Annotated in this window: 43 protein-coding genes and 1 pseudogene; 11 read left to right on the top strand and 33 right to left on the bottom strand. The window is 71.2% G+C overall.

All coding sequences use genetic code 11. From position 1 onward, the window contains the following. Positions 1–667: 667 nt before the first annotated feature. From ACIQ5Y_RS38435 to ACIQ5Y_RS38400, 8 genes are all read right to left on the bottom strand, one after another. On the bottom strand, positions 668–1,531 hold the full coding sequence (locus ACIQ5Y_RS38435; RefSeq protein ID WP_403891723.1) for a hypothetical protein: 864 nt from the start codon (positions 1,529–1,531) through the stop codon (positions 668–670). Then, complete coding sequence (locus ACIQ5Y_RS38430) at positions 1,531–1,773, bottom strand: hypothetical protein (RefSeq protein WP_403891720.1); 243 nt, start codon at positions 1,771–1,773, stop codon at positions 1,531–1,533. Before ACIQ5Y_RS38430 ends, ACIQ5Y_RS38435 begins: the two co-directional genes overlap by 1 nt. Positions 1,774–3,236: 1,463 nt before the next feature. Next, positions 3,237–3,512, bottom strand: coding sequence for a hypothetical protein (locus ACIQ5Y_RS38425; RefSeq protein ID WP_403891717.1), 276 nt, complete (start codon positions 3,510–3,512; stop codon positions 3,237–3,239). 30 nt (positions 3,513–3,542) lie between these two features. Continuing rightward, positions 3,543–5,042, bottom strand: a complete 1,500-nt coding sequence (gatA, locus tag ACIQ5Y_RS38420; protein ID WP_403891714.1) for an Asp-tRNA(Asn)/Glu-tRNA(Gln) amidotransferase subunit GatA — start codon at positions 5,040–5,042, stop codon at positions 3,543–3,545. Beyond that, positions 5,039–5,344, bottom strand: a complete 306-nt coding sequence (gatC, locus tag ACIQ5Y_RS38415) for an Asp-tRNA(Asn)/Glu-tRNA(Gln) amidotransferase subunit GatC (RefSeq protein ID WP_403891711.1) — start codon at positions 5,342–5,344, stop codon at positions 5,039–5,041. Before gatC ends, gatA begins: the two co-directional genes overlap by 4 nt. A 36-nt stretch (positions 5,345–5,380) precedes the next feature. Next, a complete protein-coding gene (locus ACIQ5Y_RS38410) occupies positions 5,381–6,409 on the bottom strand; it encodes a ParB N-terminal domain-containing protein (RefSeq protein ID WP_403891708.1) in 1,029 nt (342 codons plus the stop codon). A gap of 46 nt (positions 6,410–6,455) precedes the next feature. Continuing rightward, on the bottom strand, positions 6,456–6,635 hold the full coding sequence (locus ACIQ5Y_RS38405) for a hypothetical protein (RefSeq protein WP_403891705.1): 180 nt from the start codon (positions 6,633–6,635) through the stop codon (positions 6,456–6,458). 178 nt (positions 6,636–6,813) lie between these two features. Then, positions 6,814–7,122, bottom strand: a complete 309-nt coding sequence (locus tag ACIQ5Y_RS38400; RefSeq protein ID WP_403891702.1) for a hypothetical protein — start codon at positions 7,120–7,122, stop codon at positions 6,814–6,816. 236 nt (positions 7,123–7,358) lie between these two features. Between ACIQ5Y_RS38400 and ACIQ5Y_RS38395 the strand changes: the two genes are divergently transcribed. Then, positions 7,359–8,357, top strand: coding sequence for a helix-turn-helix transcriptional regulator (locus ACIQ5Y_RS38395; RefSeq protein ID WP_403891700.1), 999 nt, complete (start codon positions 7,359–7,361; stop codon positions 8,355–8,357). Positions 8,358–8,377: 20 nt separating this feature from the next. On the opposite strand, the gene ACIQ5Y_RS38390 is transcribed toward ACIQ5Y_RS38395, so the two are convergent. From ACIQ5Y_RS38390 to ACIQ5Y_RS38350, 9 genes are all read right to left on the bottom strand, one after another. Next, positions 8,378–8,974: a TIGR00730 family Rossman fold protein gene (locus ACIQ5Y_RS38390; RefSeq protein ID WP_403891697.1), complete on the bottom strand. Its 597-nt coding sequence runs from the start codon at positions 8,972–8,974 to the stop codon at positions 8,378–8,380. A 6-nt stretch (positions 8,975–8,980) separates the two neighbouring features. Beyond that, positions 8,981–10,333, bottom strand: coding sequence for a Zn-dependent hydrolase (locus ACIQ5Y_RS38385; RefSeq protein WP_403891694.1), 1,353 nt, complete (start codon positions 10,331–10,333; stop codon positions 8,981–8,983). Between the two features lie 59 nt (positions 10,334–10,392). After that, positions 10,393–12,357, bottom strand: coding sequence for a S9 family peptidase (locus tag ACIQ5Y_RS38380; RefSeq protein ID WP_403891691.1), 1,965 nt, complete (start codon positions 12,355–12,357; stop codon positions 10,393–10,395). A 17-nt stretch (positions 12,358–12,374) separates the two neighbouring features. Then, entirely contained in the window at positions 12,375–14,366 is a 1,992-nt protein-coding gene (locus ACIQ5Y_RS38375; protein ID WP_403891688.1) for a M13-type metalloendopeptidase, read from the bottom strand. Beyond that, positions 14,363–15,667, bottom strand: coding sequence for an MFS transporter (locus tag ACIQ5Y_RS38370; protein WP_403891685.1), 1,305 nt, complete (start codon positions 15,665–15,667; stop codon positions 14,363–14,365). Before ACIQ5Y_RS38370 ends, ACIQ5Y_RS38375 begins: the two co-directional genes overlap by 4 nt. A gap of 8 nt (positions 15,668–15,675) precedes the next feature. Next, complete coding sequence (locus ACIQ5Y_RS38365) at positions 15,676–16,917, bottom strand: cupin domain-containing protein (protein ID WP_403891682.1); 1,242 nt, start codon at positions 16,915–16,917, stop codon at positions 15,676–15,678. Between the two features lie 99 nt (positions 16,918–17,016). Beyond that, a complete protein-coding gene (locus ACIQ5Y_RS38360; protein WP_403891679.1) occupies positions 17,017–18,216 on the bottom strand; it encodes a cupin domain-containing protein in 1,200 nt (399 codons plus the stop codon). 409 nt (positions 18,217–18,625) lie between these two features. Then, entirely contained in the window at positions 18,626–19,117 is a 492-nt protein-coding gene (locus tag ACIQ5Y_RS38355) for a tetratricopeptide repeat protein (protein ID WP_403891677.1), read from the bottom strand. Positions 19,118–19,499: 382 nt separating this feature from the next. Continuing rightward, complete coding sequence (locus ACIQ5Y_RS38350; RefSeq protein WP_403891675.1) at positions 19,500–19,868, bottom strand: VOC family protein; 369 nt, start codon at positions 19,866–19,868, stop codon at positions 19,500–19,502. A 260-nt stretch (positions 19,869–20,128) separates the two neighbouring features. On the opposite strand from ACIQ5Y_RS38350, the gene ACIQ5Y_RS38345 reads away from it, so the two are divergent. Further along, entirely contained in the window at positions 20,129–20,353 is a 225-nt protein-coding gene (locus ACIQ5Y_RS38345; RefSeq protein WP_403891672.1) for a response regulator transcription factor, read from the top strand. A 16-nt stretch (positions 20,354–20,369) separates the two neighbouring features. Then, on the top strand, positions 20,370–20,717 hold the full coding sequence (locus tag ACIQ5Y_RS38340; RefSeq protein WP_403891669.1) for a hypothetical protein: 348 nt from the start codon (positions 20,370–20,372) through the stop codon (positions 20,715–20,717). Positions 20,718–20,756: 39 nt separating this feature from the next. Here ACIQ5Y_RS38340 and ACIQ5Y_RS38335 read toward each other — a convergent pair whose 3' ends face one another. From ACIQ5Y_RS38335 to ACIQ5Y_RS38325, 3 genes are all read right to left on the bottom strand, one after another. Then, entirely contained in the window at positions 20,757–21,239 is a 483-nt protein-coding gene (locus tag ACIQ5Y_RS38335; protein WP_403891667.1) for a hypothetical protein, read from the bottom strand. Positions 21,240–21,303: 64 nt separating this feature from the next. Next, entirely contained in the window at positions 21,304–22,095 is a 792-nt protein-coding gene (locus ACIQ5Y_RS38330) for an alpha/beta fold hydrolase (protein ID WP_403891664.1), read from the bottom strand. A 127-nt stretch (positions 22,096–22,222) separates the two neighbouring features. After that, entirely contained in the window at positions 22,223–22,843 is a 621-nt protein-coding gene (locus ACIQ5Y_RS38325; protein ID WP_403891661.1) for an NAD(P)-dependent oxidoreductase, read from the bottom strand. Positions 22,844–22,960: 117 nt separating this feature from the next. On the opposite strand from ACIQ5Y_RS38325, the gene ACIQ5Y_RS38320 reads away from it, so the two are divergent. Then, entirely contained in the window at positions 22,961–23,398 is a 438-nt protein-coding gene (locus ACIQ5Y_RS38320) for a MarR family winged helix-turn-helix transcriptional regulator (protein ID WP_403891725.1), read from the top strand. Positions 23,399–23,499: 101 nt separating this feature from the next. On the opposite strand, the gene ACIQ5Y_RS38315 is transcribed toward ACIQ5Y_RS38320, so the two are convergent. The 3 genes from ACIQ5Y_RS38315 to ACIQ5Y_RS38305 all read right to left on the bottom strand — a co-directional run bounded on the left by ACIQ5Y_RS38315 (position 23,500) and on the right by ACIQ5Y_RS38305 (position 25,863). Continuing rightward, the gene (locus ACIQ5Y_RS38315) at positions 23,500–23,745 is read right to left on the bottom strand and encodes a hypothetical protein (RefSeq protein ID WP_403891658.1); all 246 of its coding nucleotides are present in this window, start codon (positions 23,743–23,745) and stop codon (positions 23,500–23,502) included. 154 nt (positions 23,746–23,899) lie between these two features. Next, the gene (locus ACIQ5Y_RS38310) at positions 23,900–25,039 is read right to left on the bottom strand and encodes a hypothetical protein (protein WP_403891655.1); all 1,140 of its coding nucleotides are present in this window, start codon (positions 25,037–25,039) and stop codon (positions 23,900–23,902) included. Positions 25,040–25,191: 152 nt separating this feature from the next. Next, entirely contained in the window at positions 25,192–25,863 is a 672-nt protein-coding gene (locus ACIQ5Y_RS38305; protein ID WP_403891653.1) for a DUF4097 family beta strand repeat-containing protein, read from the bottom strand. Positions 25,864–26,200: 337 nt separating this feature from the next. On the opposite strand from ACIQ5Y_RS38305, the gene ACIQ5Y_RS38300 reads away from it, so the two are divergent. Continuing rightward, on the top strand, positions 26,201–27,241 hold the full coding sequence (locus ACIQ5Y_RS38300; protein ID WP_403891651.1) for a vWA domain-containing protein: 1,041 nt from the start codon (positions 26,201–26,203) through the stop codon (positions 27,239–27,241). A gap of 4 nt (positions 27,242–27,245) precedes the next feature. On the opposite strand, the gene ACIQ5Y_RS38295 is transcribed toward ACIQ5Y_RS38300, so the two are convergent. Continuing rightward, positions 27,246–28,652: an FAD-dependent oxidoreductase gene (locus ACIQ5Y_RS38295; protein WP_403891648.1), complete on the bottom strand. Its 1,407-nt coding sequence runs from the start codon at positions 28,650–28,652 to the stop codon at positions 27,246–27,248. A 71-nt stretch (positions 28,653–28,723) separates the two neighbouring features. On the opposite strand from ACIQ5Y_RS38295, the gene ACIQ5Y_RS38290 reads away from it, so the two are divergent. Next, entirely contained in the window at positions 28,724–29,374 is a 651-nt protein-coding gene (locus tag ACIQ5Y_RS38290) for a TetR/AcrR family transcriptional regulator C-terminal domain-containing protein (RefSeq protein WP_403891645.1), read from the top strand. Positions 29,375–29,377: 3 nt separating this feature from the next. Here the strand turns inward: ACIQ5Y_RS38290 and ACIQ5Y_RS38285 are convergent, their stop codons facing one another. Next, positions 29,378–30,133 (bottom strand): TetR/AcrR family transcriptional regulator, encoded by a 756-nt coding sequence (locus ACIQ5Y_RS38285; RefSeq protein ID WP_403891642.1) that lies wholly within the window; start codon positions 30,131–30,133, stop codon positions 29,378–29,380. 149 nt (positions 30,134–30,282) lie between these two features. On the opposite strand from ACIQ5Y_RS38285, the gene ACIQ5Y_RS38280 reads away from it, so the two are divergent. Continuing rightward, positions 30,283–31,806 carry an MFS transporter gene (locus tag ACIQ5Y_RS38280; RefSeq protein ID WP_403891639.1) on the top strand — a complete coding sequence of 508 codons (1,524 nt, stop codon included), beginning with the start codon at positions 30,283–30,285 and terminating at the stop codon, positions 31,804–31,806. Positions 31,807–31,894: 88 nt separating this feature from the next. Here the strand turns inward: ACIQ5Y_RS38280 and ACIQ5Y_RS38275 are convergent, their stop codons facing one another. The 6 genes from ACIQ5Y_RS38275 to ACIQ5Y_RS38250 all read right to left on the bottom strand — a co-directional run bounded on the left by ACIQ5Y_RS38275 (position 31,895) and on the right by ACIQ5Y_RS38250 (position 37,036). Beyond that, complete coding sequence (locus tag ACIQ5Y_RS38275; RefSeq protein ID WP_403891636.1) at positions 31,895–32,821, bottom strand: ABC transporter permease; 927 nt, start codon at positions 32,819–32,821, stop codon at positions 31,895–31,897. Beyond that, a complete protein-coding gene (locus ACIQ5Y_RS38270) occupies positions 32,818–33,705 on the bottom strand; it encodes an ABC transporter ATP-binding protein (protein WP_403891633.1) in 888 nt (295 codons plus the stop codon). The genes ACIQ5Y_RS38275 and ACIQ5Y_RS38270 overlap by 4 nt, the downstream gene beginning before the upstream one ends. Continuing rightward, positions 33,702–34,097, bottom strand: coding sequence for a GntR family transcriptional regulator (locus tag ACIQ5Y_RS38265; protein WP_403891631.1), 396 nt, complete (start codon positions 34,095–34,097; stop codon positions 33,702–33,704). The genes ACIQ5Y_RS38270 and ACIQ5Y_RS38265 overlap by 4 nt, the downstream gene beginning before the upstream one ends. 178 nt (positions 34,098–34,275) lie before the next feature. Continuing rightward, positions 34,276–34,788 (bottom strand): hypothetical protein, encoded by a 513-nt coding sequence (locus tag ACIQ5Y_RS38260; protein WP_403891628.1) that lies wholly within the window; start codon positions 34,786–34,788, stop codon positions 34,276–34,278. A 123-nt stretch (positions 34,789–34,911) separates the two neighbouring features. Then, the gene (locus tag ACIQ5Y_RS38255) at positions 34,912–36,543 is read right to left on the bottom strand and encodes a serine/threonine-protein kinase (protein ID WP_403891625.1); all 1,632 of its coding nucleotides are present in this window, start codon (positions 36,541–36,543) and stop codon (positions 34,912–34,914) included. A 124-nt stretch (positions 36,544–36,667) separates the two neighbouring features. Then, positions 36,668–37,036 carry a hypothetical protein gene (locus ACIQ5Y_RS38250; RefSeq protein ID WP_403891623.1) on the bottom strand — a complete coding sequence of 123 codons (369 nt, stop codon included), beginning with the start codon at positions 37,034–37,036 and terminating at the stop codon, positions 36,668–36,670. A 183-nt stretch (positions 37,037–37,219) separates the two neighbouring features. On the opposite strand from ACIQ5Y_RS38250, the gene ACIQ5Y_RS38245 reads away from it, so the two are divergent. From ACIQ5Y_RS38245 to ACIQ5Y_RS38235, 3 genes are read left to right on the top strand one after another with little or no spacing between them, the layout of a single operon-like run. After that, the gene (locus tag ACIQ5Y_RS38245) at positions 37,220–39,433 is read left to right on the top strand and encodes an MMPL family transporter (RefSeq protein ID WP_403891620.1); all 2,214 of its coding nucleotides are present in this window, start codon (positions 37,220–37,222) and stop codon (positions 39,431–39,433) included. Between the two features lie 4 nt (positions 39,434–39,437). Continuing rightward, positions 39,438–40,616: a sensor histidine kinase gene (locus ACIQ5Y_RS38240; protein ID WP_403891617.1), complete on the top strand. Its 1,179-nt coding sequence runs from the start codon at positions 39,438–39,440 to the stop codon at positions 40,614–40,616. Between the two features lies 1 nt (position 40,617). Then, complete coding sequence (locus tag ACIQ5Y_RS38235) at positions 40,618–41,280, top strand: response regulator (protein WP_403891614.1); 663 nt, start codon at positions 40,618–40,620, stop codon at positions 41,278–41,280. 97 nt (positions 41,281–41,377) lie between these two features. On the opposite strand, the gene ACIQ5Y_RS38230 is transcribed toward ACIQ5Y_RS38235, so the two are convergent. Further along, positions 41,378–42,004, bottom strand: coding sequence for a ScbR family autoregulator-binding transcription factor (locus ACIQ5Y_RS38230; RefSeq protein WP_403891611.1), 627 nt, complete (start codon positions 42,002–42,004; stop codon positions 41,378–41,380). Positions 42,005–42,160: 156 nt separating this feature from the next. Here ACIQ5Y_RS38230 and ACIQ5Y_RS38225 point away from each other — a divergent pair, with 156 nt between their 5' ends. Beyond that, the gene (locus ACIQ5Y_RS38225) at positions 42,161–42,721 is read left to right on the top strand and encodes a YbaK/EbsC family protein (RefSeq protein ID WP_403891608.1); all 561 of its coding nucleotides are present in this window, start codon (positions 42,161–42,163) and stop codon (positions 42,719–42,721) included. A gap of 53 nt (positions 42,722–42,774) precedes the next feature. Here ACIQ5Y_RS38225 and ACIQ5Y_RS38220 read toward each other — a convergent pair. After that, a pseudogene (locus ACIQ5Y_RS38220) lies at positions 42,775–43,004 on the bottom strand (hypothetical protein); the annotation flags it as partial.

The following is a 43,004-nucleotide window of genomic DNA, read 5'->3' as shown; positions in this document are numbered from 1 at the left end:
CGGGGGGGGGGGGGGGGGGGGGGCGCGCGGCCCCCCCCCGCCCCCCCGCCTTCGGCGGGGGGTGGCCTCCGCTTCGCTCCGGCCTAGGGACTCCGCCTCGCTGCGCTTGGCGGAGGGCCGCTCCGCGGCCCGAGCCCCGGCCTTCGGCCGGGAGGCCTCCGCTTCGCTCCGGCCCAAGGACCCGCCTCGCTGCGCTCGGCGCAGCGCAGCTCCGCAGCCCAGAGCCGGCCTTCGGCCAGGGCCCCTCCGCTTCGCTTCGGGCAAGAGGCCGCCTTGCTGAGCTCGGCTTCGCCGAGCCAGAAGCCTGCGCTTCGCTCCGGACAAGGGTTTGAGTCCTCGCTACGCTCGGCCTCGAACGGCCCGCTACGCGGGCCTGGATGACCCCGTTTCACGGAGTCAGCTCATCGGGGTGGTCGGCTGCTTCCTCGCCTTCGGTACGCTTCTGGTGGTGCGGCTCGCGCCGTCCTGGGCCGACCCTGTCGATGCCGGCCTCACCGCATCCGGCGTGTACGCGGCGGTGGTCGTGCCGTACCTCCTTCGACGCCACCGGTAACACCAACCGACACGCCCGGTCCCGGGCCCTCCCTGCGGAAACGGCGAGGCAAAGCAGCCGACATAGGCGGAGGGCCGCCCCAACAGGGGCGGCCCTCCGGGTTCAGCTGACGGGTCACAAGAGGAACTGGATGAACGGGATGATCTGGAGCACGAGGAAGAGAATCGTGGAGATCAGGCTGAGGGAGCCCTCGACGCCGAGCCGTGCCCAGAACTCCTTCCAGACGACACGCACCCCCCTCCTTTCACTCTCGGATCCGGTCTCGCTGCGCCTGGCCTGAGAGATCTTGATCCGGGTGGCGGTGCGGTGCCACTCGTTGATCCGCACGAGCCCCACGTTGCAGCCCAAGAGGAAGCCGTGCAGGGGTGCGGTGTCGGGGATCTCGCCGCTGTTGAGCACGCTGAAGATTTCGCCCCGGCTGAGGACGATCCCCTTGGCCCGGGCGTTCGCGATGATCTCGGTGTTGCCGAGCCCCTGCGTCTCCATCAGGTCGCGCAGCAGCTCCCGGAAGTCGTAGGCGGTCGTGCACAGCGCGAGGGCGGTGCTGACGGTCATGGCCTCCGACGGGCTCCAGGCGGTGGTCTGCTGCCGGCGCTCGACTTCCTCGCGTACGAGTTCGGCGACGGTCGACCGGCGCTGACGGGGAACACCGCCCGGCCGGCGCGCGGCGGTGTCCGGGGCGGTGGCCTCGGCCTCCGCACGGCGGAGTTCTCCTTCCTCAGCGGCCCGCCACCGCTCCTGCCAGACCTGCTCGTCCGCCATGGGGTCGCAGCCGTGGATGAAAGCCCAGGTCACCTCCCAGGTGGGCAGCTTCTTACCGGACACCGCGCCCGACAGGGACGCGGTGGAGTAGTGCACGCGCTCATTGAGGGTCGCGAAGGTAAGCCCCGCGGCATCCTTGAGGTCGCGCATACCGCTGGCGAGCTCGCGGAGCTCGGCGGACGCGTCGTCGCTGATCGGACTGGGCTGGCGCGGCATCAGCGGCCCCCTGTCCGCCGGGTGATGCGGGGGCGGACCCGCCGGGGCGGCCAGAACGCGGCGACCGTGGCCGCCACGTTCAGGCCGAGGCCGATCGACTCCGCCGGCGCCAGGCCGACGGCGGAGCCGACGATGCCCGCGATCGCGCCGACCACGACGTACAGAACGAGCCGGGCCGCGGAGGCGGCGTGGCGCTGGATGAGGCGCGTGGAGCTCTCCCAGAAGTGGCGGATCGCGCTCAACGGCGCGAAGCCCCACAGTCCGGGGATGGGCGTAGGCAGACAGATGCCGCCTCGCGGATGCGTGTGAGCTTGCATCGGGGTCTCGAACCCTTCCTGTTGGGGCAGGGTCCATCACCGTGGAGGCACGCGGTACCGGATTCCATGGCGATGGACCCTGCTGACCTCGGACTGGTTCCGCCTGGGAGCGCCAACTCCCCGGTGATGCGGAACCGATGACACCCATTCATGTTGACCCATGCCGCCACGCGGGTACAGAGCGTGATTTTCACTCTTCCGGAGCCCTCTTCGAAACCGAAGTGAAGAACACCGGGAAATGCTCTGACCTGCGTAAACGTCTCAAGGTCCGGTTCGTAACAAATCCGTTGCGCCACTACGCTGGATGAACAACACCCGGAGAGAGCACGATGGGGACCTGAGCGGCCCCAGCGGCCGTGATTCTCGGCGCTCGTCCCGACCTCGGACACGCTGACACCCGGGTGCCCTGCGCCAACAGGACACCCACGGCTCGGCCTCCCCGCCCGCACGCTCCGGCACGCGGGATACACGCACATCTGGGCGTGTGAGCGGGGAGGCCGAGTCATTTCCATGTCCAGCGGACACAACGCTCCCACTGGACAACGTGGGTAGACCGCAGGTGAGTTCCCGGGTACGCCCTGCGGCCCCGCGCAGTGGTGCCCGTGAGCAGCTGCTCGCCCGGTGCCGGTCAGGCGCCTTGAGCCAGCCTCCGGCCTGGGGGCGCCGGCGGGTCTTCAGGCGCCGCCACCCGAGCACCCACCCCTCTGCGTCTCCTCGACCTTCTTGGTGTTCAGCATGTCGCTGATGGTGGCGCGGCGCGGGATCCCGTTGCCGGCGTTCTGCAGCTTGCGGAGCGACGGGCTGCCGGCCCAGATGTGTAGCCCGACGTGGGGGCCGCCCCCATTGACGCGCTGTCCGGAGCGCCGTCCGGGAGTGTCCGGGATCGTCCGGCATGGATGGCTTGGGCAAAGCGGGCCCCGATAGTGGGGTTCGAAGCCGCTCCCCAGCCCGGACGGTTTGGCGGGCCTTCTGTTCACGGTGGATCCGGCCCTCGTTTTGTGATGCACATCATGTGCACGCGAAGGGCCCGCGTCTCCGGACGCGGGCCCTTCTCCCACTGACGGCTCCCGCTGTCCCGGAAGCGGATCTCCGCGGAGCCGTCGGCGGCGATCCGCGGAGGTCGGCCTTCGAGGCCCCGACGCCCTGGACGGCGGCTTCTTGATCCGGTCCTTCACGTACCGCTTGACGGCGCGACGCGAAAGGCCCCCTGCGCGGACCTGGCCGCCGGGGTAGTGCTTCAAAATTTGGACCGGATATGTTTGGGAAATGATCTTGCCTGGTCCGTGCCTGCGGCCATCCCTGTATGCCGGAGATCGGTGAGACTGCACACCACGCAGTCGAACTGCTCAATCGCGCGCGGAAGTCGTGTCCCTGACCGTCACATCGCCTCACTGCATCGAGTTGAAGGCGACTCCTACGCGGCAGGGCACGAGGGCGGGGCGGGGCTCGGTTTCGGAGAGGAGGGCTCTGGCGTGTTCGGGGTCGAGGGTGAACTCGATGCGGTCGCATTCCTGGGGGCGGTCCGGGGGGCCGACGACCAGGTGGAAGGCCATGGCTCCGGAGGCCTCGCGGGAGGTGGTGACCACCGCGTCGACGACTCCGGAGATGTCGTGGGCGAGCAGGGCCTCGATCTGGTGGACGTGTGCGGTGCTCATGACGGTCATGGCGCTTCCTCCTCGGTTTCGGCGGGCGGTTCAGCCCAGTACGGGGGCCTCGTCCAGCAGGGGGTGGCCGCGGCGTGCGGTGAAGGCGGCCTCCAGGGCGGCGCCGGTCCGGTAGAGGCGGTGGTCCTTCATGGGTGGGGCGATGATCTGGAGTCCCACGGGGAGGCCGTCGTCGGGAGACAGGCCGCAGGGCAGTGACATGGCGCAGTTTCCGGCGAGGTTGGTGGGGATGGTGCAGAGGTCGGCGAGGTACATGGCGAGGGGGTCGTCGACGCGCTCGCCGATGGGGAACGCGGTGGTGGGCATCGTGGGCGAGACGATCACGTCGGCTTGGGCGAACGCCTGGTCGAAGTCGCGCATGATCAGGGTGCGGACCTTCTGGGCGGAGCCGTAGTAGGCGTCGTAGTAGCCGGAACTGAGGGCGTACGTGCCGAGGATGATGCGGCGTTTGACCTCGGGACCGAACCCGGCTTCGCGGGTGAGCGCGGTGACGTCCTCGGCGGAGTGGCCGGGGGTGTCGCCGGTGCGCAGGCCGTAGCGGATGCCGTCGAAGCGGGCCAGGTTGGAGGATGCCTCGGAGGGGGCGATGAGGTAGTAGGCGGCCAGGGCGAGGTCGAAGGAGGGGCAGTCCAGTTCGATGATCCGGGCGCCGAGTTCTTCGAGGAGCGCCACCGACTCGTTGAACCGCTGGACGACACCGGGTTGGTAGCCCTCGCCGGCGAACTGCTTGACCACGCCGATGCGCATGCCGGCGACGTCGGCGCTCAGGGCGGCGTCGACGACGGGTGGCACGGGAGCGTCGATGGACGTGGAGTCGAGGGGGTCGTGGCCGGCGATGACCTCGTGGAGCAGGGCGGTGTCCAGGACGGTGCGGGCGCAGGGGCCGCCTTGGTCGAGGCTGGAGGAGTACGCGACGAGTCCGTAGCGGGAGACCGCGCCGTAGGTGGGTTTCACGCCGACGGTGCCGGTGAGTGCGGCGGGTTGGCGGATGGAGCCGCCGGTGTCGGTGCCGATGGCGAGGGGTGCCTGGAACGCGGCGAGTGCCGCCGCGGAGCCGCCGCCGGAGCCGCCGGGAACGCGATTGAGGTCCCAGGGGTTGGCTGTGGGGCCGTAGGCGCTGTTCTCGGTGGAGGACCCCATGGCGAACTCGTCCATGTTGGTCTTGCCGAGGATGACGACGTCGGCTTCCTTGAGCTTGCGCGTCAGGGTGGCGTCGTAGGGCGGGATCCAACCCTCGAGGATCCTGGAGCCGCAGGTGGTGGGTACTCCGGTGGTGGTGAAGGCGTCCTTGAGGGCGAGGGGGACGCCGGCGAGCGGGCCGAGCTCCTCGCCGCGCGCGCGTTTGGCGTCCACGGCGCGGGCTTGGGCGAGGGCGCCTTCGCGGTCGACGTGGAGGAAGGCGCCCACCTTCTCGTCGGTGGCCTCGATGCGGGCGAGGTGGGCCTCGGTCACCTGGAGGGCGGTGAGTTCGCCGGAGGCGATCTTCTCTGCGGTCCGGGCGGCCGTGAGCCTGATGATGTGGTCGGTCATGACTGGTGATCCTCGCCCAGGATCCGCGGGACCTTGAAACGCATTCGGTCCTGGGCGGGAGCGGCGGCGAGCGCCTGTTCGGGTGCGAGCGAGGGGCGGACCCGGTCCGGGCGGACGACGTTGGTCAGCGGCAGCGGGTGGGAGGTGGGCGGGACGTCCTGGTCCGCTGCTTCGGATACGCGGGCGACCGCGCCGATGACGGCGTCGAGCTGACCCGCGAAGTGGTCGACTTCCGCGCCGTGCAGTTCCAGGCGTGCCAGCCGGGCGAGGTGGGCGACTTCCTCGCGCGTGATGCCGGGCATCGTGCGACTTCCTTGTTCGCTCGTACGGGGGGGCTGTTAGGAGGCCTCTGCGGTTGCGGCGCAGGCCAGTTCGTCGGCGAGGAGGCGCCACAGGCCGGCGTAGCCGTGGGCGAGCTGGGCCATCTGTTCCTTGCAGTGGGTGGGCATGGTCGCGGTGATCTTCTCGCGGTCCTGGACGACCAGCGTGCAGGCGCCGAGCATGCGCAGGACGTTGCGTCCGGACTCGCTCAGGCGCAGGGAGGGGTCGCGGCGCAGGGAGTCGAAGATGCGCAGGAGCTGGGCGGGGCCGGGGGGTGGTTCGGGGTTGGGGGCGGGCCTGCGGCGGGACTCCAGGGAGATCGGGGGCAGGGCGTCCGCGGGGGCCGCCTGGGCCGCGTCGGGCTCGGGGCGGCGGGAGGGGACGGGGTCTTCGCCACGGCGGAGCCGGTCGCGTACGTCGGCCACGGTCGCGGGGGACACTCCGGCCTCGGCGGCGATGCTGCGCAGTGAGGCGCCGGGGTTGCTGCGCAGGAGTTCGCCGGCGAGGGCGCGGCCGCGGGCGGGGTCCACGGGGCGGGTGCGGCCGTCCCGGCCGACGCGGTGGCCGGTTCGGGCCGCGGGCGTGTGTTTGCGCAGCTGGGAGACCCTGCGGGCGGAGAGCCCGGTGACGGCGGCGACGGCGCGGTCGGACCAGTGCGGGTGGGAGGCGAAGACGCGTCCCGCGGCGGTGGTCCGGTCGGCGGTGGAGAGGGGCCGTCCGTGGGTGACGTTGGCCGCCACGGCGAGCAGGCGGGCCTCGGCGCGGTCTCCGTCGAAGAAGCGTACGGGGATGTGGGTGTCGCCGCGGAGGGCGGCGGCGCGCAGCCGGTGTGCACCGTCGATGACGTGCATGGTGGGGCGGTGGACCAGGATGGGCGGGAGTTCGTCGGCGGCTTCCGCGAGGAGTTTGGTGTACTCGGTGTCCTCGCCGTCGCTGCGCGGGGTGTATCCGATGGTGATGCTGTCGGTGGGGACGGTTTCGACGGGCTGGTCGAGGAATCCCCGGTCTCGGAACCGGATCAGGTGGTCGGCGCTTTCCGTTTCCATTGCCTTCTTTCCCCCTCGTGGTGGTGGGTGCGGTGAGGGGGTGGTGTCACTGCCAGCCGAGGTCGTCCTGGGCGCTGTGAACGGCGGTGTTCTGGGTGGTGGCGGGGGTCGTGGAGCCGGCGGCGGTGTCGGCGTGCGCGGCGAATGCCCCGAATGCGGTGGAGGCGGCGATGATCCCGGTGACCACGGCGCCCCGGACGATACGACGGGTGTTTTCGAAATTCATTGCTTTCCGCCTTTTCTGCCGGCCGGTGTTTCGCTGACAGCCATGAGTCTGCTGGGGGCGCGAGTGGCTGGGAAAGGGGGATCGGGGCGGGCAATCCGGCCTTGGCATACTCAGTCCAGCTCCGCTCAAGGACGAGTCGAGTCCGGGTCAAATCTTTGTCATGTACCTGCACAGTCGGTCAGAAGGTGCCCGACGGGTCGACGCCGGGCAGCAGGGGCACCTCGGCGCGTTCCACTTCCCATTCGCCGAGCGTGGCCAGCTGCGATCCGACGTGCCGCCACAGTCTCCGGGCGGCCGCTTCGGCCGCGTCCAGCGAGGGGGCGCTGAGGTAGAGGCCCACGACGGGGGACGCCTCGGGCTCGGGGTGGACACTGACGTGGACGAAACCGTCCCGCCCCTCGGCACAGCGGGCGATGGCCGCGGCGGCCGGGACCGGCAGACGGGCACCGGAGCGCGGTGGCCTCAAGTGGACATGTACGAGATACATGGGCGTACCTGACTCGTAGGTGCGGCCGCGGCGTCCCGCCACCGCCCGCAGTGGAATTTGTTTTCCGAAATCCGCGGGGCCCCCGGGTGGCCGGAATTCCTTGGATTCGGGAAGCCGTCTTGCCGGGGGGCGGGGTGGCCCGTACCGTCGGCTCAATCACTCGTCCAATTGGCCTCGACCAACAGGTGGGAGTCCCTCGGGGCCTTGGACCCTGACGGAATCGGAGTCGTCCATCGATGCTTGATCTCCTCGGTCTCGACGCAGTCGCCGAATCCGTCTACCGGGGGATCTTGGCCAGGTTCAGTGACATTCCGGAGCTCTGCCTGCGGCTCGATCTGTCCGAGGAAACGGTGCGCTCCGCGCTCGACCGGCTCAGCGAGATGGCGCTGGTCAGGGTCTCCGCCGAGGACTCCAACCAACTGCACGCGGTCAGCCCGCACGTCGGGATGGAGCTCCTGCTCGCCCGCCAGCAGGCCGATCTGGCCAGTCGGCAGCAGCAGTTGGAGGCGAGCCGGGCCGCGGCCGCGCAGCTCATCCTGGAGTACGACGGCGAGCGCGCTTCGGGGCACACGGACTCCGGGGTGCGCTACCTCGACGGGATCGAGTCGATCCGCGACCATCTGTCCGCCCTGCTGGGCCAGGTCTCCGAGGAGCTGCTGACCTTCGCGCCCGGCGGCCCGCAGACCACCGCCAACATGAACGCCTCCAGACCGCTGAACCAGCAGCTGCTGGAGCGGGGCGTGCAGATGCGCACGGTGTACCTGGACAGCATCCGCGGTTGCCCGGACACGATGGAGTACGCGCGCTGGCTGACCGAACAGGGCTGCCAGGTGCGGACGGTGCCCTCGCTGCCCAACCGGATGATCATCTACGACCGTGCCTCGGCGATCATCGCGGCCGACACCGGGAACACGGGGGCCGGGGCGGTCGAGGTGACCTCCCAGGGGATGGTCACCACCCTGCACACGCTCTTCGAGACCGTCTGGGAGTCCGCGGAGCCGCTGGAGAGCCGGCGCGCAACGGATCCCGGCGCGCTGACCCGCCAGCAGGTGGAGGCGCTGCGATTGCTCGCACTGGGCTGCACCGACGAGACCATCGCGCACCGCCTGGGCGTCTCGCCGCGCACCGCCCGGCGCATCGCCTCCGGGCTGATGACCTTCCTCGACGCCGGGAGTCGCTTCCAGGCGGGGGTGCACGCGGTGCAGCGCGGATACCTTCCGGCCGTCCTCGAATAATCCGGGGCCGGTGCGCCCGTTCACGCCGAGGCCAGGACCGGGTGCAGCGGGGTGCGGGCCGGGGTGGCGAGCAGGTCGAGCGCTTCCTCGGCGGTGTCGGTGCTGCGGATCAGTCCGCGTTCGGCCGCGGTGAGGAAGCCCTCGGAGACCAGGTGGTCGAGCATCGCGAGCATCGGGTCGTAGAAGCCCGCGTGGTTGACGACCACGATGGGCTTCTCCATCAGGGAGAGCTGGTTCCAGGTGGCCACCTCCATCAGCTCGTCGAGGGTGCCGATGCCGCCGGGCAGTACGGCGAACCCGCTGGAGAGCCGGTACATGAGGGCCTTGCGCTCGTGCATGGAGCGGACCACGAAGATGGCGCCGCGGGCCCGGTCGGCGCGTTCGCGCTCGTGCAGGCTGCGCGGGACGATCCCGGTCACCGCCCCGCCTCCCCTCAGCACTCCGTCGGCGACGGCGCCCATGACTCCGACGCCGCCGGCGCCGTAGACCAGGTCCAGGCCCCGGCCCGCGAGCGCCTGGCCGAAGCCGTACGCGAAGTCGACATGATCCTGGCGGACCCCGGGCCTGGCACCGCAGAACACCGCGATGCGCTCACATTTTCCGACCAGCGTCTTCATGGCTCCTCAACTTCCGGTGGTGTGTCGCTCGATGTGCGGGGCGCCGTGCGCGTGCGGGGTGGTGGGGCGGGCGTCGGTGCCGATCCCGATGGTGTGCAGGGCGGTGCGCAGGAGCACCCGGGCCCCGGCGACCAGGTCGGCCGGCGCGGTGTCCTCCTCGGGCACGTGGCTGATGCCGCCCAGGCTCGGCACGAAGATCATTCCGATGGGTGCGATGTCCGCGACCATCTGGGCGTCGTGTCCGGCTCCGCTCGGCAGCACCTCGTGGGGCAGGCCCAGTTCGTCGGCGCTGCGCTCGATCGCTGCGCGCAGCACCTCGCTGGTGGAGACGGGGTCGGAGCGGGTCTCGGCGACCACCTCGATCTCGGTGCCGGTGCTCGCGGCGATGGCGTCGAGCATCCGGCGCAGAGTCTCCTCGGCGGTGGCGGCCCGCCACACGTCGGTGTCGCGCAGGTCCACGGTCATCCGTACCGAACCGGCGATGGTGTTGGGGGTGTTGGGGTGGGGGTCGATCCGGCCCACGGTGGCCACCCGGCACAGCGCGCGTTCGCCGGCGATGTGCTCGGCGGCCAGGACGACGCGGGCCGCGGCGGCCATCGCGTCGCGGCGGCCCTTCATGGGGCTGGTGCCGGAGTGGCCCGCGGCCCCGCGGACCTCCAGGGTCAGCACGGTGCGGCCGGTGATGGCGTCGACCACGCCGATGCGGCTGCCGCTGCGCTCCAGGACGGGGCCCTGCTCGACGTGGAGTTCGAGGTAGGCGGCGACGGAGCCGTGCGGCCAGCCCGCGCTGCCGAGGGCGTCGAGGTCCCCGCCGGCCCGGCGAAGGGCGTCGCGCAGCAGCCGGCCCTGGTGGTCGCGGGGCTCGCGGGGCAGACCGGCCAACCGGCCGGCCATCGCCATGGAGCCCCAGAAGGGCTGCGGGAACAGGGCCCCTTCCTCGTTGGCGAAGGCCACGGCCACCGGCTCGTACGGGGAGTCGATGCCGGCCTCCTCGAAGGCCTGCACCACCTCCAGGGCGGCCAGCACCCCGTACGCCCCGTCGAGGCGGCCGGCGTTGACCACGGTGTCCAGGTGCGAGCCCATCATCAGGACCTGGCGGCCGTCGCCGTACGCGCCGTGCCGCGGCCGGATGATGACGTTCCCGGCGGCGTCCACGGTCGCCAGCAGGCCGGCGTCGCGCGCCTCGTCCATCAGGTAGGCGCGGGCCTCGCAGTCGGCGGCGCTGAAGCCCTCGCGGGTGATGCCGCCGGTCTCCGGGTCGAGGCCGATCCGGCCGAGGCGGGCGATGCGCCGCAGCAGCCTGTCCCCGTCGATGTCGGCCGAGAGGCCACCGGTGCGCTGGACGAGCGTGCTGGTCATGACAGCTTCCTTCCGGTCCGTTCGCAGATCCTGGAGTCCCGCCAGGTCGACCACGCCGCTCACAGGTGCCTCCCCCACCATTCGAGGACCGCTTCGAAGCGGGCGAGCCGGTGGCTGGGCAGTCCGGTGCGGGACATGTCGTGCCCTTCGCCGGGGAAGAGCAGCATCTCGGCGGGGACCCCGCGCACGCGCAGCTCGGTGAACAGGCGCTGGGCCTGCTCCATCGGGCAGTGCCGGTCCTCCTCGGACTGGATGATCAGCATCGGCGTGGTCATGGAGTCCACGTGCGTGAGGGGGCTCTGCCGGGCCCAGTCGTCGCGGTCCGGCCCGTACAGGGAGACGGCCAGGTCGACGCCGTCGTCGCTGGTGGCGGCGTAGCTGTCGATGGAGTAGAGGCCGCGCTCGCCGATCATCGCCTTGAAGCGGTCCCCGTGGTGGGCGTTGAACCAGGCGGCCATGTACCCGCCGAAGGAGCCGCCCATCACGCCGACGCGGCCGGCGTCCAGTTCGGGCTGGGCCAGGGCGGTGTCCAGGAGGGCGAGGAGGTCCACGGCGGACTTGCCGGGCAGGTCGTCGCGTACGTGGGCGCCGTGCTCGGCGCCGTAGCCGGAGGTGCCGCGGGGGTTGCCGAGGACGACGGCGTAGCCGGCGCTCGCGTAGACCTGCGCCTCGTCGAAGGCGGCCGGCCCGTTGAGGGTGTAGCCCCACTGGGTGAAGGGGCCGCCCTTGACCTGGAAGACGACCGGGTGGGGGCCGGGGCCCTCGGGGCGGACCACCCAGCCCTGGAGCGGGTAGCCGTCGGGGGCGGTGGCGGTGAACTCCCTCATCGGCAGCAGGGATCCGCGCTCGCGCAGCTCGGCTCCGTAGGAGGTGAGGATCCGTTCGGTGCCTCCGCGCAGGACGAGCAGGTCGCCCGCGCTGTCGGCGGCGGCCACGACCGCGGCGATGACCGGGCCGTCCGGGGTGGCGGTCACGGCGTAGCCGCCGACCTGGCGGGGTCCGGTGATGACCGGGACGGGGGTACCGCCGTCGTAGGGGACGAGGACGAGGTTGACCTCGCCGCGCCGGTCTCCGGCGAAGTACACGCCGTCGGCGGTGGGCCAGATCATCTGGCTGGCGAAGCTGAGGTGGTGGGCGCCGTCGGTGAGGCGGCGCGGGGCGTGGGAGCCGTCGCCGGCGGGCGCCTCGACGTCGGGAGCGCCGACCGGGACGGTCCACAGGCCGTACGTGGCGGTGGCGCAGGAGTGGTTGGACTTGTCGAGCTCGGATCCGACGAACACCACGGCGCTGCCGTCGGCGCTGAAGCGGGGGGTGAACAGGTACATCCCGCCGTGGGTCAGTGGCCGCAGGCCGCTGCCGTCGGGGGCCGCCGCCCAGATGTCGTTGCGCGAGTCGTCGCCGGCCTCCTCGTGGCGGGCGCAGACGAAGGTCAACAGGTCCCCGGCGGGGCTCCAGGCCAGGTCCATGTGGTCGGCGGGGCCGTCGGTGACCTGGACCGCGGGCGCGTCCGGGTCGAACGGGTCGGTGACGAAGACGTGGCGGGGCCGGTCGGCGGTGTAGCCGAAGCCGTCCATCTGGTAGAGCAGGGTGGTGATCCGGCGCGGCCGCTCCGTTTCGGCGGGGCCCTGGTAGCGGCCCGGCTCGGGGATCCGGCTGGTGTACGCGATCCGGGTGCCGTCGGGGCTCCAGACGGGGGCCCCGGCGCCCATCGGGTGGTCGGTGACGGGGTAGGCCTCGCCCGGGCCGTCCAGCGGCAGCAGGTGGATCTGGGCCCGGCCGTGGGCGCCGGGGCGCTGGAAGGCGAGGAAGCGGCCGTCGGGCGAGAAGGCCGGGCAGCCGTCGTACGGGCCCTGGGTGAGGCGGCGCGGGGCGCTCTCGCCGGTGGTGTCGGCGATCAGCAGCTCGGTGGTGTAGTCGTCCTCGGCCACGACCGGGCGGGTGACTTCGAAGACGACGTGGCGTCCGTCGGGCGAGAGGGCGGGCCGCCCCAGGACGGGCAGCAGCTCGATGTCAGCAGGAAGCATGGCGTGGCCTCACAGGGTTACAGGAAGAAGAAGCGGGAAGCGGGGTCGAGGAACAGTCCGTCGCCGGGCCGCACGTCGAACGCCTGGTGGAAGGCGTCGAGGTGACCGAGTACGCCGTTGCAGCGGAACTCGGCGGGCGGGTGGCGGTCCGAGGCGAGGCGCTCGGCCAGCCGGGCGGGGACGGTGCGGGCGCGCCACAGGGTGGCCCAGTGCAGGAAGAACGACCGGGTGCGGGCCGCGTCGAGCGGCCCCTCGTGCGCGGCGAAGGCGTCGAGGGCGACGGTGGCCCCGGCGATGTCGGCCATGTTCTCGCCGACCGTGCGGGCGCCGCTGACCCTGCGGCCGGGCAGTCCGGTCGGCTCGAACCCGTCGTACTGGGCGACCAGCAGGGCGGTGCGGCGGGTGAACTCGGCTCGGTCCTCGGGGGCCCACCAGTCGCGCAGCCGGCCGTGGCCGTCGTAGCGGGAGCCCCGGCTGTCGAAGGCGTGCGACATCTCGTGGCCGATGATCGCGCCCAGGAGCGCGAAGTTGCGGGCGGGGTCGCCCGCCGGGTCGAAGACCGGCGGCTGGAGCAGTCCGGCGGGCACGACGACCTGGTTGAGCCCGTGCCGGTAGTACGCGGTCACCTGGTGGGGGTGGATCTTCCACTCGGTGCGGTCCACCGGGCGGCCCAGGCGGGCGAGTTCCCCGGCGATGCGGCGGGCGCGGCCGCGTTTGACGTTGCCGAGGAGGTCGGCGGGGTCGAAGGGCTGCTGCTCGCCGGCGTCCCCCGCCCGCACCGCGGGGCTTCCGATCTCGAAGACCATCGCGTCGAGCTTGTCCAGGGCCGCGGCCCTGGTCGCCGGGGACATCCAGTCGGCCCGCTCCAGGCGCCGCCGGAAGGCGGCGGTCAGCGCGTCGACCAGCTCTCGGGCGGCGTCCACGGCGCCGGGGGCCAGGTATTCGGCGACGTACCGCTCGCCGACGGCGTCGCCGGCGAAGGTCTCCACGAAGGAGACCGCCCGGATGCGGCGGGGCCGGGGCTGGGTGAACCCGTTGAGGAGCTGCCCGTAGAAGGCGAAGTTGTCGGAGAAGACCTGGCGCGGCCCGAAGGGCACCATCTCGTGGACGTAGCGCCAGCAGACCCACCGCTTGAGCTCGTCCAGGGTGTGTCCGGACCACCAGGCGTCGAGGGCGTCGGGCCACTCGGGCTGGCGCACCCGTACGGTGGCGTCGGTGGGGACGGTGCCCAGCGCGGCCAGCCACGCCCCCCAGGGGAACCCGCCGGTACGGGCTGCCAGTTCGGCGGCGGTGCACGACAGCGGCCGCAGGGGCGCGCCGCGCCGGGCGACGGTGTGGCGGGCGGCGAGTCCGCTCTCCAGGGCGAGTACGGAGGCGGCGGACGGGGCGGGGTCGGGCAGGCCGGCGTGGGCCCACATCACGGCGATGTGGCCGAGGTAGCGCCCGCGCAGCGCGGCGCCGTCCTCTCCGTCCCCTCCGTCCTCGGGGTCGTGGTAGGCGCCGGCGGCCAGGCCGAGTCCGGCCTGGGAGAGGACCAGGACGTAGGCGTCGGCGTCGGCGGTGTCCACGGCGACGGTGAAGTCGACGGCACCGCCCACGCCTTGGGCCTGGAGCCGGCCGAGGACCCCGGCGAGCTCCTCGCGGCTGGCGGCGGCGCGGACCGCTTCGAGGTCTGCGGCGAAGGCCCCGGCGGCGCCGAGCTCCTCGATGCGGTCCTCGTCCATGAACGAGGCGTGCAGGGCGGCGATGCGGCGGCCGGCCGGGTCGGCGGCGGAGTCCCGGGCGCCTTCGGCGGCGCGCAGGATCACCGCCTCGGCGTCGGCCTCGGCCCGGTCGGCGAGCAGGGTCAGGGTGGTGGCCTCGGCCCGGTGGGCGGGCAGGGCGCAGCGGTCCGTCCAGTGCCCGTTCACGAACCGGTAGAAGTCGTCCTGGGGGCGTACGGAGAGGTCGAGTTCCACGTCGTCCGGGAGGGCGGGGATGCCCGCGGCCGGGTCCGAGACCGTCGTCATCGCAGGGCCTCGGCCTTGCTGTCGGCGTCGGCTTCGACTCGGTCGGCGTCGGCTCGGTCGGCCTCGGCTCGGTCGGCGTCCGCGGACTTCAGGACCCGGCCGCTGAAGAGGGCCAGTGCCAGGAGGCAGAACACCCCGGCGGCGAGGAACCCGTAGCGCGGGGCCGCGATGCTCATCACCGCGCCGCCCACGACGTAGCCGATGGCGGGGCCGGTGTTGGAGACGGCGCCGAGGGCGGCGAAGGCGCGGCCGCGGTGGGTGTCGGGGACCCGGACGTTGAGCAGGATGTGCGTGACGGTGGCCTGGGCTCCGTTGCCGATGCCGCCGAGGACGTAGAAGGGCACGATCCACCAGACGCCGGGCGCCAGGCCGGTGCCGAGGATGGCCACCGCGATGCAGACGAAGGTGCCGATCAGGACGGTCTCGTAGCGCAGGTTCTTGGCCTTGCGGACCAGCATGCCGCCGGGGATCAGACCCAGCATCCAGGCCGACATGATCAGGCCGAAGGTCTCCTCGGAGGACCCGAAGGTCTCCCGTACGTAGAAGACGATCAGGACGTTGATGATGCTCGCGGCGGCCATCACGGCGCCACTGAGGATCAGGACGGCCGTCAGGAACCGGTCGGACGTCACCTTGTACGGGGCCTTCGCGGGCTCGTCCGCCTCGCCGCCGGCCGGGGCGGCGCCGCCGCGGCCCTTGTGCAGGCGGGTCTTGATGAGCAGGCCGCCGACGACGACGGCGGCGAAGCTGAGCGCGTCGATCAGCAGCGGGATGGACACCCCGAAGCGGCCGATGAGCAGGCCGGCGATGCCGGGGGCGGCGACCATGCCCGCCATGGCGGTGGTCTGCGAGATCGAGGAGGCCCGGGGCACGTTCTCCTTGCCCACGATGGCGCTCGGCAGGGCGCCGAAGACCGGGTGGGTGAAGGCGAGTCCGGAGGAGAGCAGCACGGAGAGGGTGATCAGGACCACCGGGGAGGTCCAGATGGTCATGGCCACGCAGATCAGGGCCTGCAGGGCGCCGACGACCACGATCAGGTTGCGGCTGTCGAAGCGGTCTGCGAACCGTCCGGTCAGCGGGGACAGCAGGACCGGCGGGACGGTCGCGGCCAGCAGCAGTGCCATCACGGCGTAGGAGCCGGCGCCCTGGGACTGGAGTTGGAGGGCGATGGCCGTCTCGGCGGCGATGTCGCCGGCGAAGGACAGGCCGCGCATCCCCGCGAGGATGTACACCTCGCGCCAGGCCCGGCGGGTGGGGGGCGGGGCCTCGGTGGTGGCCGGAGTTCGGGTGTCAATGGCCATCTCGCGGCTCACTTCCCCTGGTCATGGTGGTCGGCGGTGGACGGTCGTACGGGGAACACGGCGTGCTCGGCGCATTCGAGGACGCCGAGGCGAGCGAGCCCGCGGGCGGCGCTCAGGGAGCGGGCGGCGTCCACGCCGGGGAAGAACTCGGACGTGGTGACCTGGCGGCCGCCGTCGAGGTCGCGCAGGGTGCGGGCGACGGCGTCGGGCACGGCGATCCGGTGGCCGTTCACCCGGATGCCGGTCTTGCCCCCGTCGCTCTCGCCGATCTCGACGGGGGCGCTGCTGCGCCGGACGAGGGAGTCGGTGGTGAGCGCGTCGGCTGCGTGCAGCCGGGAGAACTCGCGGGGGCGGCCGGCGCCCGCCCGCTCGCGGCCCGTCTGCGCCAGGCGCTTGGCCTCCGAGACGGGCTCCAGGCTCGCGAGCCGGTCCCGGAGGAGTTCGATGTGCCGGCTCAGGTCCGCGACGGCCTCGTCGCCCTGCGGGCCTTCGCCGGGCAGGTACGGGAACGCGTGGAACTCCGGGTCGCGGACCACGGAGTCGACGGTGTCCCGGAGCAGGTCGCGCCAGCGGCGGGGCTCGATGCCGACCGACAGGTGCAGGGACAGCTCGCTGCGGGCGGCGGCCGCGTGCGGGGTGCCGTGCGGGACGTACAGGACGTCGCCGGGTTGCAGGGTCACCTCGATGACGGGCTCCCCGAGCTCCTCGGCCGTGTACGAGGCCTCGTCGCCGCGGCGCACCTCGGGGGTGGCCCACACCCGCCAGGTCTTGGTGCCGTCGACCTGGACGACGTACACGTCGATGGAGTCGTGGTGCGGGGAGAAGCCGTCGTTGCGGGCCGGGGTGACGAAGAGGACCACCTCGCCCTCGCAGGCGAAGGTGTCGGTGAAGGGTGCCAGGAGCCGGCGGGCCGAGGGCAGCACGTGGTGCAGGGAGTTCCAGGTGACGGTCCCGCCGGAGCGGAACAGCTCGTAGACCTTCTCGGGGTTCACGGCCTCGGCGAGGGCCGCGCCGCGCGCCACGGTGCGGGTGTAGGCGCCGCTGGGCACGCCTTTGCCGCCCTTGGTCACCCGGAGGTAGGAGGGCGGGGTCGTCTCCAGGGCCAGTACGTCGTCGAGCTGCCGCACCGAGGGGAGGCCGTCGAGGCGGCCCGCCAGTGCCCCCTTGCGCAGCAGCGGCTTCTTGTTGAAGTGCTCGGCGAGGAACGTGTCCCGGTCGCCGACGAAATCCTCGAAGGAGTACGTGTCCACCTTCTGTTGCCTCCACTCGTGCACGGGGACGCCCGTCGCGGACCACCGGGGAGGTGGTCCGGTGGTCCGCGACGGGTCACGTCCGGTACCGGCAGCTCGTCAGCCGGCCGCGGCCAGTTCGAACACACCCAGCCGGGTGAGCCCTTGCGCGGCCTTCGTCGAGCGGACCGCGTCCGCTCCCGGGAAGATGAGGGACGCCGCGATCGACGCGTCCGGGCCGAGCGCGGCCAGGGTTTCGGCGATCGGTGTGGGTACCGCGATCTTGTGACCGTTGACGGTCATCTGGGTCCGGCCGTTGTCGCTGACGCCGAACTCCAGGGGGGCGCTGCCCCTCTTGAGGCGGACGTCCGGGCCGAGTTCGTCCATGTCGGCGATGGCCTGGAAGGTGTTGCCCGCGGAGCTGCCCTCCATGTGGCGGCCGAGGTCGGCGAGCCGGTCCAGTTCGGCGCCGGCGGCCACGCCCTGCAGGCGCGCCGCGAGGGCGGCGATCTTCTCGGCGAAGCCGGTCTCCACCTCGGGCGAGCGCAGTTCCCCGATGTAGGGGTACGCGTTGAACTCGCCGGACTCGTCGGCGGTGATGAGCTCCTCGACGGTCTGCCGCAGCAGGTCCTTCCACATGCGGGGGCGCATCATGACGGACAGGTGCAGCGAGGCCTTGCCCTCCGCGGCGGCGGCGTGCGGGGTGCCGTAGGGGAGGTAGAGGACGTCGCCGGGCTGGAGGGAGACCTCGATCTCCGGCTCGCCCAGGCCTTCGAGGGTGTACTGCGCGTTGTCGCCCAGGCGTTCGGCCGGCGGGTTCCAGAGCTTCCAGTGCTTGGTGCCCTCGAGCTGGACGATGAACAGGTCGACCGGGTCGTGGTGGGGCGGGTAGCCCTTCTTCCCGGTGGGCGTGAGGAAGGCCACCGAGTCGGTGCGCACGGCCATGCTCTCGCTGATGACGCGGGTGAAGTCGCGCAGTTCCGGGACGATCTGGTTGAGCGAGCACCAGGTGACGGTGGCGCCGGCCCGGAACAGTTCGTAGATCTTCTCGGGGTCGACCACGTCGGTGATGGTCTGGCCCTGGACGACGACGTTGCGGGTGTAGCCCTGCTCGGGGACGCCGTTGCCCCCGAGGTTGACCTTGATGTAGGGCGGCCGGACGACTTCAAGGTTGACCAGCTGGTCCAGCTTGCGGTGCGAGAGGATGTCGCGCGGGTCTCCCGGCACGGCGTTCTTCCGCAGCATGGGCTTCTTGTTGAAGTATTCGGCGAAGAAGACCTGCTCGTCCCCCACCAGATCTGCGAATGCGTAGTTCGCCATACCGAGCTCCTCGAAAGAATCGGGCCGCGGGGAGGGGCGGCGCCTTTCGGCGCCGCCCTCCGCCACAGCGCTACTTCAAGAACAATTACTGGATGTTCTTGTAGTAAGAGGTGGCGAGCAGCTCCTCGGCCGTCTCGATGAACTCGATGTCGTCGAAGTCGACGTTCTCCATGAGATTCACTTCCCTTCGTTTCTTTCCGGTCCGCCGGGGTTTTCCCCGGCGATGAGAAAAGAATGCCCGGGGGCGCCGGGAGGGTCAACGGCGTTCAACTGCACGGGCTTCGGCGCAGTTGAACGGAAACGAAAGCGGCCCCGACCTGTGGGTCGGGGCCGCGGTTTCAGCGGTCCAGCGGTTTCATCGGTCCAGCGGTTCCGGTTCGGAAATCGGAAATGCGGGGCTGGGGTGCGGCTACGGGACGAGGTCGCCGGCGTAGTTGGCCAGCGAGCGGTTGTAGCGCGGCAGGTGCCGGGCGAGCGCGGTCAGGGCCAGCGACAGGGCCTCGCGTTCGCGGCCGGTGTCGGCCAGCGCCAGGGCGAGGAAGCCGACGACGGCGTCGTCGAGCAGGTCCGAGCCCTCGGCCCGCTCCGCCTCCAGCAGGGCGACGCTCTCCTTGGCCTGGCCGAGGTTGCGGATCGAGCTGGCCATCTGGATGACCGCGCGGCGACGCCGTACGCCCGTCAGGCCGGTGGCCAGGGCCTCGCGGTAGAGCGGGGCCGCGAGGTCGGAGTGGCCGGTGGAGTCGTGGGCGCAGGCGCGCTCGAACAGTCCCCGCGGGTCCCCCTCGGGGAGTTCCGCGGCCAGGGCCTCGACCCGGGCGAGGAACTCCTCCTCCTCGTGGTCGTCCAGCTGTTCCCAGAGCGCGGCCACACGCTCTTCCCATACCGCTTCAGTCGTCGTCATTTCGGCAGCCTCCCACTTCCGCACCGCTCATCACAAATCCCGTTCGGGGTTCGGGGCGAACCTGTCCGGTTTTCGCCCGTACAACGCGAAGGGGCGGCGTCCGGATCGACGCCGCCCTTCACGCAGGCATTACTACAGGAACAATTACTGGATGTTCTTGTAGTACGAGGTCGCGAGGAGTTCCTCGGCGGTCTCGATGAACTCGATGTCGTCGAAGTCGACGTTCTCCATGAGATTCACTTCCCTTCTGCCTGTGCGTTTCTGCCGGGGTGTTTCCCGGCAACGGCAGAAGAATGCCCGGGACTCCGCGGCGGGGTCAACGCGTGTTCAACTGCACCCGCGGGGCAGTTGAACACGGTTGAACACGAAGGATCGGCGTCCATCAGCTCGTGACGAGGCAGAAGGGATGGCCGGCCGGATCGGTGAGGACCCGCCACCTGTCCCGGTTCGGCTGGTGGTCGGGCTTGCCCGCGCCCAGTTCGAGCAGTCGGGTCTCGGCTTCGTCCAGGTCGTCGACCTTGAAGTCGAGGTGGGACTGCTGAGGAACGGTCTGGTCGGGCCAGCTGGGAGCCCGGTAGTCGTCGACCCGTTGGAAGCCGATGAAGAGTCCGTCCTCACCGCGCAGACCGGCGAATTCGGCGTTGGACTTCGGGTGCGGTTCGAGGCCGGTGGCCTGCTGGTAGAACGCCGCCAGAGCCATCGGATCGGAGCAGTCGAGCGTTATCGCGCACAGCTTCATCTGTAGGGACACAATGCCTCCGGGTCGATCGGTGCGGCTTCTCAAGATCACCATAGGGGCTGCCGTCCCGCCCCCTCCCCGCCTTTCCGTGGGTCGGTGATCGGCCAGGCGCCAGTCCCGGAGGCCGGGTTGGGACAGGATGCCGGTGGCGACGCGAGTGGTCTGGGCCGTGGTGGTTCCGGGGGGTGCCGCTATCACGAGGCGGGCGAGGTCCTCCCGCAGTTCGTCGACCTCCGCGTGCCATCCGGCGGGGAGGAGGGCGATGATCGGACATGCCGTCCGCCATCGAACGCGAGATCCTCACGATGCTGAGGGAGGCCGACAAGGACGAGACGGCGGCGCGCCGTCTCGGGGTGTCGGTGCGTACGTACCGCAAGCACCTGGCCACCCTCATGCGCCGTCTCGGCGCCGCCAACCGGGTGGAGGCGGCGCTCCTCGCGCACGAAAAGGGCTGGCCGAACCAGCGGCCGGCGCGCGAACGGGATCTCCGACCATGATCATTAAAGTTTGGGCATGACCACACGAGACGACTTGCTCATCGACCTCATCAACCGGACGGAGATGGAGGGCGAAGGCCCTCGCATCACGGTCGTGACGCAGGGCGCGGTGATCACGGGTCGCATCGCGGCGCACCGGCGTTGGGCCACGGACCTCGCCGAACACCTCGGTGACGCGGGCCTCCCCGACGAACGGTTCGCGGAGGACTTCTCCCACGAGGCCACGGAGATCCCCGCCTACCCGCCCGCCTTCCTGCACCTCCACGGCTGCCAGCTCATCTCCGGTTCCAGCAGCCTGCCGACGGCACTGGGCGAGTCCTTCCGCATCCCGCTCGCGGCGATCAGCGCCTGGAGCATGCGGTGAGCGGGGCGGCCGGGGACGTACACCGGCGGTCGGGCCGCGTCACTCCCAGGGGATGACCTCCACGGAAGCCGGCCTGGGGAACGGCATCATTCCCCAATCCGCGGGCCAGTCCTCCCCACGCTGATCGGACGCCTCCACCATCAGACGCCGGGGAACCCGCCAGGTCCACCAGTCGGCGCCGTCCTCAGGACGCCCGGGCCACGGCACCGTGGCCCGGCGGTACCGCTCGTCGATGGCGTCGAGCTCCGGTCCCCTGATTTCCCGGACTCGCGCGGGGAGCATCGGCCAGATGCGCGCCAGGACGCTCCGGCACCAGGTGTCGTTGTCGAGTTCGGGCGCACACCACGAGTAGCCCTCCTCCACTTCGTCGGCCAAGTCCCTCCAACCGTCGAACAACCCGCCCAGGGAGACCGGCTGTCCGCCCGCCCACGTGGGTGCGACCGCGGCAACGGCGGTGCGCACGGCGGCGTACTCCTCTGCGCTCGGCGCGATTGCGTCCGTGCTCTCGTCAGCTCGGTCCATGCGGCGACTATCGCATGGGGCCGGCGCTCGGCGCCGGACCGCTTCGAGGGGTGGTGAGGGTGGTTCAGATGCTCGCGAGGAACTCGCGGACCGTGGTGGTGAAGCCCTCGGGGTCGGCCTGGTGGACGAAGTGGTCGGTGTCCAGGGAGCGGTAGATCGTGCCGGGGCGCTTGGAGCACATGGCCTCGGCCTGGTCGGCGGGCAGGACCTGGCTGCGCAGGCCGTGGATCAGGAGCGCGGGGCAGTCGGTGGCGAGCCACTGCTTCCAGTGGTCGCCGTGGACGAGGTTCTCGGAGTCGACGGTGTCCTGCGGGTGGAACGGGAGCCGCCAGCCGGCGCCGCCGGGCAGCGGGCGCAGTACGGGGCCGAGGGCGGCGGCCAGGGGTCCGCAGGCGGCGGCCAGTTCCTCGCGGGTGGCCGCGGTGTAGGGGAAGCCGAGGACGAAGGCGAGGGGGCCGGCGCCGTGGTCGGGGAGGTCCACGGCGGTGTCGACGTTGATCAGGGCCTCGACCAGCTCCGGGCGTTCGGCGGCCAGGTGGAGGGCGTTGAACCCGCCGAGGGAGTGGCCGAGGAAGACCGCGCGGTCGATGCCGAGGTGGTCGACGAGGGCGAGGAGGTCGGCGATGTAGCCGGCGCGGGTGTATTCGGGGGCGCGGTCGGAGTCGCCGTGGCCTCGCTGGTCGGGGGCGATCACCCGCCATTCGGGGCCGAGGGCTGCGGCGAGGCCGGTGAAGGAGGCGCCCTCGGAGAGGTGGCCGTGCAGGGCCACGAGGGGTCGGCCGGTGCCGCCGAAGTCGAGGTAGGACAGGGTGCGGCCGTCGACGGTCAGGGTGGCACGAGTGGGCTGGACGGTCATGGCGGTGGTGCTCCCTCGGTTCGGGTGGCGGGGTGGCGGTCCTGCGAACGAGGTTGACTATACGCGTGTGTAATACGTTTGTTCAATACGGCTGTATGAATTTCCGTTCGTGGGGGCGCCCTCGTCGTCAGGCCCGGGCGGGGCCGATCGCCACCGCTTCGCGCACGTGCTCCTCCGTGGTGAGCTGCGCGAGCATGAAGTGGGCCACGTCGGCGAAGGCGACTTTCGAGGCGAAGGTGAGACGGAGGTCGGTTCCGGTGCGGTAGCGCGCCGTGAGGGGGCCTTCGGTGAGGGCCGCCGGGCGGACGATGGTCCAGGCCGTGCCACCGGCCCGGATGAGCCGCTCCATCCGTTCCTTGTCCCGCATGATGGATCTGATCGCGATCCACACGGTGGCGGTGTAGATGCCGGGGTGTCGACTGTCGGCCGTGCCGTAGTTGCCGAGGGCGATCAGGCGGCGCACGTCGTGGGCGGCCATCGCGGGCAGGACGGTGCGCATCGCGTCGGCGCAGACCGTGGTCCCCCAACGGCGCCGGCCCAGTGCGCTGATGACGGCGTCCGCGCCGGCGATGGTCCGCGCCACGGACTCCGCGCTGCGGATGTCGCCCTCGAAGACCCGCAGGCGTGCGCGGGCGGGGAGCTCGGCGGGGCGCCGGGCGAGCGCGGTGACGTGGTGTCCGGAGTCCAGGGCTTGGTCGACCAGGTGGCGGCCCGTATGGCCGGTGGCGCCGAAGACGGCCAGGTGCATGAGTCTGCCTCCGTCTGCCGATGCGGCGGCGCGGTTGCTTGGACTCTCCAAGCATTGTGGAAATGCTTGGATCCTTCAAGGGTTTGACGCTTCACGTAAGGTCGGGGGGTGCCCGCGATGCCCGACGGCGGCGATGAGCCGCTCAGCCACGCCATCTTCAAGCAGATCTACGCGCTCGCCGCGCAGACCAGCGCGGCCTTCGCCGAACTGCTGGCGGAGTCGGACCTCACCGAGGCGCTCGCCAACGTGTTGTGGCACCTCGACCCCGGTGTGCCACCGCCTTCCATGCGCGCGTTGGCCACGACGCTGGGTTGCGACCCCTCGACCGTCACGTTCCTCACCGATCGCCTCGAAGAGCGCGGGCTCACCCGGCGTCAGACGTCGCCGTCGGACCGGCGGATCAAGGTGATCACCCTGACGCCACAGGGGGTTCGGGCGCGGGCGCGACTCGTACGCGCCGTGGACACCCGGTCTCCCCTGGCGCGGCTCTCGCGGGAAGAGCAGGAGCGCCTCCACGAACTGCTGGCCAAGACGGGTGTGACCGGGGTTTCCTAACCGGGCCGCCGACGGGGCCGGGCGGAGCCGGGGTGGGATCGGGGTGGGATCGGGGGCGGTCGACGCGTCCGGTCGACCGCCCCGTCAGGCTGCGCCGGTCGTCAGTTGGCGCCCAGGTGAGCCGCGTCGGCCCACTCCTTCTCGCCCTCTGCTTCACAGTTCGAGGTGTAGACCGGGCCGACGACCGCCGGGACCGCCGCGGCCGAAGCGCAGGTGCGGGCGTACTGCGAGTGGCCGCCCGAGAAGCTGCCGATCTCGACGCCGTCGTCGGCCAGGGCCGCACCCGCACCGCCGAGCAGGATGCCCGCGGCCAGGACAGAGGACGTGAGAGCAGAGCGAATACGCATGATTCTCCTATAACTCGATCACACGCCGGGAAAGTGCGTGTGGCCTGTTCAACATCACGTCCTGGCAACGGGGAACGGTCCTTCACTCCAATGGCAGGACAGAACCCCTCTCCGGAGAAAGGTCATACGAGCGGCCGGCCGCCCGGGCGGTCAGTCAGAATCCCCTGATCGCGAAGGGGAGGGTGATGGCCCCGTCCTCGTCGCCGGTGGTCGGTGCGTTGATGGCCGGCCCGACGATGGTGAGCGCCCTGCCCGTGGGGACGACGCCTACGGGCATCGTGCCCTGGGTGCCCACCTCCGGGAGGCGCAGTGACTGCCAGCGGCCGTAGTGCAGTCGTGCCCCGATGGGCTTGGTCGCGTTCTGGGCGCCGACCACGGCGACCGTGTCGCGTGTGGCGGTCACGCCGTAGAGGCGGCCTTGGCCGACGGGGGCGTCGACCACGCTCCAGCGGGTGCCGTCGAAGTGTGCGACCAGCCCGTGGTCCGTACGGTTCGTACCGCGTTCGACGCGGCCCACCGCCCAGACGTCATTCGGGCCGTTCGATGCCATGGCCGTGAACTCGCCGCTGAGGGAGCCGAGTTCGGGTGCGGGGTGTCGGGTCCACGACGTGCCGTCGTAGTGCAGCAGGAGGGGGCGGGCTCCTTCGGGCGTGCCGATGGTGCCGGCGGCCCAGATGTCGTCCGGGGCGTTCGCGGTGATGGCCCGCAGCGACCAGTCGTCGGTGTCGAGCGCGGGCGGTGCCACCTGGCGCCAGGCGGTGCCGTCCCAGTGCTCGATCAGTCCCTGGAAGGTGAGGAGCGGACCGTTGGGCTGGGTCCAGCCGACCGCCCAGGCATCGTCGTCGTCGACGGCGGCCACCCCGAGGAGGCCGCCGCTCAGCGCGGACTCGGGCAGGGGTACGGGTACCGGCTTCCAGCCGGTGGCGTCGTGGCGCGCGGTGTGGATCGTGCGCAGCGCCACGTCGGCGTCGCCCACCAGCCAGGCGTCGCCGTCGGGGCCGGATCCGATTGCGTTGATGCGGATGTTGGTGTCGTCGAGCGGGGTCGGTATCCGCTTCCAGGTGTGCGAGGAGTCCTCCCGACCGAACAGGACGGGGTGGAGGACCTTCCGTTTGCCCTCGGTGGATGTGCGGAAGCCCGCCGTCCAGGTGGTGTGGGCGTCGATGCGCTCGACGGCGAGCAGCCGGGCTTCGCCCGCCGGGAACTCCTCTGTGATCCAGGGGCCTGGCGCGGGCCTGAAGGCGAGGGTCAGGGCGGCGAGGCCGCCGGTGAGTGCGAGCAGTGCGCGCTTCATCGGTTGATCGGTCCCTTCGGGGGCGGTCCGTACGGCCCGGTCGTGGGCCGTACGTCACCCGTCTCTGAGCAGCGCCGTCGCCGAAAGGTTGAAGACGGCTTCGCGGCGCGCTCCTCAAGGGCCACCGAGACTCCCCGCGGCTGCCCCGTCCTTCAGTTGCCGCGGGCGGTGATGTTGCCGTAGGCGGTGGTGGCGTGGATGTCGAGGGCGGCGCCGGCGCCCTCGGTGTTGAGGAGGGAGTTGTGGATGCGGCCGTAGGCCGTGTCGGCGTCGAGGGTGGCGGAGACGCCCTGGGCGGCGGCGACCGTGATGTCGCCGTGCTCGGTGCGCAGTTCGACCTTGCCGCGGACGGCGTCGGTGATCTGGATGTCGCCCTTCTGGGTGTGGATCGTGGTGGGGCCGGCGAGGCGGCCGACGGTGATGTCCCCCGACTGGAGGGTGAGGTGGGTGCTCGCGGCCTCCTCGAGCTCGACGGTCGCCTGGGCGGCCTCGAAGGTCACGTCGCCGAGGCGGCCCGTCCCGTGGAAGTCGGCCAGGGCCGCCTTCGCCTCGATGTGGGAGCCGGCCGGCAGCTGGACGGTGACCTCGACCGAACCCGAGTTGCCCAGCAGCTGGTTCTTGGCCGGCGCGGCCTCGATCCGCAGGGTTCCGTCGGCGTAGGAGACCGTGATCCGCTCCGCCGCCTTCACGTCGCGGCTCTGCGAGGCGTCGGCGGGGAGGACCTCGACGGTGGTGTCGGTGCGGTCGGCGGCGATGAACCGGATGAGGCCGGCGGGGATGTCGAGGACGGCGGAGACGGGGGCGGCGGTGGCGAAGTTCTGCATTGTTCTGTCCTTCGGCTCGTTGTTTCTGATGACCGAAAGCTACGTTGCGTTCATGGATTCTGGCAACACGTTCGTTGCTTGAAGATCCGATCAATGCAGGTCAGAGGCGTGAAATCGTTGCGTTGGATTGAACTTCAATGCAATGATCGCCGAGGTTCGTTGCAATGGATTGAGAGTGAAGGCTACGCTGGGGGCGGCGGCCCGGCCGCCCCGCTCGCGGCCCGGGACGCGTCGCCGTCCGCGTCGGGCCGGCAGTCCCCGTCCAAGATCGATTGTCAGTGGCGGGTGCGAGGATTCGAGTATCGATTCGGAGAAGTCCGGAAGAGGGGGAGCCGCCATGTCCGGAAACCAGAATTACATCAATCACGTTGCTCTCGTACTGGATGCCAGTTCGTCCATGTCGCACCTGAGCGGCAAGGTCATCGAGGTGGCGGATCAGCAGATCGCCTATCTGGCCCGCCGGTCACAGGAATTGGACCAGGAAACCCGCGTGACGGTGTACGTCTTCGCGGAGAACGTGGAATGCGTCATCTACGACAAGGACGTGCTGCGCATGCCGTCCCTGAAGCAGCTGTACCGCGCCGGCGGGATGACGGCCCTGCTGGCGGCCACGCTGAAGTCGCAGCGGGAGCTGGCGCAGACGGCGCAACTGTACGGTGACCACAGCTTCCTGACGTTCGTGCTGACCGACGGGCAGGAGAACGCGAGTCATCGCAGCCCGGAGGCCTTCAGCAGGGATCCGCGCCAGCTGGTGCAGGCCGTGGCCAAGATGTTCGAGACGCAGGAGGACAACTGGACCCTGGCGGTCCTCGTGCCGGACCAGATGGGCAAGCGCGAGGCCATGCAGTGCGGCTTCCCGAAGGACAACATCGCCATCTGGGACGCCACGAGCACACAGGGTCTGGAAGAGGCGGGGCAGGTCATTCGGCAGGCCACCGAGAAATTCATGGTGGGCCGCAGCCAGGGAATCCGGGGATCGCGGGCGGTTTTCTCCACCGGCGCGGACGCGGTCAACAAGGACACCATCAAGGCGGCCGGCCTCACCGCCGTGAAGCCGTCGCAATACCAGCTGATTCCGGTCGCCCGCGATGCCTCGATACGCGAATGGGTCATCGAATGCGGTCACACTTATCGCACCGGCTGTGCTTTCTATCAGCTGAGCAAGTCCGAGAAGATCCAGGCGCGGAAGCAGATCGCGGTGCTGGAGAAGAAGACGGACCGGGTGTACACGGGGCCGGAGGCCCGTGCCCTGCTCGGGCTTCCGGATGCGGAGGCTCGCGTCAAGCCGGACCACAACGACGACTTCACGATCTTCGTGCAGAGCACCAGCGTGAACCGGAAGCTGGTGCCGAACACGCGGCTGCTGCTGATGATCTGAGGCCTCAGAGGCCGGTGTGGGCGAGGTACGGGGTGATGTCGGCCGGGGAGTCGCCGGCCCAGCCGATGTAGCCGTCGGGGCGGATGAGGAAGAGGCCGTTGCCGTAGGGCTCGTAGGCGGGGAGGCGGACGGTGTGCAGCGGGGGGAGGTCGGCCGAGGCGGCGGGTCCGATGGCCAGGAGGGTCCAGTGCGGGCCGCGGAACTCGTCGAAGAGGCGGGTGGCGGCGGATCCGTCCGGGGCTCGGTCGCCTGCGCGCAGGGCTCCTTCGGGAAGGTCCGTGCGGGTTTCCACGGCGAGTGAGGAGCCTCGGTAATTGAGGTGCAGCTGCTGCGTGGCCGCGCCGCGGCGGGCTTCGCCCCGGTGGATCCGGGTGGAGAGGCCCAGCATGTCGGCGGCGATGGGCAGGCGCTCCTCCTCGTAGGTGTCGAGGAGCGACTCGGATGCCTGGCCGTTCAGTACGGCGTCGAGCTTCCAGCCGAGGTTGTAGGCGTCCTGGACGCTGGTGTTGAGTCCCTGGCCGCCGGCGGGCGAGTGGACGTGCGCGGCGTCTCCGGCGAGGAAGACGCGGCCCTCGCGGAAGCGGTCGGCCAGGGCGGCCCTGGGGCGGAAGTCCGAGGCCCAGCTCATGGCGGTCACGTCGTCGGGCGAGAGGTGGGAGCGGGCCGCCACCACCTCGCGGATCGTGGTGAGGGAGGGGTCGATGGTGGTGCCCTGGGGGAACTGGGCCACCAGTTGGAAGTCCTCCGTGCCGGCGAGGGGGCAGATCGCGAGGAAGCCGGTGTCGCCGGCGGGCGGGAAGATGTGCCAGTTGTCGCGGTCGAGGTTGTCGATGCGGACGTCGGCGACGAGCATCGGGTTCGGGTCGACGGTCTCGCCGGTCATGGCGATGCCGAGCATGCGGCGGACGGTGGAGCGGCCGCCGTCGGCGGCGACGGCGTAGCGGGCGCGGACCGGCGGGCCCGAGGTGAAGCCGGCGGTCACACCGTCCTCGTCCTGATCCAGGGTCACCAGTTCGCGGCCGAAGGCGATTTCGCCGCCCAGTTCCGCGAGGCGGGCGGCGAGGATCTCCTGAGTGCGCCACTGGGGCACCATCCAGGGCTCGCGGTAGGGGGAGTCCTCGCTGCCCTCGTCGGACTCGTCGAACATCCGGTGCTCGCCGACGCACTGGCCGTCCTGCCAGATCGCGCCGACCGGGTAGGGGCCGCCGGCCGCCCGGATCGCCTCGCCCACGCCCAGGTCGTCGAAGACCTCCTGGGTGCGGGGCTGGATGCCCTTGCCGCGGGAGCCGGGGAAGAGGCCGTCGGCCCGCTCCACGACGAGGGCGCGCACTCCGCGGCGGGCCAGGTCCACCGCGAGCGTGAGGCCGGTGGGACCCGCGCCGACGATGAGTACGTCTCGTTCGATGATCATGTCCGCTTCTCCTTAACGTTGTTAAGCTGCGCCTCCGGGAGGATGCACTTAACGGTGTTAAGCTGTCAAGCGTGACGGCGCGGAGATCTCCCAGACTGGACAAGAAGCAGGTCGTGGACGCGGCGCTGCGGCTGCTCAACGAGGTGGGCCTCGACGGCCTGACGCTGCGGGCGATCGCGAAGGACCTTCAGGTGCAGGCACCGGCCCTGTACTGGCATTTCCAGGGCAAGCAGGAACTGCTCGACGAGATGGCCACCGAGATGTACCGCAGGATGGTCGCGGGCTCGGACCTCGCGGCGGACGCCACCTGGCAGGAACGGCTCACGGCCGGCAACCGCGGTCTGCGCGCGGCGCTGCTCGGCTACCGCGACGGCGCGAAGGTCTTCAGCGGCACCCGTTTCACGGGCACCGAGCACGCGGTGCAGATGGAGGAGAACCTGCGGGCGTTCACGGAGGCGGGCTTCACGCTGCCGCAGGCGGTGCGGGCCACGACGACCGCGTACTTCTTCACCCTCGGGTTCGTCACCGAGGAGCAGGGTGTCGAGCCCCTCCCCGGTGACCGCAGGGAGGGGTACGACGTCGACGAGCGCGCCGCCCGCATGGACGGATTCCCGCTGGCCGCGGCCGCCGGAGCGGACCTCTTCCAGAACTACGACGAGGGGTTCGAGGAGGGTCTGGCGCTCGTGATCGCGGGCATCGAGGCCCGCTACCGGATGGGGTGAGCCCTACTCCGCGGGCGGGGTGCCGGCCGGGAGGCGCAGGGCCAGGCCGTCGAGCACGACCTCCAGGCCGTAGGCGAACTTGGCGTCGCGCATGGCGGCCGGGTCGGATTTCGACACCGCGGTCGCGGCGGCCGCGTAGGACTCGGTGAGGACGTCGTGGCCCTCGGCGGCCTGCTGGGCGGCGGGCATGAGGCGGGTGATGAAACCGGCCTCCGTCTCCCCGGACCGGGCCACCGTGGTCAGCCATGCCGCTTCGGTGGTGCTCATGCCGATCACGTACGCGAGCAGGGTCTCGATCGCCCGCGGGGGTTCGGGGAATCCCGCCTCGACGAACAGGGCCGCCAGCCGGCTGGAGTACGACATCAGGTTGGGGCCGAGGTAGGCCAGGCCGGCCTGGCCCAGTACCGAGGACAGCCACGGGTGGCTCAGGGCAGTCGCACGGAACGCTTCGGCGGCCCCGGCGGCCGCCGTCCGCCAGTCGGCGGAGCCGGCCGACGGCACGTCCAGCTCCCCGAAGACCTCGTCCACGGCGAGCTCCATCAGCTCGTCCTTGGTGGCGACATGGCGGTACAGGGAGGTCGCTCCGGCGTTCAGCCGGGCGGCCAGCTTCCGCATGCTCAGGGCCTCGATGCCCTCGGCGTCCAGCATCACGATCGCCTCCCGGACGATCGCGTCCCGGGACAGCGCGGGCTGTTCCGCCTCACGCGGGCGGCGGGTCCAGACGGAGGGAACGGACTGCGGCTTCATCTCGGCGGCCATGGGCTCGCTCCTTTGCGTACGGCGTGCGCATCCAGCGTACAGGGTTCAAGGGTTGCGAACAGTGTGCGCATGGGCGTACGGTGTTCGCAACGCCCGGAACAGTGTGCGCACCAGTCGGAACAGTGTGCGCAAGAGGAGAGGGAAGACCGATGACAGTCACAGGGGCCGAGGCCCGCAGTCCGCACCGCTGGTGGATCCTGATCGTGCTCTGCCTCAGCACGCTGGTCCTGGTGGTCGACAGCATGGCGCTGACCGTCGCCGTGCCGGCCATGACCGAGTCGATCGGGGCGAGCCCCCAGCAGATCCAGTGGATCCTCGACTCCTACGTACTGGTCTTCGCCGGTCTGCTGCTGACCTCGGGAAGCCTCGGTGACCGGTTCGGCCGCCGGAAGGTGATGATCATCGGTCTGCTGCTCTTCGGGGCGGCGTCCCTGGCCGCGGTGTACTGCACCACCCCGGGCGAGGTCATAGCCGTCCGCACGGCCATGGGCATCGGCGGCGCGCTGATCATGCCGTCCACCCTGTCGATCCTGATCACGGTCTTCGACGAGGAGGAGCGCCCGAAGGCGATGGCGGCCTGGGGCTCGGTGTCGATGCTCGGCCTGGTCGGCAGCCCGGTCCTCGGCGGTGTCCTGATCGACCGCTTCTCCTGGCACTCGATCTTCTTCATCAACGTGCCCGTCGTCATCCTGGCCGTGGCGGCCGGTCTGCTGCTGATGCCCGAGTCCAAGGCCCCCTGGCAGAAGCCCGACCCGCTGGGCGCCGTCCTCTCCGCCGTCGGCATGACCGCCCTGGTCTGGTGGATCATCGAGATCCCGCAGCACGGCGCCTTCCAGGGCCGCGGGCTGGTCACCCTCACCGTCGCCGTCGTCTCGCTGGTCGGCTTCGTGGTCTGGGAGAACACCACCGCCTCGCCGATGGTCCCGCTGGTCCTCTTCAAGCACCGCAACTTCACCGGCGGTTCGGTCGCGCTGGCCCTGGTCCAGATCGGCAACGGCGGTCTGCTCCTGGTCCTCACGCAGTACCTCCAGTCGGTGCTGGGGTACTCCCCGGTCAAGGCCGGTCTGGCCTTCACCCCGCTGGCCGTGGCCGCGCTGATCGGCAACGGGGTCGGTGCGAAGCTCACCGCCAAGGTCGGCCACCGGTGGCTGATCCTGGCCGGGATGATCCTGATGGCGGCCTCCTTCGGCCTGCTGACCACCGTCGACGCGGACGGCGGCTTCACCGTCCCGGCGGTCTCCCTGGGTCTGCTCGGCCTCGGCGCAGGTCTGGCCATGCCGGCCGCGGTGGGCGCCCTGATGGGGACCATCCCGGCCGACAAGGCGGGCGTCGGCTCCGCGCTGAACGACACCATCCAGCAGGCCGGCACCGCACTCGGCATCGCCATCCTCGGCTCGCTGCTCACCAGCACCTTCTCCGCGGAGATGCCGGCCGGCTCCCCTGAGCAGGCCAAGCAGTCGATCGGCGGCGCGCTGGCCGTCGCCCAGGGCGACGCGGGTCTGGTCCAGGCCGCGAAGGAGGCCTTCACCGCCTCGATGTCCACCACGCTCACCGTCAGCGCGATCGGTGTCCTGGCCGCGGCGCTGCTGGCCATGGTGGTCATGCGGGGCGGAAAGGAAGGGGCCCCGGCCGAGGGGGCCGCCCCCAAGGAGGAGGTCGTGACGGCCGCCTGACCTCCCTGCACACTGGTCCACGGCGTGAGGCCGGCACCCCTTCGGGGGTGCCGGCCTCGGCCGTTTTCCGGGTGGCCGGTGGGGGCCGTCAGCCGCGGCGGACCCGTACGAGCCGGAAGGCGGCGTAGAGGGCGGCGGCGGCCAGGACCAGCACGATGGAGGTTTCGATGAGCTGCGTCGGCCAGTAGTGCGAGGCCGGGTGGAACTCCGCGTACCGGCTGGTGACGTTCAGGTCGGCCGGGCAGTCGTTGAAGCGCTGGGTGCGCTCGAAGCAGGCCGTCTCGGGCAGGCGCGCGCCCGAGGAGGTGACGAGCCCCCAGTCCGTCATCAAAGAATTGGACGGCACCAGTTGTGACATGTGGCCGGAGAAGGGGATGGTGTTGCTCTGTGTGGGCAGGAGCGACCACCGCAGGGAGCTGAGCGCGAACAGCACGAGTCCGGTGAGGAACCCCCCGGCCGCCATGGCGGCGACGGTGCGCCGCACGAGCTGTCCGACGACGGCTCCGACGGCGACGCCGAGCAGGCAGTAGGCGGTCAGCACCGGGCCGGTGGCCTCGTAGGTGCCCCGGTCGAACCAGGTGAGCTGGTAGGTGCTGGACACCCGGGACCAGCCGATGCGGTAGACGAGCACCAGCGCGGCCGACCCCAGGGCCGACACCAGCGCCGCGACGAGGACCTTCGCCCCCAGCCAGGCCCTGGGAGTGGACGACTGGGTGAGGGCGAGCCGCCACGTGCCGCTCTCCAGCTCCCGGGCGGTCATCGGGCCGGCCACGAAGGCCCCGACCAGCAGCGGCAGGAACAGCAGGCCCATGCCCGCGTAGTCCATGAACAGCCCCAGCACGCGCCACCCGTGGTTCGCGTACGGGATCGCGTCGGAGGAGGGGTCCGAGGCCAACGCGCGCAGGGCGAGCACCGCGGCGAGGCCGGCCACCACGACGGCGGGCACGGTCCACAGTGCGCGCCGGTGCTGGCGGACCGTGGCCCAGTACGGGCCCTTCAGGGTGAGCGCGCTCATGCCCGCACCCCCGTGGTGGCCGGGGCGTCCTCGGCGGTGAACGGCGGGGCGTCGGGGGAACGCAGGTGGGCGAGCAAGAGCTCCTCCAGGGAGGGGTACGTCGTCTGCCAGGTCCCGCTGTCGACGGGGCCCCGCAGCCGCACGAGTGCGGTGAGCTGGCGGCCCGTCGTACGGGACTCGACGACGGTGTGCGCGGCGAGTTCGGCGGAGGCGGTGACGGGCCCGGTGAGCAGCCGGTGGGCCGCGCCGATGTCGTCGATGGGGCCGGAGAGGCGGATCCGGCCGCCGTCGGCGAGGAGGAGGTGGTCGCAGGCGCCCTCCAGCTCGGTGAGGATGTGCGAGGACATCACCACCGTGGTGCCGTTGTCGGCGGCGTCGGCCATCAGCGTGCCCATGAGCTGGTGCCGGGCGAGCGGGTCGAGGTCGGCCATCGGCTCGTCGAGGAGGAGCAGGCCGGGGCGCTTGCCGAGGGCCAGGGCCAGGGCGACGCGGGTGCGCTGGCCTCCGGAGAGCGTACGGACCTTGGTGTGCGGGTCGAGCGCCCCGGCGTCGACGATCCGCTGCGCCGCCCCGGCGTCCCAGTGGCCGGGGTTGAGCTCCTGGCCCAGGCGCAGGGTCTCGCCGATGGTGAGCTGCGGGTAGAGGGGCTTGTCCTGGCCCACGTAGGCCAGGTTCTCGCGCGGCACGGTGCGCAGGGTGCCCTCCGTGGGGAGCACGAGCCCGGCCGCGAGCATCAGCAGGGTCGACTTCCCCGCTCCGTTCGGGCCGACGAGGGCGCACACCCGGCCTTCGGGGAGCCTGAAGGAGCAGTCGCGCAGCGCCCATCCTCCCTTGCGTCCGTAGCGAAGGCCGAGGCCTTCCGCCTCGATCACGGTTGGCGTCATGCGGCGCCGTCCCCCTTGAAGTGTCGTTCCAGTACGGATGTGAAAAGCGCGGCCACGTCGTCCCGTTCCAGCCCGGAGTCGCGGGCGCGCCGCGCCCAGTCGGCGAGTTCGGCGCCCAGCGGGGAGTCGGCCGGGGCGGTTCCGCTGCCCAGGGACTTCCGGATGAAGGTGCCCAGGCCCCGCTTCGCCTCGACGAGCCCTTCGCGTTCCAGCTCGCGGTAGGCCTTGAGGACGGTGTTGGGGTTGATGGCTGTGGCTTCCACGACCTCGCGCGCGGTCGGCAGTTTGTCGCCGGGTTCCAGCAGGCCCAGGCGCAGGGCCTGTTTGGTCTGCTGGACGATCTGCAGGTACGTGGCGATGCCACTACGCCGGTCGATCCGGTATTCCAGCACGAACCTGCACCACCCTTTCACTAGGTAAGTAGTGAAAGGGTGGTGCAGGGGTGGGGTTGATGTCAAGCGACCACAGGTCTCCTACCGTCCCGGCACACGCGAACGGGCCCCCACGTTCGTGGGGGCCCGTTGCTTCGATGCGTACTGCCCGGAACTCAGCCCCGGAGGGCGGGACGGGTCAGCTCCGCGACGCGGTGGAGACGACGCACTCCTTGTACTCGCTGCCGTCGCCCTTGCCGATGTACGGCGTCGTGGCCTCGGCCTGCTGGGAGGCGCCCGCCTTGACCTTGAGGTTCGCGACCATGGCCGTGGCGGGGGTCGCGGTCGAGCCCGCGCTGCCGCGGAACTTCATGGTGATGTTGTAGGTGTAGTCCAGCGAACCGCTGTTGGTGACGGTGAGCTTGGCGACCAGGTTCTTGCCGGTGGCGTCCAGCTTGCACGCGTCGATGCGGATGTCGCGCTCGGCCTTGTTGCTGCTGCTGGAGCCGCCGGTGACCGAGGTACCGCCGGAGGTGGTGCTGCTGTTGTTGCTGTCGTGGCTGCCGCCGCTGGAACCGCCGCTGGAGCTGTGGCTGGAGCTGCTGGAGCCGTGGCTGCCGCCGCAGCTGCCGCCGTGGGAGCCGCGGGCTCCGGTGAGGGCGACGATGGCGATGCCGAAGACGGCGATTGCGCGGACATGGCGAAGCTTCACGTATCGAACCCCGTTGGTGTGTCAGTGGCTGAAAAGGCCCGCCCTTGACGGGCGCATGCCACCCTAACAGCGCGTGCCGACAGGCCCGGATCGCGAGACGGCCGGCGCCGGGCGCACGGCGCGTCAGGCGGCGCGCCAGATGGTCAGGTCGCCGGTCACCCAATGCGGCCCGTCACTCATCGCGATGATCTGCTTGAGCTGGAGCACGAACAACGCGATGTCCCCCGAGGGGTGTTTGATGCAGAACTGACTGCCGGCCGCTGCCACGGAGAGCGCGGCCTCTTTCCTGTCGGCATGTTGGAGGGCGGTCCGGCACGTGTCGAGGCTGCCGCTCTCCTTGCCGCGCAGCATGGTGATCACGCTCGTGTCGCTCTCCAGGTCGCAGAGGCTGTACTCGCACTTCAGGCGGAGGTCACCGGTCCGGTCCGCACGCTCCACCGGTTCCTTGATGGCGACCGAGTTGTCCTGTTCCAGCTGCACGGCGGCGTAGGGGACGGGAGCCGGCGGCTTGGACGGCGCGGGCGTGCTCGGTGCCGGGGTGGAGGCCTGCGGCGCGGGGGCGGCGCCGGCCGCCGAGCCGGTCGCCGGGCCGGTCGCCGGGCCGGTCGACGCGGACTTGGGCGCGGCCGTGGACGCGGCCGACGTGCGCTGCTTCGACTTGGACGCTTCCGCGTCCCGCAGGCCCGCCGTTCCCTTGACCGCCCAGATCAGGCCCGTCACGAGCAGGGCCCCCGCCGTCACCGCGGCCGCGGCGATCAGTGCCGTACGGCGCCGCCCGCGGGGAAGCCGGCCGTGCGGTTCGGGTTCCAGTGGCGGGCGCCAGACCAGCGGGAAGGTGTGCTGCACGGTCGGGTTCGGGATCGGGGCCGGGACGGAGACCTCGGGGCCCGCGAACTCCCGCCAGACGGCGGGGCCGTCATCGGCGTCACCGGGCAGGTGGCGCCGACACCATGCCACGATCTCCGCCGGGGTGGCCCGTTCCTCCGGGTCCGCGGCCAGGCAGCGGGCGATGACCGGGCGCAGTTCCTCCGGCAGCCGGGACAGGTCGGGGGCGGAGTGCACGATGCGGAACAGCACGCTGACCCCGGGTCCGGAGCCGTAGAGCGGTTCGCCCAGCGCCGCGAACGCCGCGGTCTGGCCGAGGGCGAAGATGTCGGTGGCGGCCGTGACCTCGCCGGCTTCCGCCTGTTCGGGGGCCATGTACTGGGGCGTGCCGATGGCGTTGCCCAGGGCGGTGGAGGCGGTGGTGCCGGAGGCGAGGGAGATGCCGAAGTCGATGACGCGGGGGCCGTCGGCGGCCAGGAGTACGTTCGAGGGCTTCAGGTCGCGGTGGACGACGCCCGCGGCGTGGATGACCTGCAGGGCCTCCGCCACTCCCGCCATCAGCCACAGCACCGCGGGGACCGGCAGCGGTCCGCGCCGGGAGACGGCCTCGGACAGCGCGGGACCGGGCACGTACAGGGTGGCCAGCCAGGGCGGGGTCCCCTCCGCGTCGGCGTCGATCAACTCGGCGGTGTAGGCCCCCCGTACCCGCCTGGCCGCTTCCACCTCCCGGCGGAACCGGCGCCGGAAATCGGGGTCCTCGGCCAGTTCCGGGCGGACCACCTTGATGGCGACCGGGCGGCCGCCCTGGGTGTGCGACAGGTAGACCCGGCCCATGCCGCCCGCACCGATCCTGGCCGCGAGTCGGTAGCCGGCCATGGCGGTCGGATCGTCCGGGTGCAGTGGCTGGAACACCTGGGTCGCGCTGCTCATCGGTCTCTCCCCCGAACCCTGATCCCCTGATCCCCCTGATCAGCCGATGGGCTGATCAGACGTCACTTTATGCGGCGGGCGGGGAGGGCGGTCTTTCGGGGAGGGTAGGCGCCGACCTGCGGGTTTACCGGTGCGCTGCGGGCGGGTACCAGCCGGGCCACTGCGGGTGGGGGTACCGGCGTACGCGGCGCTTGGCGGCTTCGAGCCCGAGGAACGCGGCTCCCGAGGCGAGGGTCGCGAGGGACGTCAGGCCGATCGCGATGACCCCCCAGGAGTGGATGGCGCCCATCGCAGCCGTCCACAGCGCGCCGGTACCCGCCGCGACGACCAGCAGCGCCGGGATCCTGACCCCGAGCGACAGCCGGCGGCTCATCGCGACGAAGGCGTAGCCGACGACCACGCCCGGCGTGACGGCAACCACGAGGCCGATGAGGAGGAACGTGGCGGCAACCACGAGGCCGACGAGGAGGAAGAGGAAAAAGGCTATGCCCATGGCGCGCTGACCTCCGGTCGCGGACTCTGACGACCGTCATGCTGCCATAAGTTCTGAACACGTTCAAGAAAGCCCCGGGGGCTTCCGCTCGGGCACCACGACGGGGGTCCACCGGTCGGTGGACACGGGGTTCAACCGGTCGAGCCTGTCCCCGCGACCCCCGCCGCGACCAGCATGTTCGTCATGACGAACCCCACCGTACGGATGGCCCGATGGAGCGCCCGCAATCCTTGGCGCGCGATCACCGGCTGGCTCCTCTTCGTGGTTCTCTGCTTGGGGGCGGGCATCGCGATCGGCGCGAATCCCGCCACCAGCAAGGACTTCCGCATCGGCGAGGCGGGGCGTGCCGAGGCCATCGCCGCCGAGGGCGGCCTCCAGCAGAGGCCCGTGGAGCGGGTGTTGATCCATGCCAGGCCCGGCGCCGGCTCCTTCGACACGGCCCTGGCCGAGGCCGCCGCCCGCGACATCGGAGCGCGGATGGCCGCGCTTGCGGAAGTCGCCTCGGTGGGCGCCCCGGTGCCCGCCTCCGACGGTTCGGCGCTGCGCGTGGACGTCACCATGAAGGGCGCCGAGTTCGACGCGAAGAAGCACGTGGACGCGCTCCTCGCGCAGACCGCGGCCGTCCAGGAGGCCCATCCGGGGCTGTGGGTGGAGGAGGTCGGATCCCCCTCGATCAGCAAGGGCGTCGACGCGCTCCGCGGCGACGACCTGGCCCGTACGGAGGTCATCGCGCTCCCCGTCACACTGATCACCCTGCTGGTCGTCTTCAGTTCGATCGCGATGGCGATCGTTCCTCTGCTGCTGGCGCTCTCCTCGATCGTCGCCGCGGTCGGCCTGTCGATGCTCGCCTCGCACGTCTTCCCGGACGCGGGCGTCGGCACCAACGTGATCCTGCTGATCGGCCTGGCCGTCGGTGTGGACTACACCCTCTTCTACCTCAAGCGGGAGCGTGAGGAGCGGGCCCGGGCGGGCGGCCGTCTCACCCCGCGGGCGGTCGTCGAACTGGCCGCCGCCACCTCGGGCCGCGCCGTCGTCGTCTCGGGGCTGGCCGTGGCCGTCTCCAGCGCCACCCTGTTCCTCGCCGACGACGTGATCTTCTCCTCCATCGCCACCGGCGCCATCGTCGTCACCCTGGTCGCCGTCCTCAGCTCGCTGACCGTGCTGCCCGCCCTGCTGGCCAAGCTCGGCGAGCGCGCCGACCGCCGCCGGGCCCGCAAGGAGGCCCGCGTCGCCGCCAAGGGCCGCAACCCTCGCGTCAAGCGGCCGAAGACGGGCGCCGGCCGAATCACCGCGGCCGTGCTGCGGCCCACCACGAAGCACCCCGTCGCCACCCTGGCCGTGGCCGCCCTCGCGATGGTCGCCCTCGCGCTGCCCGTACTGAACCTGAACCTCACCGAGATGGGCCGCGACACCCACTCCCGCGCCATCGGCGCCATGCGGACATACGACCGGGCGATGGCGGCCTACCCCGAACTCCACTCGATGCACCAGGTGCTGGTGAAGGCGGACGCCGACCGCCGCGGTGACGTGGCCGCCGCCCTCACCGAGCTCGCGGACCGCGCCACCGCCGAGGACCCCGCTGTCGGCGGAAAGCCGTTCCTGCGCACCTCGCCCGACGGCCGGATCACCATGCTGGAGATGGCGGTCGCCCACCCCGTCGGCAGCACCGAGGCCCACGCCTCCCTGAAGAAGCTGCGTACGGAGCTGCTCCCCGCGACCGCGGGCAGGCTGACCGGCGCCGAGACCGCCGTCACCGGCGACGTCGCCCGCAACGCCGACTACCCGACGCACCAGAAGCAGAAGCTCCCCCTGATCATCGGCGCGCTGCTGCTCGTCACCTTCGGGATGACCGTGTGGGCCTTCCGATCCGTCGTCCTGGGCCTGATCGGCATCGTCCTCAACCTGCTGTCCGCCTTCGCCTCGCTCGGCCTGCTGGTGCTCGTCTTCCAGAGCGAATGGGCCAAGGGGATCCTCGCCTTCGACTCCACCGGCTCCATCGGGGCGCGGGTTCCGCTCTTCCTCTTCGTGATCCTCTTCGGGCTCTCGATGGACTACCAGGTCTTCGTGATCAGCCGGATCCGGGAGGCCGCCGTGAACGGCACCCCGACCCGCCAGGCGGTCCTCGACGGCATCGGCAGCTCCGCCGGGGTGGTCACCAGCGCCGCCGTGGTCATGGTCACCGTCTTCGCGAGCTTCGCCGCACTGCACCTGATCGAGATGAAGCAGATCGGCTTCGCCCTCGCCGCGGCCGTCCTGCTGGACGCCTTCGTGATCCGCATCCTGATCCTGCCCTCGCTGATGCTGCTGCTGGGCGAGTGGAACTGGTGGCCGTCGCGCGGCGTGCGCCCGGTGCCGTCCGGGACCCCGACGGAACGCCGGCCGGCGACCGTAGGCTGATCACATGAGCGAACGGTCGCAGTCCTCCGCCCGGTTGACCGTAGACAGGCTCCACGGCTGGTACACCACGGCATGGGTGCTCCTGGGTCTGGTCCCCTCGGTCATCGGGCTGCAGAACGACTCGGGAGCACCCAAGTGGGTGGCCCTGGCCCTGCTGACGGTCCTCGCCGCCTGTCACACCCTCCTACGGCGTTCTCCGGACAACCGCCTCCTGCGGCCCCACGGCTACCTGGCCCTGCTCGCCCTCGGGCTGAGCGCCATGGGGGGCCTGCCGGGCGGCGGGGCGGCCCTCTTCATCGTCTCCCTCCCGCAGTTCTGGCTCTTCGACGTAGGCGTCCGCGCCTCGATCGTCCTCAGCGGGGTGGCCGCGGCGGGCACGGTCGTCGGCACCGGCCTGCGGGGTGGCGAGTCCATCACGGGCAACATCGTCTTCATCATCATCGGCTACGCGGCCTCGGTCCTGACCGGCCTGTTGATTCACCGGCTCGTGGCGGACGGCGACGCCCGGGCCGGGCGGCTGGGCGCGGAACTGGAGGACGCGCAGGCCCGGCTGGCCGAGGCGCACCGGCGGCAGGGCGCGGCGGACGAGCGGGAGCGGATGGCCCGGGAGATCCACGACACCCTGGCGCAGGGCTTCGCCTCCATCATCGTGCTGGCGGAGGCCGCCCGTTCGGCCGTGGCCTGCGATCCGGAGCGGGCCACGCGGCAGTTGGTCTCCATCGAACGGACCGCCCGCGAGAACTTCGCAGAGGCCCGGGTGCTGGTGGGCTCCGCCCCGCAGAGCGGCCTGGCCCCCGGTTCGGTCGCGGTGACCCTGCGCCGGACCCTGGACCGGTTCGCCCAGGACACCGGGCTGGCCGTCGAGGCGGAGCTGCCGGCGGACGTGGAATGCGACCAGCAGACCCGGATCGCCCTGCTGCGCTGCACCCAGGAGTCGCTGGCGAACGTGCGCAAGCACGCCGCTGCCACCACGGTGGGCGTGGTCCTGACCCGGCACCCGCACGCCATCGAGCTGGAGATCACCGACGACGGGCGCGGCTTCGTCGTCGAGGACTCCCGCGGCTTCGGGCTCGACGGCATGCGCAAGCGGCTCGCCGAGCTCGACGGCGAGCTCACGGTGACCAGCTCGCTCGGGGACGGCACCCGCGTCCTCGCCACCATCCACACGAACGGACGGCTTTGAAATGCGGACGACGCCCCCGGCCGACGACAGGATCCGGATCATCGTGGTGGACGACCACACGGTGATGCGCGCCGGTGTCGTCGCCCTCCTGGCCCCCGAGCCCGGTATCGCCGTCGTGGGCGAGGCCGGCAACGGGCGGGAGGCCGTGGAGCTCGTCGCGGCCCTGCGCCCCGACGTGGCCCTGATCGACCTGCGGATGCCCGTCATGGACGGGGTGGCGGCCACCTCCGAGATCGTCGCCGGCCCGACCGAGACCCGGGTGCTCATCCTCACCACGTACGACACCGACGTGGAGATCGAGCGGGCCGTCGAGGCCGGGGCGATCGGCTACCTGCTGAAGGACACCACCCGCGAACAGCTCGTGGACGCGATCCGTGCGGCGGCCCGCGGCGAGACGGTGCTGGCACCACGGGTGGCGGAGCGACTGGTGGCGAGGATGCGGCGGCCCGACCCGGTGGCGCTGACGGCCCGTGAACTCGACGTGCTGGGCGCCGTGGCCGACGGACTGTCCAACGCGGACATCGGCAAGCGCCTGGTCATCGCGGAGGCGACGGTCAAGACCCACCTGTTGCGGGTCTTCGCCAAGCTGGACGTCAGCGACCGCACGCACGCCGTGGTGACCGCCATGGATCGGGGCCTGCTGGTCCGCCCGGAGCGTGGCTGACAGCCGTACGTGATGGGCCTGATCACGGCAACACCTCCGGCATCCACCCGCTGTTGCACTGCGCGGAGGCAGTCCACCCTGACCTGTCTCGGCGCCCTCACGCCTCGACCTTCCCGCGCAGCGGGTCGAGATCGATGGTGGACGCGACACCATCGAGCGCCAGACCCGGAAGCAGCAGCCGCCACATCCTGACCACGCGATCGGTGAGGTCCGCCCGCCCGCTCATCAGCTGCGAGTGCAACTGCGTGCCGGTACAGGTCCCGACGATGAACTCGGCCACCTCCGCCGGGTTGACCCCCTCCCGCAGCTCGCCGTTGGCCGACGCCTCCACCAGGCATGCCTCCAAGGTCTTCTCCCAGTCGGTGAACGAGGTCGCGTCCCGCACTCCGAAGGCTCCCTGCTCCACCGCCAGCTGGACGCCGGCGCGCAGCAGCAGGTCCGTCCGAAGGCGCCAGGACCACACCAGGGTGATGTCCACCAGGCGCTGCAGGCCCGATGACTCCAGATACGGGACGACCGTCTCGGGCTGCGCGTTCATCACGGCACGGGCCAGCGCCTCCTTGTCGGGGAAGTGGAAGTAGACGGCCCCGAGCGTGACCCCGGCCAGCCGCGCCACCTCCCTCATGCGGGTGCCCCGGTACCCGTGTTCCTCGAGCAGTTCCGCTGCCGCCCTGAGGATCTGGTCCCGCGTCCTGACCGAGCGCTCCTGCTTCGGTTCCTGCATCGCGCCTCAACTTCCTCGGCAAACAAAAAGAACGCCCGTTACGTTACGACCCTCGGCCCCCCACCGCCACCAGCCGAGACACACCGACGCGTGCTCGCCGCTGTTCGCGGAGACCGTGCGGCGGAACTCCCGACCTCCTGGGGCAGAATGGCCGGCATGCGCGCACCCATCGGCCCGTTCGAGCAAGTCCGTCCCGCCCCCGAATGCCTCGATGACCTGACCCGGCCGGTGGCCGACGCGATCCACTCCTGGAGCGGCGGCGTCCCCGCGGAGCAGATCGTCTACGTGGACAGCGACCCCGCCGTCGCCGACACGGCCGCCTTCGTCGAGCACTACGGGCAGGAGCTGCTGGGCCAGTCGGCGAACTGCGTGGTCGTCGCCGCGAAGCGGGGCGGCGAGACCACGCTCGCGGCCTGCCTGGTCCCCTCGGGCGCCCGCGCCGACGTCAACGGCGCGGTGCGCAGGCGGCTCGGCGCGCGCAAGGTGTCCTTCGCGCCAATGGACACGGCCGTGGAGCGCACGGGCATGGAGTACGGCGGCATCACTCCGATCGGCCTTCCGGCGGACTGGCCGCTGCTGGTGGACCGGGCCGTCGTCGACATGCCGTACGTACTGATCGGGAGCGGTCGCCGGCGCGGCAAGCTCATCGCCCCCGGCAAGCTCTTCGCCGAGCTCCCGGGGGCGGAAGTGATCGAGGGGCTCGCCCTCGGCGGCTGACGGCGGCGCCGGATCCGTGGTCCGTCACCTCTTCGCCTCGTCCCGTCCGTTGTTCAGTTGCTGCGGGCGGTGATGTTGCCGTAGCCGGTGGTGGCGTGGATGTTGAGGCCGGCGTTGGGGCCTTCGGTGTTGCGCAGGGAGTTGTGGATGCGGCCGTAGGCGGTGTCGGCGTCGAGGGTGGCGGAGGCGCCGCGGGCGGTGGTGACGGCGATCTGGCCGTGTTCGGTGCGCAGTTCGAGGTCGCCTCGGATGGCGTCGGTGATCTGGATGTCGCCCTTGTGGG

It is taken from the genome of Streptomyces sp. NPDC096339, assembly GCF_044762985.1.
In the GTDB taxonomy this organism is placed as follows: domain Bacteria; phylum Actinomycetota; class Actinomycetes; order Streptomycetales; family Streptomycetaceae; genus Streptomyces.
The sequence above is the reverse complement of the archived record's forward strand: the minus strand, read 5'-3'. Positions and strand labels throughout refer to the sequence as shown.

Excerpts from the sequence above, each read along its gene's own strand:
- ACIQ5Y_RS38410 (WP_403891708.1), bottom strand. The coding sequence starts at position 6,409 with ATGGAAACGGAAAGCGCCGACCACCTGATCCGGTTCCGAGACCGGGGA.
- ACIQ5Y_RS38330 (WP_403891664.1), bottom strand. The coding sequence starts at position 22,095 with ATGACCGTCCAGCCCACTCGTGCCACCCTGACCGTCGACGGCCGCACC.
- ACIQ5Y_RS38435 (WP_403891723.1), bottom strand. The coding sequence starts at position 1,531 with ATGCCGCGCCAGCCCAGTCCGATCAGCGACGACGCGTCCGCCGAGCTC.
- ACIQ5Y_RS38375 (WP_403891688.1), bottom strand. The coding sequence starts at position 14,366 with ATGACGACGGTCTCGGACCCGGCCGCGGGCATCCCCGCCCTCCCGGAC.
- ACIQ5Y_RS38235 (WP_403891614.1), top strand. The coding sequence starts at position 40,618 with ATGCGGACGACGCCCCCGGCCGACGACAGGATCCGGATCATCGTGGTG.
- ACIQ5Y_RS38355 (WP_403891677.1), bottom strand. The coding sequence starts at position 19,117 with ATGACGACGACTGAAGCGGTATGGGAAGAGCGTGTGGCCGCGCTCTGG.
- ACIQ5Y_RS38325 (WP_403891661.1), bottom strand. The coding sequence starts at position 22,843 with ATGCACCTGGCCGTCTTCGGCGCCACCGGCCATACGGGCCGCCACCTG.
- ACIQ5Y_RS38395 (WP_403891700.1), top strand. The coding sequence starts at position 7,359 with ATGCTTGATCTCCTCGGTCTCGACGCAGTCGCCGAATCCGTCTACCGG.
- ACIQ5Y_RS38240 (WP_403891617.1), top strand. The coding sequence starts at position 39,438 with ATGAGCGAACGGTCGCAGTCCTCCGCCCGGTTGACCGTAGACAGGCTC.
- ACIQ5Y_RS38280 (WP_403891639.1), top strand. The coding sequence starts at position 30,283 with ATGACAGTCACAGGGGCCGAGGCCCGCAGTCCGCACCGCTGGTGGATC.
- ACIQ5Y_RS38405 (WP_403891705.1), bottom strand. The coding sequence starts at position 6,635 with ATGAATTTCGAAAACACCCGTCGTATCGTCCGGGGCGCCGTGGTCACC.
- ACIQ5Y_RS38305 (WP_403891653.1), bottom strand. The coding sequence starts at position 25,863 with ATGCAGAACTTCGCCACCGCCGCCCCCGTCTCCGCCGTCCTCGACATC.
- ACIQ5Y_RS38250 (WP_403891623.1), bottom strand. The coding sequence starts at position 37,036 with ATGGGCATAGCCTTTTTCCTCTTCCTCCTCGTCGGCCTCGTGGTTGCC.
- ACIQ5Y_RS38385 (WP_403891694.1), bottom strand. The coding sequence starts at position 10,333 with ATGACCAGCACGCTCGTCCAGCGCACCGGTGGCCTCTCGGCCGACATC.
- ACIQ5Y_RS38255 (WP_403891625.1), bottom strand. The coding sequence starts at position 36,543 with ATGAGCAGCGCGACCCAGGTGTTCCAGCCACTGCACCCGGACGATCCG.
- ACIQ5Y_RS38300 (WP_403891651.1), top strand. The coding sequence starts at position 26,201 with ATGTCCGGAAACCAGAATTACATCAATCACGTTGCTCTCGTACTGGAT.
- ACIQ5Y_RS38345 (WP_403891672.1), top strand. The coding sequence starts at position 20,129 with ATGCCGTCCGCCATCGAACGCGAGATCCTCACGATGCTGAGGGAGGCC.
- ACIQ5Y_RS38315 (WP_403891658.1), bottom strand. The coding sequence starts at position 23,745 with ATGCGTATTCGCTCTGCTCTCACGTCCTCTGTCCTGGCCGCGGGCATC.
- ACIQ5Y_RS38400 (WP_403891702.1), bottom strand. The coding sequence starts at position 7,122 with ATGTATCTCGTACATGTCCACTTGAGGCCACCGCGCTCCGGTGCCCGT.
- ACIQ5Y_RS38380 (WP_403891691.1), bottom strand. The coding sequence starts at position 12,357 with ATGCTTCCTGCTGACATCGAGCTGCTGCCCGTCCTGGGGCGGCCCGCC.
- ACIQ5Y_RS38230 (WP_403891611.1), bottom strand. The coding sequence starts at position 42,004 with ATGCAGGAACCGAAGCAGGAGCGCTCGGTCAGGACGCGGGACCAGATC.
- ACIQ5Y_RS38425 (WP_403891717.1), bottom strand. The coding sequence starts at position 3,512 with ATGACCGTCATGAGCACCGCACACGTCCACCAGATCGAGGCCCTGCTC.
- ACIQ5Y_RS38270 (WP_403891633.1), bottom strand. The coding sequence starts at position 33,705 with ATGACGCCAACCGTGATCGAGGCGGAAGGCCTCGGCCTTCGCTACGGA.
- ACIQ5Y_RS38310 (WP_403891655.1), bottom strand. The coding sequence starts at position 25,039 with ATGAAGCGCGCACTGCTCGCACTCACCGGCGGCCTCGCCGCCCTGACC.
- gatC (WP_403891711.1), bottom strand. The coding sequence starts at position 5,344 with ATGCCCGGCATCACGCGCGAGGAAGTCGCCCACCTCGCCCGGCTGGCA.
- ACIQ5Y_RS38225 (WP_403891608.1), top strand. The coding sequence starts at position 42,161 with ATGCGCGCACCCATCGGCCCGTTCGAGCAAGTCCGTCCCGCCCCCGAA.
- ACIQ5Y_RS38320 (WP_403891725.1), top strand. The coding sequence starts at position 22,961 with ATGCCCGACGGCGGCGATGAGCCGCTCAGCCACGCCATCTTCAAGCAG.
- ACIQ5Y_RS38360 (WP_403891679.1), bottom strand. The coding sequence starts at position 18,216 with ATGGCGAACTACGCATTCGCAGATCTGGTGGGGGACGAGCAGGTCTTC.
- ACIQ5Y_RS38340 (WP_403891669.1), top strand. The coding sequence starts at position 20,370 with ATGACCACACGAGACGACTTGCTCATCGACCTCATCAACCGGACGGAG.
- ACIQ5Y_RS38245 (WP_403891620.1), top strand. The coding sequence starts at position 37,220 with ATGACGAACCCCACCGTACGGATGGCCCGATGGAGCGCCCGCAATCCT.
- ACIQ5Y_RS38295 (WP_403891648.1), bottom strand. The coding sequence starts at position 28,652 with ATGATCATCGAACGAGACGTACTCATCGTCGGCGCGGGTCCCACCGGC.
- ACIQ5Y_RS38335 (WP_403891667.1), bottom strand. The coding sequence starts at position 21,239 with ATGGACCGAGCTGACGAGAGCACGGACGCAATCGCGCCGAGCGCAGAG.
- ACIQ5Y_RS38390 (WP_403891697.1), bottom strand. The coding sequence starts at position 8,974 with ATGAAGACGCTGGTCGGAAAATGTGAGCGCATCGCGGTGTTCTGCGGT.
- gatA (WP_403891714.1), bottom strand. The coding sequence starts at position 5,042 with ATGACCGACCACATCATCAGGCTCACGGCCGCCCGGACCGCAGAGAAG.
- ACIQ5Y_RS38285 (WP_403891642.1), bottom strand. The coding sequence starts at position 30,133 with ATGGCCGCCGAGATGAAGCCGCAGTCCGTTCCCTCCGTCTGGACCCGC.
- ACIQ5Y_RS38275 (WP_403891636.1), bottom strand. The coding sequence starts at position 32,821 with ATGAGCGCGCTCACCCTGAAGGGCCCGTACTGGGCCACGGTCCGCCAG.
- ACIQ5Y_RS38370 (WP_403891685.1), bottom strand. The coding sequence starts at position 15,667 with ATGGCCATTGACACCCGAACTCCGGCCACCACCGAGGCCCCGCCCCCC.